Below are 57671 nucleotides of genomic sequence, written 5' to 3'. Positions count from 1 at the left end.
CCCGATTCGCCACTAGGGCGAGATGACGTCGTCCGCCGATCAGCACCTCCGCGCCAGCGATCAGCCGCCGCGCCGACTCCCCCAGCTCGGACCACCCTCCGGCCGGTATCCCCACGACGTCCAACCGACCTGTCACGGGCGGAGCCCTTCGGCACGGCGAACAGTGTGAAGGGTTTGGTGCGAGGTCGCACCAAACCCTTCACGATCCTGGTGCAGACCCCGAGATCGACAAAACCCAGCGACCGCAGAGCGCGCAGCGCAACCAGTGAGCACGACCCTGACCCTATGCGAGCAGGTGTGGAATGATCGACGACGGCGACAGGTGAGGAATCCAGGGCAGATCTGGAGCGGTCCCGCCACTGTGAAGCCGCATTTGCACGGCTGCTCCTCACCTCGATGAGCCAGCCGAACGGCAGACGCGGTCAGCCAGAGCGTCCCTGCCGCCCGCCGCCCGACCAGCGGCGACTCAACGACAGCGGGCGTGGACACCCGCGAGGAGGCCCTCACCAATCGTGCGTACCTATCCGTTCTCTGCCGTCGTCGGCTCCGACGACATGGCCCTCGCCCTGGTGCTGACCTCGATCTCGCCGGAGGTCGGCGGAGTGCTGGTGCGTGGCGAGAAAGGTACGGCGAAGTCCACGATGGTCCGCGCCCTCGCCGCGGTGCAACCCGACCAACTGGTCGTGCAGGGGTGCCGGTTCGCCTGCGATCCGGCCGATCCCGATCCGGCCTGCCCAGACGGTCCGCACACCGACATCATCGCGGTCCGCCGGCCGGCGCGGCTGGTGGAGCTGCCGGTGGGTGCTACCGAGGACCGGGTGATCGGCTCACTGGATCTGCAACAGGCACTCGGCTCCGGACAGGTGTCGTACGAGCCCGGGCTGCTGGCCGCCGCCCACCGCGGGATCCTCTATGTCGACGAGGTGAACCTGCTGCACGACCACCTGGTCGACCTGCTGTTGGATGCGGCGGCGATGGGACGCTCGACGGTCGAGCGCGACGGCGTCTCCGTCGCCCACGCTGCCCGACTCGTGCTGGTCGGGACCATGAACCCCGAGGAGGGTGAGCTCCGCCCGCAGCTGCTGGATCGCTTCGGGTTGACCGTCGAGGTGGCCGCCCCGCGCGAGCCCGCACTCCGTTCGGAGGTGGTGCGCCGCCGACTCGCCTATGACGCCGATCCGACCTCCTTCGTCGCCAGGTTCGCCGACCAGGAGGCGGAACTGCGGGACCGTCTGGCTGCGGCCCAGCAGCGGATCGGCGAGGTGCGGCTGTCCGACTGGGCGCTGGACAAGATCGCCGGTGTCTGCGCCGGGTTCGAGGTGGACGGTATGCGGGCCGACATCGTCACCGCCCGCGCCGCCGTGGCGCATGCCGCTTGGCATGACCGGAGCGAAGTCACCCGGGCCGACATCCGGGCCGCCGCTCGACTTGCCCTCCCCCACCGCCGTCGGCGGAATCCGTTCGATGCGCCGGGACTGGATGAGGACTTGCTGGACCAGCTGTTGGGCGACGATGACATCGAGCCGGATCCCGACCCCGAACCACCGAATCCTGACCCGGAACCTCAGGCGCCCGATGACAATGACGATCCGCCGCCGAACGGCCCCGACACCACACCGAACGACCAGACAGACCGAAGCGACCCGGCAGACTCTCCGCCCGAACCGCCTCGGCAATCGGAGCAGGATGCCCCGAGCGAGCGGGGACAGCCCGTGCCGGTGAGCGTGTCCGAGCCAGGCCAGCCCTATCGGGCTCGGCTGCTGACCGCTCGCGGCACCGGCTCAGGGGAAGCCGGCCGCCGGAGCCGGGCGTTGACCAGCGTCGGCCGGACGGTCGGCTCAGCTCCGACCGCTGGGGCGCGACTGCACTTTCCGGCGACGGTCCGGGCTGCGGCAACCGAGCAGCAGCGCCGGGGTCGCATCGTCGGGGGTCGGCTGCGCTTCGACCGTACTGATCTGCGGACCGCCGTCACCGAGGGGCGCGAGTCCAACCTGGTGTTGTTCTGCGTCGACGCCTCCGGTTCGATGGCCGCCCGGAAGCGGATGGCCGAGGTCAAGACCGCGGTGCTGTCGCTGCTGCTGGACGCCTATCAACGCCGCGACAAGGTCGGTCTGGTGACTTTCCGCGGCTTCGAAGCCACGCTCGCGCTGCCGCCCACGTCCTCGGTGGAGGTCGCCGCACGGCGACTGAGCGAGCTGCCGAGCGGTGGGCGTACCCCGTTGGCCGAAGGGCTGCTGTGCGCGGCGGAAACCCTGCGCTGGGAGCGGGTTCGCGATCCACGGCGCCGCCCGCTGTTGGTGCTGATCACTGATGGTCGAGCCACCGCTGGGGTGGACGCACTGGCGAGGTCTCGACAGGCGGCGGCGTACGTCCGCTCGCTCGGGGTCGACGCCGTCGTGGTCGACTGCGAGTCCGGTCGGATGAGCCTGGGACTCGCATTGGGTCTGGCTACCGAGCTTCAAGCGGAGTATCTCAAGCTGGCCGACGTCAGCGCCGAGGCGCTGGCCGTCGTGGCGAGCACCCGGAGGGCAGCATGAAGGGCCAGGTCACCGAGACTCCCGACGACGGCCTGACCACGCGGCAGCGCCGCAACCGGCCATTGGTCATCGTGCACACCGGCGACGGGAAGGGAAAGTCCACGGCAGCCTTCGGGCTGGCGCTGCGCGGCTGGAACCAGGGCTGGCCGATCGGCGTCTTCCAGTTCGTGAAGTCGGCCAAGTGGCGGATCGGCGAGCAGTCTGCGCTGGAGGCCCTCGCCGACGTACACGACACCACCGGCAAGGGTGGGCCGATCGAGTGGCACAAGATGGGCTCCGGCTGGTCCTGGTCCCGCAAGACCGGCTCCGAGGAAGATCATCAGGCGGCAGCTGCCGAAGGCTGGGCAGAGATCAAACGCCGGCTGGCCCAGCAGACCCACACCCTCTATGTGCTGGACGAGTTCACCTATCCGATCAACTGGGGGTGGATCGATGTCGACGACGTCGTCGCGACGCTGACCGAGCGTCCCGGGCATCAGCACGTGATCATCACCGGCCGTCGCTGCGACCCCAAGATCATCGAGATCGCCGATCTGGTGACCGAGATGACCAAGATCGTCCACCCGTTCGACCATGGTCAGAAGGGTCAGCGAGGGATCGAGTGGTAGCGGGTGCTTGCCGCCGGAAGTGGTTCGAGGGCAAGGCGGCCTCGGCGTGGATGCTCGGCAAGGCCGACGAGGGAGCGATACCGCGGTTGTATCGCGACCACGAAGAACGCCGCCGAGCGCCGCGCCGGGGCCGAAAGGCCCCGAAGGACTTCCGTCGGTGAGCACTAGGCACGCACTGCCCCGGCTGGTGATCGCGGCGCCGGCATCCGGTCACGGCAAGACCACGGTGGCGACCGGGCTGCTGGCCGCGCTGCGTGCCGATGGGCTGGAGCCGGCCGGCTTCAAGATCGGCCCGGACTACATCGATGCCGGCTATCACGCCCTGGCCACCGGGCGGCCGGGCCGGAATCTGGACCCGTTCCTCTGTGGGGAGGAGCTCCTGATTCCGCTGCTGCTGCACGGATCTTTGGTGCCCTCACCGGCGGATGTGGCGGTGATCGAGGGCGTGATGGGCCTGTTCGACGGCCGCATCGGCGGCGACGGCTGGGCCTCCACCGCGCACGTCGCGCGAGTGGTCAGGGCGCCGGTGGTGCTCGTGCTGGACATCTCTTCGGTGTCTCGGACGGCCGCCGCCTGGGTACATGGTCTGCACACCTTCGAGCCCGACACCTCGATCGCGGGGGTGATCATCAACAAGTCCGGATCGATACGCCATTCCGACGAGGTGGTGGCGTCGTTGGAAGCGACCGGCATCCCGGTGTTGGGCGTGCTTCCTCGGGATGCGGGCATCGAGGCGCCGTCCCGGCACCTCGGTCTGGTGCCGGCGGCGGAGCTGCCGGAGGCCGTGGCGACCCTGGATCGGCTGGCCGCTCAGATCTCCGCTCATGTGGACCTCACTCAGGTGCTCGCCATCGCCCACTCGGCGCCTGGGCTGGTTGGTGAGCCCTGGAATCCGGCCTCAAGTGATATATCAGCCCCGACTAGGCAGATTCGGGGTGAATCGCGGCCTTTTGGAGGTGGTCGGGGCGGAAACCAATCAACTTCTGCGGGGGACCCGACCGAGCCTGCTGAGCGGCCGGTGGTCGCCGTAGCCGGCGGGAGGGCATTCACGTTCCGATATGCGGAGACCACCGAACTGATGGAAGCCTCTGGGCTGAATCCGGTGGTCTTCGATCCGGCTACGGATCCGGAGCTGCCCGCTGGGACCGCCGGCCTCTATCTCGGCGGCGGGTTCCCGGAGGTGCACGCCGCCGAACTGGCCGGCAACACCACCATGATCGACGCGGTCCGAGCGGCCGTCGCAGCCGGCGTACCGACCGTGGCCGAATGTGCCGGCCTGCTCTATCTGTGCCGGTCGGTCGACGGCGTACCGATGGTCGGCGCGCTGGCTGCCGATGCTCGGATGACTCCTCGGCTGACGCTGGGATATCGCACTGCCATCGCCGACCACGAGCACCTGCTCGGCGTCGCCGGGCGCCGGGTAACCGGTCACGAGTTCCACCGCACCACCGTCGAACCTGTCGCTGGTGAGCTGCCCGCCTGGTTGATCGACGGCCAGCCCGTGGGATTCTCCGCCGACCCCTCCGGATCGGGTACGCCCACCCTGCACGCCTCGTACCTACACACCCACTGGGCCGGCCACCCCACCCTGGCCACCAGCTTCTCCGCTGCCGTCCACGCATACGCTGCCCGACGTCCCTCCGAAATTCTGGTTACTGGTCCACATCTGACGGGGACAGGTCGCCGGAAATTGGGAGAACGTCACCACCACGAGGGCGAATCCGAAGAGGTCGATCTGGACCACCACGGTGACGCCGACGTGGCCGAGGGGCTGGTCGACCTGGCGGTCAACGTACGGATCCCCGCTCCGCCTGAGTGGCTGGCCGAGGTGATTCACAACAGCGTGCGCCACCTCGCTGCCTATCCCAATCCGAGCCGCGCCCGGCAAGCCATCGCAGAAGCGCATCGGGTCGATGCCGACCGGGTGCTCCCGTCGGCGGGCGGGGCGGAGCTGTTCACTCTACTCGCCCGAGCGCGGCCCTGGCAGGCACCCGTCGTCGTCCATCCGCAGTTCACCGAGCCGGAAGCGGCGCTCCGGGCCGCCGGCTTCGAGCCGCGGCGGGTCATCCTGACAGCCAACGACGGCTTCCGTCTCGATCCGACCCTGGTGCCACCCGACGCGGACCTGGTGATCATTGGAAACCCTACGAATCCGACCGGCATATTGCATCCCACAACCGCTCTCCGCCAGCTGATCAGACCGGGGCGAATGCTCGTGATCGACGAGGCCTTCATGGACGCTGTGCCGGGCGAGCCGGAGACCATGATCACCAGCGGCTCGATGGACGGCGTACTGGTGCTGCGCTCCCTCACCAAGACCTGGGGTCTCGCCGGGCTGCGAGCCGGGTACGCCGTCGGGGACCCGACGATCATCAGAGCGATGGCTCGCCAGCAGGCACCCTGGTCGGTCTCGACACCCGCGGCGGAGACCATGATCGCCTGTGTGTCGCCGGCCGCCCGAGCCATTGCCGAGTCGGCGGCGGCCGAGACCGCCAGCCGTCGCAGCCATCTGGTCACCTGCTTGACCGACCTCGGCCTGCCACCGGTAGCCCCCGCACACACGCCGTTCGTGCTGGTCGATACCACGGGTTGGCTAGCCGACAGCACCCCCGGGGCACTGCGTGGCAGACTGCGCGAGCGCGGCTTCGCGGTGCGGCGGGGCGAGACCTTCCCAGGGCTGGGAGCAGACTGGATCCGGATCGCCGTCCGGGACGAGGAGACGACCGACACCGTGATCAAGACGCTGCGCAGCATCCGGGACGAGTCGTGAGGCTCAACATCGGACTGGATGTCGCCGGTCGCCGGGTCGTCGTCTGCGGCGGATCACCAACCGCGCTCGGTGTGATCATGGATCTGTACGGTGCAGGAGCCGCGGTCACCGTGATCGCCCGGACCGTGCCCACCACTCTCCGTGATCTTGCCGAGCGCCAACTGCTCACCTGGCACGCCCGATCGTGGACCGAAACCGATCTCTTCGGCGTCGCCCTCGTCGTTCCCGCAACGGACGATCCGGCCGAGACCGAGCGCATCACCGACGCCGCGCGGGCTGCCGGTCAGCTCTGCCTCACGCCGTCAGCTGTCACCACCCCGGCCAACACACACCCCACCGACCCGATGCCGGGCCAGGGTCACGTCACCCTCGTCGGTGGTGGTCCCGGCGACCCAGGTCTGCTCACGGTGGCTGGGCTGGAAGCCGTGCGTACCGCCGACGTGATCGTCTGCGACCGGCTGGCACCCCTCGCGGTGCTGGCCGAAGCGCCGGCAGGCGCTCAGGTGATCGACGTGGCCAAGATCCCGCGTGGGGAGTACACGCCGCAGGAGCGGATCAACGAGCTACTCGTCGAGCATGCTTTGCTGGGCCGCAAGGTCGTACGACTCAAAGGCGGCGACAACTTCGTCTTCGGTCGCGGCGGCGAGGAGCTGCTGGCCTGCGCCGAGGCCGGCGTACCGGTCACTGTCATCCCCGGCGTCAGCTCAGCCATCGCCGCGCCGGCACTGGCCGGTATCCCGCTCACCCATCGCAGCCTGACGCAGGGCGTGACCATCGTGTCGGCGCACCTGCCCCCCGGTCATCCCGACAGCACGCTGGACTGGGCTGCATTGGCCCGCGCCAACACCACGTTGGTGATCATGATGGGAGTGGCCACCTTGCCGGAGGTGACCTCGGAGTTGATCAAACAGGGCATGGATCCGGCGACCCCGGCCGCCACCGTCGCCGACGCCGGGATGCCGTCGCAACGAAGCGTGCGAGCCACGTTGGCCACTATCGCCGAGGTCACCGCGCAGACCGGGATCAAGCCGCCGGCCGTCACGGTGATCGGGGCCGTGGCAGGGTTTCAGGCCTGAATCGACTCGCCGCGCGGCCACCCGGATCGCAGAACTGCACGCCACCCGACAGCGTCTGGCAGAGGCGATCTCCCGCTGCGAAGTCTGCGACGGCGTGATCTCGAGTCAGTCGACGTGAGCAATGGCGGGAGTCCGAGTCAGCCCGACGACGCCATCCGTATGGCCTAGTCACCGTCGGCAGGGATAGAGTGCCGGTCAGAGGGATCGGAAGTCGGTGAGAACCCGACGCGGTCGCGCCACTGTGTGAGGCATGAGGCGGCAGCCTGGTGCTCCGAGTCAGACCCGTCCTCTGCATGTTCCACGACCAACGGGTCGCCGCAACCCAGGAGGACCAGATGTCACACCACGCCAGCGCCGCAGACCGGCTGAACAGCCCGGTCGCCGTTGCCATCCCCACGATCTCGGTACGGCAGATCCTGCCGTGGCTGCTGTTCGCCGCGATGCTGGCCCTTGTCGGGCTCTATTTCGTGTCCGCCGAGGAAGGCGCGACCTCGCTGATCGCAGGCAACGCGGTCCACGAGTGGGTCCACGACAGCCGGCATCTGCTCGGCTTCCCCTGCCACTGAGTGCGCGTCGTGAGCGCACGTGACTTCCTGATCCGTGGCCTGCTCGCCGGACTGATCGCCGCATTCGCGGCGTTCGCGGTCGCCTACTTCGTGGGTGAGCCGCCGGTACGCACCGCCATCGCCCTCGAGGAATCCAGCGGTGGCCACAGCCACGAGACCGGTGCCGACCACAGCGAGGGCACCGAGCACACGCACGACAGCACCGGGCACACGCACGAGACCGATGAAGCGGCCGGGCCGGGTGAGGTCGAGGTTCCTCGCTCGCTGCAGTCGACCGTCGGGCTGCTGACCGGTCTGCTGGTCGCCGGGGTGACCCTCGGCGGACTGGTCGGCGTGATCAGCGCGATCGCGATGGGGCGTTTCGGCAAGCTGACACCGCGGGCGACCACGCTGGCGGTCGCAGCGATGGGCTTCGTGGCCGCCTACGTGTTCCCGTATCTGCTCTATCCGCCGAACCCACCGGCGGTAGGCAGCGGTGACACCATCGGCTCCCGCAGCGCCCTCTATTTCACCTTCCTGGCCATCTCCCTGATCGGTGCGGTGACCGCGGTGCTGGTCGGGCGTCGACTGGCCGAACGACTCGGGGGCTGGCACGCGGCCCTGGTCTCGATCGGGGGGTACGTGGTCGTGATGCTGGTTGCGATGGCCTTGCTGCCGCACTACAACGAGGTGCCGGACGACTTCCCTGCCTCGGTGCTGTACGACTTCCGGCGGGCCAGCTTCTTGACCCAGTTCACGCTGTGGGCGGTGCTCGGTGTCGTGCTGGCCGAGTTCGTCGGACGGCTCGCTCGTCGTCAGCCGGCCACGGCTCGCGAGCTCGCCGACGTACGCGCCTGAGATGGCCGACACTGAGCTGGTCGGCAAGGAGATGGCTGACATCAGGTCCCCGGATCTCGACCGCGGTGATCCCCGGCGCCAGCCGGTGGCACCGCCTTCCGCGGCCATCAAGGCTGAAGCCAGCTCCCGGGTGTCGGCGCTGGCTAAACCGCTCGGTGCGCTCGGCCGGTTGGAAGACCTCGCTGTGTGGTGGTCGGCCTGCCGCGGGGTATGCCCAGCCGACCCGCCGGCGAACGTCCGGGCGGTGGTGCTGGCCGGTGACCACGGTGTGACGGCCAGCGGCTCGAGTGTCTCGGCCTACCCGCGGGAAGTGACCGCAGCCATGGTCTGTGCCTTCGTGGCCGGCGTCGCCGGAGTCAGCGTGCTGGCCCGGCAGCATGGCGTGTCCGTGCGCGTCCTCGACCTCGGAGTCGACGCCGACCTGGACGGTCTGCCGGCCGAGGTCAGCGCGTACAAGATCCGGCGTTCATCCGGTGCGATCGACCGGGAGGATGCGCTGAGTCTGACCGAGGTCCAGCAGGCGTTGGCAGCCGGCGCGGTCATCGCCGCGGAGGAGATCGCCGCGGGCGCCGACCTGCTGATCCTCGGCGACATGGGCATCGGGAACACGACCCCGGCAGCAGCATTGATCGCCGCCACCTGGGGCGTACCGGCCACCGAGGTGACCGGTCGCGGGACCGGCATCGACGATCAAGCCTTGGTCGCCAAGACCGCACTCATCCAGGCCGCCCTCGATCGGGTGGGCGCTCGGGCAGCTGATCCTGTGCAGCGGCTCGCGGCACTGGGTTCGGCCGATCTTGCCGCCGGAGTGGGATTTCTGGTAGCCGCGGCTCAGTCGCGCGTACCAGTGTTGTTGGACGGGGTGATCGCCCTGGCCGAGGCTGCGGTGGCCGAAGATCTGGCGCCCGGGTGTGTGGCCTGGTGGGCCGCTGGACATCGCTCGACCGAGCCGGCTCAGCAGTTGGCTACCGACAAGCTCGGCCTGGTGCCGCTGCTGGATCTCGGGCTGCGGCTCGGCGAGGGCAGTGGGGCCGTGGCCGCCGTACCGCTGGTCCGCTCGGCTGCACTGCTGCTCTCGCAGATGGCGCTGCTCTCCGATCTGGCGTGAGCCGGGCGCTGGCATGAGCTGGGTCTCGGCCTGGCGGCTGGCCGTCGGCACCCTCACCGTCATCCCCGTCCAGCCGCCGTCACGGGTCGATCGCACCGTGGCAGGTCACGCCATGCTGCTGGCGCCGCTCGCGGTGCTGCCGCTGGCTGCGGTGACCGCCGGAATCGGTTGGCTGGCCGGTCTCACGGCCTGGCCGGCACCGTTGCCCGGCCTGCTCGTCGTGGCGGTGCTGGCGCTGGGCACCCGAGCCCTGCACCTCGACGGTCTGGCCGACACCGTGGACGGACTCGGCTCCGGACGAGAACAGGATCGGGCGCTGGAGATCATGCGCCATGGGGACGTCGGTCCGATGGGTGTCGTGGCCGTGGTGCTGGTCGTTGGCGTTCAGGCCGTCGCGGCCACCACTTTGCTGAACTCGGTGTCGGACGCCGTGTTGCTGATGATCGTGATCGCGATATCCCGATCAAGCCTGCTGACCGGCTGCCGCGCGGGCGTACCGGCCGCTCGACCAGGAGGCTTGGGATCGGCGGTAGCCGGCAGTGTTTCCACTCCCCTCGGCATCGGGGTGGGTGGTGTCGCTGCGGCGATCCTGATCGGTGCGGTGATCGCAACTGGCAGGCCTTGGTGGGCGGGTCTGCTCGCCGTCGCTGCCGCAACGCTGGTCACGTTTGCGGTCGTACGGCTGGCGGTACGTCGGCTGGGCGGGATCACTGGCGATGTCTTGGGGGCGACTGTGGAACTCACCCTCACGGTCCTGCTGCTCGGCATCACCTTGGCGCCCATTTAGCTGCAGGATTATCCCCGAGTACGGGGACGAACACACACCTAGTGCCTGCGCCGGCCCCGTGAGTCAGCTGTCACCTTCCCAGGCAGCCCGGATCCTTCAGCTCATTCAGCGCAATGCCGCCGCGACGAGCAGACGGACCGATTCATCGGTGGGCTCCGGCAGCCCATCGACCGGATGCCAGGCAAGACGATCGGACTCGGCACTGATGGTCGGCACTGCACCCGGAGGTGCGGACGCCCGGAACTGCACATCCAGGTGCCGGGTCGGCCGACCGAGCGAACAGGTCAGCGCGTGCACATCCAGTCGTACCGGGATCGGGTCGATCATCAGTCCGTCAATGCCCGACTCTTCACGAGCCTCGCGCAAGGCTGCATCGAGCACACTGCGATCCCCGGGCTCGAAGTGGCCACCGAGCTGCAGCCAGCGACCGAGCCGCGCATGCAAGGTCAACAGCACCGACGATCGGTCCGCCGACAGCACCAACGTGCTGGCCGTCAGATGCCCCGGCTCGCAGGACCGCCACAATGCGTCGGGGCGCGCGGCGAGGAAGCTCAGATAGGCCTGGATGAGACTGCGCTGATCCTTACTCGGCTTGGCATCCGCATCCAGATCGGCGTTGAGCCAACCGGTCAGCGTCCGAACAGCATCGGCGTGCAGGCGGTCATCCACCGCCTTATCTTCGCTCACTCCTTCACTGACTCGATCCGCCTCGAATCGACTCACGGGCCGATGACCCGCAACACATCAGTGTGGGTGAAGTCGTCGCCCTTGGACCGGATCGAGCCATGGCGGGTCGAACCGGCTGGTCCTGCGGCAAACGGCATGCCCGGTTCGGCTCAGAATCAGGCGGGTGGCCGCGGCGGTGGCCGGGTTCTGCTGGCCTACGCTGGACCTGCCGGGCACGCTGATCCAGAGGCTCAACGCAGCCGGATCTCCGGCATCCGCAGCTGGATCCCGCCGGTGTCGAGCTCAGTCAGCGCCTTCAACTCCGCGGCGGAGGGCACCACCTCACGTACCAGTGCTCGCGGATCGTCGCTGTTGCGCGGCTGACTCAGCCGCGCAATCACGGGCAGATGAACGGCCGGCACGAGCGGCGCGTCAGCGGGCAGCTCCGCCAGCCGGCGAGCCGTGGTCACGGCCTCTCGGAGTCCACCCAGCTGATCTACGAGACCACGGTCGTACGCGTCCCGGCCGGTCCAGACCCGGCCCCGGGCCAGCGGTTCGATCTCGGCCACGGTACGCCCACGGCCTGCCGCGACCTTGGCCACGAAGGCGGCATAGATCGCGTCCAGCTCGGCATCCAGCCGCTCGCGCTCCCCATCGTCGAACCCGCGGCGGGCTGACCACATCCGCGCGTGCTCACCTTCGTGGACCGCACCGGTCGACAGGCCGAGCCGATCCAGCAGGCCACTGATCACGAACTTCCCGCCCAGGACGCCGATCGAGCCGGTCAAGGTGGTCGGCAGCGCCACGATCGTGGTGGCGGCGCACGAGACGTAGTAGCCACCCGAGGCCGCGACATCGCCCATCGACACCACCACGGGCTTGCCGGCCTCCTTGACCCGGCACACCTCCCGCCAGATCACCTCCGAGGCGACCGCCGACCCACCAGGCGAGTTCACCCGGAGCAGCACCCCGTGGGCGCGGTCGTCCTCGAGCGCGGCACGCAGTTGGGAGGCAACGGTGTCGCTGCCGGTCTGGCCGCCGATCGGCCCCGGCCGGCTGCGACCCGAGCCGATCCCGCCACGGACTTCGACCAAGGCCAGATGCCCGCGACGCCGAGCCGGCAGCCGCAGCCGGCGCCGCGGCTTCCACCGATCGGCGAACAACAACTCGGCGTCGTCACCCACGTGCGCCCGAAAGGAGGCCAGCACCTCGTCGCGGTAGCCCAATCGATCCACCAACCGCGCCGCCAGCGCCTCCTCGGCCGTCCGCGGACCGGTGTCGACCAGCTCCCGGACCCGTTCCGGTGTCATCGAACGGCCAGCCGCGATGAGCGCGATCGCGTCGGCGTACACCGACGCGGCCAGGGCCTCCATCGACTCGCGATGCGGCTCGGTGAACTCGGTCCGGGTGAAGCGATCGGCGGCGTTCTTGTACTCATAGCGCTGCCCGAGTTGGGGCTCCATGCCAAGCTTGTCGAACGCTCCGCGCAGGAAGGTCGTCTCGATCGAGACCCCGAGCAGCCCGAGCCCGCCGCCCGGCTGCAGCCACACTTCGCCGAAGCCGGATGCCAGCACGTACGCGCCGGTGCCGGCAGCTCCGTCCGGGAAGCTCTCAGCCCAGGCGACGGTCGGCTTGCCGACGTCCAAGAACGCTTGCAGCCCGCGGCGCAACTCGTGCACCGTCGCCCAACTCAGCGGCCCACCGACCTTGGCCAGCAATCCCACCACCCGGTGATCCGCCGCCGCTTCGTGCAGTGCCTTGATCGTGGGCCGCAGCTGTCGTTGTCCTCGACTGAGCAGCGGAGCCAACGGATCGGCCGGATCCGGTTCGACCAACGGCTGCGTCAAATCAAGTTCGAGGATGATCGACGACCGATGAAACCGTCTGTGCTGCGAGTTCGGGTGCTGTGGTCGATCGTCGGATCGGCGCTGATCAAGATCAATCGGTGCAGGAGCCATGCTCCACCGTACGGGTGGGCGCAAGCGCCGCCTTCCCTACGACAGACCATCGAGGCCTGTCAGCATGCCGGGAGGCGATGACAATGTGCTGATCGAAGGCGCTAGATCGGCGAGAACGTCACCCCGCCAGCAGGGCTGGCTCGGCGGCGGAGAGGAATCCGTGGGCGACCTCGGCGGCGCGGTCGTGCGCGGCGCGGCGTCCGGTCTCCGGGTCGGCGGTGGCCAGGTTTGGGCGGAACGCGATGCTGTGGATGTCGCCAACCCCGGCCCAGCGCAGCCAGTCCTCGAAGTATGGCTGCTGGAAGTCGTGGCCGAAGGCCGGGCCGCGGTCGGGGCCGTAGACCGCGCCGGTGTAGATGACGGCGGCCCGCTTGTTCTGCAGCAGGCCGGTGTAGCCCTCGACCGGGTCGAAGGCGAAGATCATCCCGGGCTGGCTGATGACGTCGATGAACTGCTTGAGGATGTAGGGCACCGACGCGTTCCACATCGGTACGGTGAACAGGTAGTAGTCGGCGGAGTCGAAGCGCTCGAACGCGGTGCGCGCGTTGCGCCATGCGGTGGCTTCGTCGCCCTCGGGGGCGGCGCCGCCGAAGATCGTCATCTTGGCGGCTGCAGCGGGCGGGCCGAACTCGGGCAGGGTGCCGTCCCAGAGGTCCCAGTGCTCAATCGTCACGTCGGGATGGGTCGAGCGGAACTCGTCGAGGAACGTCGCCGCAATGGCGAGGGACTCGGAGCGCTGGCCGCGGGGGGAGGCGGAGATGTGCAGCAGAGTGGTCATTCTGGTGCCCCTTCGGAAGGTAGTTACGTGCGGATGCACACAGTTGTAGCATAGTGTGTGCGCACGCACAAGAACTGATAGCATGCAGATATGTCCGAAGACCTTGCCGCTACATGGGGCGCGCTGCTCAAGGTGCACGCCGCCTTGGTGCCGCGCTTCGACCGAGAACTGCAGGAGACCCACGGGCTGCCGCTGACGTGGTACGACGTCCTGCTCGAACTCAACGCCGCGCCAGACCGACGTCTCACCATGGGCCAGCTCGGCTCGGTCGCCGCCGTGAGCCGAACTCGGGTCAGCCGGGTCGTCGACGAGTTGGTGAAGGCCGGGCTGGTGGTCAGGGCGCCCAACCCTGACGACGGTCGGTCGGCGTTCGCGGCCCTGACTCCTGCAGGGCGGGCGGCGCTGCGCAAGGCGGCACCCACGTACGTCGCGGCAGTGCATCGCGAGTTCGCCGACCACCTCACCGCACACGAGGCCGAGGTCCTGGCGGCAGCCCTGCGCAAGGTGCTCGCCGCGAACGCAAACAAGCTTCAACGACCCTGATGGCATGCCGTCTAGATGAATCACAGAGGTCCGGCGACGCGAGACGCTCTACTTCGGTGAACCGTTCACGGCGCCTGAGTGGCGCCGGCCGTGGGCGGAGGACGGTCCGCGGCCGCAGCGGCACGACCTGCCTGAACACATTCGTGGTGGGAACTGATCGTCAACTGCCGCAAACCCAGCAGGGCCATCGAGCACTACGCCCATGGATGTCGCGCCTAACCAGCGATTGGGACCACGGCGCTACTCAAGAGTGATCGGGCGGCCCATCACCATCAAGATCACCTGGTCGCTGGCTGCGGCAACCTGTTGATTCAGGCGGCCCAGCAGATCGGCGAACAGTCTCCCGGAGCGATGCTCGGGCACCACTCCCCAGCCGACCTCGTTCGTTACCCCAACCACATCGGCCTCCCGCCAGGCCCGGACAAACTCCGCCGACTGTTCCTGCCAGGCCGGCTGCCATTCCGCGACCGGTCGCTGCCAGGCTTCCAGCTCGTCGAGGCACGAGGTGAGCCAGGTGCCGAGACAGTCCAGCAGCACCGGCCCGTCCGCGGCCCGCAGCGCGCTGGCTGGATCGGTGGTCTCGACGGTGGTCCAGCCCCACGGACCGCGACGGTCCCGATGGTTCGCAATCCGGGCGGCCCACTCCGGGTCTGCCGCCGGGTCGGGCACCGGCCCAGTGGCCACGTACGTCACATTGGCCCCGCCGCTGAGCAGCCGTTCCGCGTACGCCGACTTGCCCGACCGTACGCCGCCGGTGATCAGGATGCGTCGACTCATATCAGACACTGTCGCGGATGCCGTCGGAGATGTCATCCGGCGGCTACGGTGGCCGGTGATGTCCACGCTCTCCCGCCTCGCCCGCCGGCTCGCGCCGGCCGGTGGCTTGATCGCCGGTTATGTGCTCGATCGGATGTTCGGCGACCCTGAGCGCTGGCATCCGGTAGCGGGCTTCGGGCGGGCGGCCGGCCGGCTGGAGCAACGACTCTATGCCGATGATCGCCGAGCTGGCGTGCTCTTCACGGCTGTCTCGGTGGCGGCTCCGATCGCAGCCGGCGTAGCACTGGAGCGGGCCACGCGCCGCGTGCCACTGGTCACTGGCGTCCTGACGGCGGCGGCGACCTGGGCCGTCCTCGGCGGGCGGTCCCTGACGCAGGAGGCGTGCGCGGTGGCCGACCATCTGGGCGCCGAGGATCTTCCTGCCGCTCGTCACCAGGTCGGGCGGCTGGTCGGCCGGGAGACCGCCGAGCTGGACGAATCCGAGGTCGCTCGCGCCGCGGTCGAATCCGTGGCGGAAAACAGCTCGGATGCCGTGGTCGCTCCCCTGTTGTGGGGCGCGGTCGCGGGCCTGCCGGGACTGCTCGGATACCGCGCGATCAACACCCTCGATGCGATGGTCGGCCATCGCTCACCACGCTACGAGCGGTTCGGCTGGGCGTCGGCGCGGCTCGACGACCTGGTCAACTGGATCCCCGCACGGGTATCCGCAGGACTAGCCACGCTCGGCGCCCCGTGGATCAGTGGGTCGCCGAAAGAGGCGGCTGCCGTGGTGCGGCGGGATGCAAGTGCCCATCCGAGCCCCAACGCCGGAGTCGTCGAGGCGGCCTTTGCGGGTGCGCTCGGGATACGGCTCGGCGGTCGAAACGTGTACGAGGGCGCGGTATCGGACCGCGGGACGCTCGGCGATGGACGGCCGCCGGTGGGCGGCGACATCGCACGGACCACCCGATTGGCCACCATGGTGGGTGATGCCGCCCTGGTCGTCGCGGTGCTCATCCGACTCGCGCGGGCATGAGCCTGAGTGTGAACCTGCGCGGTTCCGACCCGGTGCTGATCCTGGGAGGTACGGCCGAGGCCCGCTCGCTGGCGTCCGAGTTGATGGCCGCCGGCCGCAACGTGGTCAGCTCGCTGGCCGGCCGGGTCCGCGATCCCGCACTGCCGGTTGGCGAGGTACGCGTCGGGGGGTTCAGCATTGGGAAGTTGGACGGGGTCACCGGCTTGGCGGCCTTTCTGGTCGACCATCAGATCACCGCCGTGGTGGACGCCACCCACCCGTTCGCGGCCACCATCTCCGCCAACGCTGTTGCGGCCTGTGCCCGAACCGGTACGCCGCTGCTCCGCCTGGAGCGGCCCGGCTGGCGTACCCATCCGGACGCCGACCGCTGGCTCTGGGTCGACTCGATCGAGCAAACGGTCCAGGCCGGCGCCGCGTACGCGCGACCGTTCCTGACCACCGGACGTCAGTCACTCGCGGTCTTCGCCGAGGGCTGGGCAGACAAGCAGGTCACCACCAGGGTCGTCGATCCGCCTGAATGCACCCTCCCCGCCCGCTGGCAGCTGATCCGCTCCCGCGGTCCCTATGCGTACGCCGACGAACATGCCCTGATGAGCAAGGCCGGCACCGATCTGCTCGTCACCAAGGACTCCGGCGGCACCCACACCGCGGCCAAGCTCGACGCCGCCCGCGACCTCGGCATCCAGGTGCTGGTGATCGCCCGACCGGTTGCGGTCGGTGATGCAACCCGGGTCGGCACCACCACAGAAGCGCTCGATCTGCTCGAGCCGTGGTTCGAGTGAACGGTAATCCCCGATGGTCACTATCGAAAGGTGCGCTGATGCAGTTTCGCGTGAGCCCAAACAGCATCCACGCACCTTTCGATGAGCCCACCGATCTACGGCGTCGAGCTACGGCTTGTCGCTGACTCAGTTCACTGCGCGCGGGGCCGGCGGACCGGCGTGGCCGTAGGATCAGTGGTCCCAGAGGACTGCGATCGGCAGCGCCCAGAACCGGTCGCCGATCGCGATCGACCGACGCCTTCAACGAGGTCAACAGGTCCGGGGCGCGCTGCACCTCATCAATGGCGAGGAGACCCTGCGAGTACTGAGACGCGAACCCGTCCGGATCTGCCTCAGCGGCACCCCGGTCACCGAGATCATCGAGATTGACGACTCGTACGTCACGACCCCGGATGAGCTGAGACATGAGCATGCTCTTGCCCACCTGTCGGGCGCCGCTGATCACCGTGATCGGAGTGTCGGCCAGCGTCTCCTCGGCGAGCGGGGTGACGTTACGACGCAAGAGTTCAACGACCATGACCCACCTACGCATCGGCTGCGGATTTCCCGATACCTTGTTGCGGATTTGCCGGTTCTCTGTTGCGGATTTCCCCAGTGTTAGGGGTCAGCTCTGGGGCTTGCCCGATGGCGGTGGGGAGTCGTAGCCGTTGAGGATGGCGCCATGTGGCTGCAGCTGGAAGTCGGCACCGCTCGTTCTCTATGTTGGCGCGTGCCTACGGCCATCAATCCAGCACCCGCGACCGACTCACAGGGGCACGGGCGGCGCGCTTTGGTGATCGAAGCGGCTCATACCTACTTCCCTGAAGCCGGTATCGAAGATCTACCCGCATTGGCACGCGAGGAAATTGTCGTCGGCTTGGACGGCCGACTGCGCCGTGGGATCGCGGCATCCGGGACTGACGATCCGACGCTGCCGCTGCTGCGCGACGAACTGGTGGCCCAACTCGGCGGGACAGCGGACGCCACCGGCGCGCTGACCGTGATCGACCGTGTCTACGCGGGCCGACTGCTCCGTCACCAGGTGCCGCCTATTATCGCCGCCCGCTGCCTGGCTTGGTATGGCTACTGGCGAAGCAACAACGGCGGTCCGTCGCTGGCGGCCGCGGAAGCGCTGTCGCACGCAGCGGATGCCTGGGTCGCCCAGCCATCCCGGCGACCAGAACTCGACACTGAGATCATCGCCACCGCTCAGCTACTCGCCGGAGCGCAACTCATCGCCCTGGAGGACGTCGCCGTGTAGGTCGGGGTTCGACGGCCAAGAGGACAGCGGGCCGCGGGCCGCGGGCAACGCTGCGGTGCTTGGCGTCCTCCGCGCGGTGGTAGCCACTCGCCAGCCAGCATTAGTCGCGGATCTCCCGGTGTCTTGTTGTGGATTTCCCCACGCCAGGGATCAGTGGAGAAGTCCGCCCGAACGCTCGCCACACCGATTGCCGCGCCCAAGCAGTGACATACCCGTGGCTCAGGCATGCCTTTCCAGCCCACCATCAGGCCAGGGAGTCCCGCCAAGCACGGTGCAAGGAGGCGTACCGGCCTCCGTCTGCATCGACAAGATCAGCGGGCGCACCGTCCTCGACGATCTGGCCGTGCTCCAACACCAGGACTCGATCGGCGATCTCGACCGTGGAGAGTCGGTGGGCAATGATCACCGCAGTTCGATCGGCCAGGATCGTACGCAACGCCTGCTGGACCAAACGTTCGCTCGGCACGTCGAGACTGGAGGTCGCCTCGTCCAGGATGAGCACGGCAGGGTCGGCGAGGAACGCCCGGGCGAAGGCGACCAACTGCTTCTGCCCCGCCGACAATCGCGAGCCTCGTTTGCCGACATCGGTGGCATAGCCCTCCGGCAGTCCGGCGATGAATTCGTGTGCGCCGACGGCGCGGGCCGCATCCTCGATCTCAGCCTGCGTGGCCGATGGCCGGCCGAACGCGATATTGCCGCCGATCGTCCCGTCGAACATGAAGTTCTCCTGGGTGACCATCACCACCGCACGCCGCAGGTCGGCATCACTCAGTTGGCGCAGATCGACCCCGTCCAGCAACACCTCGCCCGAGGTGGGGTCGTAGAACCGCGACATCAGCTTGGCGATGGTGGTCTTCCCCGCCCCTGTCGTGCCGACCAGGGCCACTGTCTGACCGGCCGGGACGCACAGGTCAAGGCCGGGCAGCACCTCTCGCTCCGGCACGTACGAGAACCGCACGCGCTCGAACCGGACCGTGCCGCGGGCATGCGGCAACGACACCGGATGCTCCGGCTCGCGGACGGTCGGATCCTCCTCCAACACCCCCGACAGCTTCTCCAGCGCCGCCGAGGCGGACTGGAAGGTGTTGTAGAACTGGCTGATCTCCTGCATCGGCTCGAAGAACATCCGTAGATAGAGCAGGAATGCGGTCAGCACGCCGACGGTCATCTCCCCGTGCATCACCCGCCAGCCGCCGTAGAGCAGCACGATGCCGATGGTGATGTTGCCGACCAGCCGGACGCTCGGCGAGAAGATCGCCACCAGCCGGAATGACCGGACGTTGGCGTCCTGGTATCGGTGCGCGAGCCCGGAGAAGATCTCCGCGTTGCGGGGCTCACGACGGTACGCGTGCACAGCACGGATGCCTGTCATGGTCTCGACGAACTGGACGATGACCAGCGCCGAGTACTCACGGACCTTGCGGTAAGCACGAGATGAGGCACGAGAGAACCAGCGCACCAAAAGCGCCAGCACCGGGAAACCGATCAGGCACACCGCGCCGAGCTGGAAGTCCAAGGTGAGCAGCAGAATCCCAACCCCGACCATGGTCAGCACGGCGGTCACCAGGCCGTCGAAGCCGCCGGTCAGCAACTCCATGATCGCGTCGATGTCATTGGTCAGCCGGGACACCACTCGCCCGGTGGTGTAGCGGTCGTGGAACCGCACATCGAGCTTCTGAAAATGCGTGAACAATCGCCGCCGTAACTCCAGCAACACCTGCTGGCCGACCTTGCCCGCCCCGCGCAGGAAGGCCATCCGGCTGATCGTCTGCACCACGAGGGCAACCAGCATCACCGCGATGATCTCGTACAGCACTGTCCCTCGACCGCCGTTCAGCAGCGGCGGAATGCCGTGGTCGATGCCGAGCTGGACCAGACGAGGGATGGACAGCCGGGCCGCGTTCTCGATCACCACCACGGCCACCAGCAGCCAGACGGTCTTCAGATACGGCCTCAGCAGGTCGGCGAGCAGCGCACGGCTGCGCCTCTTCAGCAGCCCACTGGCACGCTCGGCGACCTCGTCGTTGTGTTCGGCGGCAACGCCGCGCCATTCCTCGACACCGCGACGTTCGGCGTCGCGCCGGTCGCGCTCGAGCACGTCCTCGCGCCGCGGGGATGCGGAACTCATGGGGACGTCACCTCCTCGAGCTCTGCCGAGAGCAGTTCGCGATACTCCGGCACCGTGGCCAGCAGTTCAGCGTGCGTGCCGACATGGCGCAGGGTGCCGCCGGACAGCACTGCGACGCGATCGGCGAGCAGCACGGTGGAGGCACGATGCGCCACCACGATCCCGGTGACTCCGACCAGCACGCGTTGCAGGGCTTCCTCGACCAGCGCCTCGGTATGGATGTCGAGTGCGGACAAGGTGTCATCGAGCACCAGCACCCGGGGTCGGGACAGCACCGCACGAGCCAGCGCGAGCCGCTGCCGCTGCCCGCCGGACAGGCTCATCCCCTGCTCCCCGATGCGCGTGTCGAGACCCCACGGCAGGTCGTACACGAACTGCGCCTGCGCGACCTCGACCGCTTCGGCGATCTCGGCATCACTCGCATCGGGCCGGCCGAGCGTCAGGTTCTCCCGCGCCGACATGGAGAACAGCGTCGGATCCTCGAAAGCCGTCGCAACGACCGTCCGGAGCTGGCGCAGACTCAGGTCCCGGACGTCCACACCATCGATGCTGACCGAGCCGGCCGTCACGTCGTACAGCCTGGGCACCAGCTGGGTGAGGACTGTCTTGCCCGATCCGGTCGCGCCGACAATGGCGATCGTCTCGCCCGGCTCGATCTGCAGATTGACGTGTCGCAGGGTGTCCACCGCCGAGTCCGGAAAGCGGAACGCCACGTCGTCGAATCGGACCCGCCCCTGCGGATCCGCGAGTGTCTGCGTGCCGTCGACGATGTCGACCTCGGCATCGAAGATCTCCATGATCCGATCGGCCGCGGTGAACGCCTCTTGCGTCATTGCCAGCAGGAAGCCGAGCGCGGCGACCGGCCAGACCAGGGACAGCATCAAGGTGATGAAGGCGACCAGAGTGCCGAGGGTCAGCTGGCCCTGAGCAGCGGCGGCCGCCCCGAACCCGAGCACCACGATCAGCGCCGCAGTCGGAATCACCTCGAGGAAGGTCCAGAATCTCGCGCTCAGCCGCACCCGCTCCATGGAGGTGTCGTACAGCTGTCGGCTCCGCGCGTCGAAGGTGTCGAACATGTGCGCGGCGCGACCGAACGACTTGATCACCCGCAGCCCGTACGCGCCCTCCTCCACGGTCGAGGCGACGTCACCCACCTCGTCCTGGATCTTTCGCGAGAGCCGTGTGTACTCCCGCTCGTTGCGCAGGCACATCCAGCTGATCGGCACCGCGGAGACGGCCACGACCAGGCCCAACGGCCAGTACATGCTGAGCAGCAGGATCGTGACTACGACGATCTGCAGCACGTTCATGATGATGAAGAGCAGCCCGAAGCCGAGGAAGCGCCGGATCGTCGCCAGGTCGTTCATGATCCGGCTCAGCAGCTGACCGCCCTGCCACTGCGAGTGGAAGCTCATCGACAGCCTCTGCAGCTTGTCGTAGAGGTCGAGACGGATCGCGGTCTCGACCCCGTTCGTGGCCTTCGAGACGACCCAGCGGCGCAGGAACATCAGCAGGGCCTCGATCACACCCAGGCCGGTCGCGAACAGACCGAAGGCCAGCAGGCCGCGAGCATCCGACTCGGCGATCGGCCCGTCGATGACGGCCTTGGTGACCAGGGGGATCACGATCGTCGCGCCGATCCCGATGCTGGCCATCACGAACATGACGCCGAAACGCCCCAGGTAGGGACGCAGATAGCCGCGCAGCCGCCACATCGAGGCGGACGAGCGCTGCCTGGCCATCACACCTCCCCACCGATCGTTGGGCCAGCAAGATCCGGACGGCCAGAGCAGTGCGCCCGGCCATGGTCCTCAGGACATCACCAGGCACTGACAGTCCGGCGACACTCCTCTCGTCGAGCTACCCAAGAGCTCTCGACGGACCTCCCACAATAGTTAGTTCGCATCACTAAAATCCAGCGATTTCCGAGCTGCCCCTGCCGCGGCTCCTTCGTCTGCCGAGACTCCCGTTGCGAGCGGCCGCGAGGCGAAGCGACGGCTCCGTCTGGACGACCGAACGAGCCAGACACGTTCTTCGTCTGGCGAGAGAGGGAGGAAGACGGAGTCTGTGGAGCGCAGCCAAGCAGCGAGCGACGACCCCCGTTGCGAGCGGCCGCGAGGCGAAGCGACGGCTCCGTCTGGACGACCGAACGAGCCAGACACGTTCTTCGTCTGGCGAGAGAGGGAGGAAGACGGAGTCTTGGGAGCGCAGCCAAGCAGCAAGCGACGGCCCCCGTTGCGAGCGGCCGCGAGGCGAAGCGACGGCTTCGTCTGGACGACTGAGCGAGCCAGACACGTTCTTCGTCTGGCGAGCGAGGGAGGAAGACGGAGTCTGTGGAGCGCAGCCAAGCAGCGAGCGACGGCCCCCGTTGCGAGCGGCCGCGAGGCGAAGCGACGGCTCCGTCTGGACGACCGAACGAGCAAGACACGTTCTTCGTCTGGCGAGAGAGGGAGGAAGACGGAGTCTGTGGAGCGCAGCCAAGCAGCAAGCGACGACCAGCACTGTCAGCGGCGCCGACTACGATGCGGACCAGTCGACAAACAGGTATCGGGCCACTGACCACAGCCCGGCAAAAGCAGGAGGAGAGCGTGTCTCAGCAGGTTCAGGGTGTGATCTCGCGGGCCAAGGACGCCCCGGTCGAGCTCGTGACCATCAACATCCCGGATCCGGGTCCGGGCGAGGCCGTGGTGAAGGTCCAGGCGTGCGGGGTGTGTCACACCGATCTGCACTACGTCCAGGGCGGGATCGGTGACGACTACCCCTACCTGCTGGGCCACGAAGCAGCCGGGATCGTCGAGGCGGTCGGCGACGGTGTCCGCGACCTCGCCCCTGGTGACTATGTGATCTTGAACTGGCGTGCCGTGTGCGGCAGCTGTCGGGCCTGCAAGCGTGGCCGGCCCTGGTATTGCTTCGCCACCTTCAACGCCACCCAGAAGATGACCCTGGAGGATGGCACCGAGCTGTCCCCGGCGCTGGGGATCGGCGCGTTCGTCGAGAAGACCCTGGTGGCGGCCGGGCAGTGCACCAAGGTCGATCCCGCTGCGGCTCCGGAGGTCGCCGGGCTGTTGGGGTGTGGGGTGATGGCCGGCCTGGGTGCGGCGATCAATACCGGTGGTGTCGGTCGGGGTGATTCGGTGGCGGTGATCGGCTGCGGCGGGGTCGGTGCGGCGGCGATCGCCGGTGCCCGGTTGGCCGGTGCGGGCACGATCATCGCGGTCGACATCGACGAGCGGAAACTCGCGACCGCGAAGGAGCTCGGTGCGACCGACACGGTCAACTCTCGTGAGGTGGATGCGGTGGAGGCGATCCAGGGGTTGACCGGTGGTCATGGCGCGGATGTGGTGATCGATGCGGTGGGTCGGCCGGAGACCTGGAAGCAGGCGTTCTATGCCCGGGATCTGGCCGGCACTGTGGTGCTGGTCGGTGTGCCGACCCCGACCATGCAGCTGGAACTACCGCTGTTGGATGTGTTCGGCCGTGGTGGCTCCTTGAAATCATCCTGGTACGGGGATTGTCTGCCCTCTCGGGATTTCCCGATGCTGATCGACCTGTTCCTGCAGGGTCGGCTGCCGTTGGATGCGTTCGTGACCGAGACCATCGGCATCAACGACGTCGACGCCGCCTTCGCCAAAATGCACGGCGGCGACGTCCTCCGCTCCGTCGTGGTGATCTGACCGTGGCCGACAACGGAGTGCAGGCCAGGATCGATCACGCCGTGACGTCTGGCACCTTCTCTCTCGACGGGCAGACCTTCGACGTCGACAACAACGTCTGGGTGATCGGCGACGACGAGGAGTGCGTCGTCATCGACGCCCCACACGACGTCGAGGCGATCCTGCAGGTCATCGGCGACCGGCGAGTGGTGGCGGTGCTGTGCAGCCATGCCCACGACGACCACATCCGCTACGCCCCCGACCTTGGTCGAGCGGTCGAGGCACCGGTGCTGCTGCATCCGGCTGATCTGCCGGTCTGGGAGCTGACCCATCCCGACAGCCAGCCAGACGGTCAGTTGGCGGACGGACAGCAGATCCCGATCGCCGACATCACCCTCGAGGTCATCCACACTCCCGGGCACGCCCCGGGAGCGGTCTGCTTCTATGCCCCCGACCTCGGCGTGGTGTTCACCGGCGACACGCTGTTCAATGGCGGGCCGGGCGCCACCGGGCGTTCCTTCAGTGACCGCGACCTGATCGTGAAGTCGATCAACGCCCGACTGATGGGGCTACCCGGCGACACCATCGTCAAGACCGGTCACGGTGACGACACCACCATCGAGGCCGAACGCAACAACATCGCCTGAGTCATCGTCGGCAGCCAGGCGGTCGCCTCCACACGGTGGCAATCCAGACGATCCCGGGACCGGTCAGGCACAACCCTGACCGGTCCCCGCCTGGCTCGGTGGAAGGATCTTCGTATGGGTTTCATCCTTCGTACGCTGGCCAACGCCGCCGCCCTCTGGGTCGCGACCTGGATCTTCAGCGGCATCAGCCTGACCGGCACCGACACCACGCAGAAGGTCCTCACCATGCTGCTGGTGGCGGTGATCTTCGGTGCGTTCAACGCCGTGCTGAAGCCGATCTTCCAGATCGTCACCATCCCGGTGGTCCTGATCACCCTCGGGCTCTTCCTCATCGTGATCAACGCCTGGATGCTGATGCTCACCTCGTGGATCGCCAGTGTGGTCGGGCTGGGCTGGCACGTTGACGGCTTCTGGACGGCGGTCGGTGGCGCGATCGTGGTGTCGATCGTGAGCTTCATCGCGAACGGGCTGCTGGGCACGGACAAGCATGCGCGGGACTGACGCCAGGAAGTCCGGCGGCCGTGCGAGTGGGTCCGCGACCGACCTGCGGAGCATCGTGTTCGTCTGCTGGGGCAACATCTGCCGCTCCCCGATGGCCGAGCGGGTCGCGGAGAAGCTCGCCGCCGATCGCGAGATGGAAGACCTCGTCTTTACCAGCGCCGCAACCAGCCGCGAGGAGATAGGCGCGCCGATCGATGATCGCGCGGTCGCTGTCTTACGCCGGCATGGCTATCGGACCGGTGGTCACGCCGCGCATCAGGTCACTCGGTCTGAGATCGAGGACGCCGAGCTCGTGTTGGCCATGGAGGACATCCATCTACGCAAGATGCTGGCCATCGCACCCGGCGCCGACAACCTGCGTCTGCTGACCGACTTCGATCCCGATGCGGCGCCGGGATCCGGGATCGACGACCCCTGGTACGGGCCGGGATCAGGCTTTGAGCGCACCCTCGCCTCCATCGAAGGCGCCATCCCAGGACTGCTCGCTCACCTCGATCACCACGCCTGACCGCGCACCAGGAGGCACGGCGCATCTGGCATTCAGCCGCCGACCACCAGCCTGGTCTCGACCACGTCGCCCTCGTCGATGCCCTCGGCACGGCGCACCGCGACTTTCACCGGGACGAGGAAGCCGCCGTCCTTGGGGATCATCGAGGTCGTGAAGGTGGTATCTCCGATCCTCACGGTCGCCGGGATGCAGCCCCAGCCGTACGTCAACTCGTTCGCCACCGGAGCCAGATCATCGAGGATGTACTCCGGCAGCGGAATGAAGTAGAACGGTGCCGGCCCGCGCCAATAGACGACCGATCCCTCGAAGGTCCATTCCATCTCTGTCCGCGTCTTCAGTCAGGTGCGCTGTCGGGCCAACCGTATTGGGATCAGTCGACCTGCATCTCACCCATGACGTCCCAGTCGTCGCCATCTACTTGTCGGCTGACGATCTTGGGCGTACGGCTGAGTGCGTCCGGGGTCTCGGCGATGAAGGTCTTGAAGTGCTCACTGTTCACGTGTGGCCCGGCACCGTCATCGGTGAATGCCTCGACGAGCACGAACTCGTGAGGCTCCTCGACGCTGCGCGACCACTCGAACCACAGGTTGCCCGGCTCGGCTCGGGTGGCTTCCGTGAACGGCGTGACCCGTTCCATCCAGGTATCGACGAACTCCGGCTTGACCGGGAACTTGACGACGATGAAGTACATCTCTGAGCCTCCGCAGTCGACGACGTAAACAGGGATGGGCAGGCGCGCGCCGGGCAGCACCCCTGCTCGCGATGCTAGTCCCACCCATCTTTTGGCGCGAAAACCACATCAGGTGTGGGTAACGCGCCAGAACTTCGGATGGATGACTCAGCTAGGCACCACGACCGCCCGAGTTCCGTCCTGGGCCGACCACGCCTCGGCGATCCGGGACAACGGATAGGTCGTGTAGGGGATGTGCACGGTGCCGGCCGCAATCTGCGCCAGGAATCCGGGCAGTCTCGCCAGGATCTCGGCCACCGGAGTGCCACCGAGCCCGCTGCCGCTGAGCGTGAGGTTGCGGCTGCGGAGCAGGGCGCCGGGCACCGTGGCGTCGGGTCCGGCAGTGGTGCCGATCTGCACATAGCTGACGTCGTAGTCATCGACATCCAGGTTTGGATCGCCCAAGGCCCGAAAGGTGCTCTCGGCAACAGGACCCCAGCAGAAGTCGATCACGATGCTTGGCGGCTGGCCGTCCAGCGCCGCGACGATGCCGGCCGTATCGGTCCCCGGGTCGCCGGTGAGTCCGACCGTACGCAGCCCTCGGTCGGCGCCCACTCGGGCCGCGAGGCCTTCGAGCTTGGTCGTGTTGCGACCGACTGCGACGACCGTCGTGGCACCGAGCGCGTACGCATTGTCGGCGGCGATGCTGCCGGACATCCCAGTCGCGCCGAGCACGAGGACCGTCGCGAGCCCACGCTCACCCAGCTGGTCATGCCGCTTGCTCAGCGGCAGCCACGACGCCGAACCCGGATTCATGCCGGCGGCAACGGCCAACGGATCGGCCCCGGCTGGCAGCTCGATGCCGAACTGAGCGGGAACGGCCATGCGCTCGGCCATCGTTCCCCAGGGCGGTGTGACAAATCCCGTGTAAACCAACCGCCCGTCCGGCGTCCGGGCCACCGCGTCGACGCCTGGCACCGCCGGCCACGCTCCCGCCACGCTGTAGTGCCGGCCGGCCACCCGGGATCGCACTACCTGGTGCACACCTGCACCCACCAGCTCGACCAGCGCCTTTCCATCGGCCGGCTCAGGCTCGGGAAACTCGGCGTAGACCGGCACCGCCCCTGCCTCGTACACCACTGCTGCTTGCATCTCGCTCTCCTTAACTAAGTTCAATTCCAGCATCCCTTAACACTGTTAAAGTGTCAAGATGCCGCCTCGCCTGACTCGCGTCGTGATCGTGGATGCCGCGTTTGGCGTGCTCGACGACGTCGGCATCGACGGCCTGACCGTCCGCGCGCTCGCAGCGAAACTTGGCGTGAAGGCACCCGCCCTCTACTGGCACCTGGCTTCCAAGCAGGAGCTCTTGGACGAGATGGGCACCGAGGTGGCGAGCCGGATCCAACACACGCTGGCCAACCTGAGCGAGGAGACCTCGCTCGCGGAGGCACTGCTGGCGTACGCGACCGCCATGCGCGCGGAGTATCTCCGGCACCGTGACGGCGCCCGCACCTTCAGCGGCACCCGGTTGACCGACCCTGACCTGCTGCGGCATCGCGAGACGATGCTGGCCCGCTGGGTGGGCCAGGGTCACAGCATCGAGCAGGTGAGCGACGCGTTCGAAGTCGTGACGGCATACGTGGTCGGGTTCGTGATCGAGGAGCAGGAACGCACTCAGTCGAGCGCCGAGCGCTACGACCTACAGACGCGAGACGCAATCGTCGGTCCCGACCACCCGCTGTCGATTGCCTCCGGTCACCGGATCTTCTCCGATCCCGGCGAACGATTCAGCCAACAATTGGCCCTGATCATCCCGGCCCTCGCCTCGCGCTGACCGTGCCGAACCTCCTACTCGAGGTGCCAACTCATCCCGGGACTCCCCGCGAGCGAGTCACTCAGCCACCATCAGCTGACCCAACGGGTGGGCTTATGCCCCGCCTGCGACGGCCGGGGCGGTCGGGTCGGCGCCCTCGCCGGCGGTCTCGCGCTGGACGTAGTCCTCGATCGCCTCGACGTCGTTGGCTCGCTTGACCACGGTGAGCAGGTCGCTCATCGTCGCGACCTCCTCGACCTGCTCCTTGATGAACCATTGCATGAACTGATCGGAGGCGAAGTCATACTCCTCGCGCGCGATCCGGGTCAGCTGGTTGATCTGCTCGGTGACCCGCTTCTCCTGCTCCAGCGCGAGGGCGACCGGCTCGACGATGTCGGCAAAGTCCGTCTGCGGCGCCGCTACGCCAGGGATCTTGACGGCCGAGTCCTGGTCGACCAGATACTGCACCATCATCATCGCGTGGTCGCGTTCCTCCAGCGCCTGCGCATAGAAGAAGCCTGCCATCTGCGGCATGGTCAAGGCGTCGTAGTAGACCGCGCAGGCGACGTACTGCTGGTGGGCGGCGAACTCGTTCGCGATCTGCGCGTTGAGCTGCTCGACGAACCGGTCTGCTGGCATCTGGTCTCCCTCGTTGTTGCGTCTGGGCCTCGTTGTCGCGTACGGCCAATGAACCCGTGGTGACGACCACAATCCTGACAGAACGGTACGCCGCGCTGGTGACGGATCAGGACGTACGGAACGAGAGGCGTACGTCAGGTTGAGGTCACGGAACGCTCGCGGAGCATGGGCGAGATTCATCGACTGGTGCGCTGTGGTTGCTTCAGCTCAACCGAAGCCACCGCCGCGCACCAGTGAGTAAGAGCTCACTCCGGCACAGACCGAATACCTGCCCTCCCGGACCTTTTCCACCGACCAGCGCCGCAGGTGTCAACCGCGGCGTTCGTCTTCCTGGTGGCGAGCGGGACGGTCACGATCGATCCCGACAACTTCACGACTCCGCCGTCGCCTGCGCCCTCGGCATCCGCCACACAGTCGACGCCCTCCGACGACCAGACTCCGACTGACAGCCAGACTCCAGACAATGAGCCAACCGGGAGCGCCACCGGTCGATAGACACCCACGATTCCGGGCGATGAATGACCGCCTGGGGCCAGCACTGTCCGGTGAGAATCTTCACCTTGGCAGACCAGCACCCAACCGCCCCCGGGTCATCGCCACGACGACGCCGGCCGCCGCCAGGTAGGTACCGAGGATGACCCAGTCGGGTGTGTCCAGCACGGCGGTGTAGGCGTCCTGTCGCGGCATCAGCAGCAGATGATCCTGAGCAGGTGTGAAGCTGGCGTGCAGCAGGATGCAGAGTCCGACGCTATGGGTGGCATTCCACAACAGGGTGTAGAAGACCGCCAACACCCAGGGCACCACGAAGCCGGCCGGCCCGTAGATCGGCACATGCCAGACTCCCCAGACCAGCCCGAGCACGATGGTCGCGCGCAGCGGCGAGTATCTCTCCTGCAGCACCGCCAGCCCGAACCCGCGCCAGCCGGGCTCCTCCATGGCCCCACCCAGGAACAAGACGAAGACTAAGGTGCCCAGGTAGTCCGGCAGCCGCTCGATGCCGAGGGACCAGTCCACCGGGAAGCCGAGCCCTTGCAAGACGAGCGTGGCCACCACGTACAGCAATGCGGGCAGCCCCAGGGCGTACGCCCACCAGCGCGCCGGCACCCGCCAGCGCCAGACAGGTCGGATCCAGGCGATCAAGGAGCCGCCGCTGACGGCCGTGACAATGGCCGCTGCGGCCATCGGACCGAGCCCGCCGAGCAGAAAGAACGCCTGCCCACCACCCGCCGCGGCCCCGAGCCACAGACTCCAGGAGATCGCGTACGCGAGCGCGACGAAGGCGATGAAGCGATGTCGGGCGACCCACCGGCCGGCCCTACTGTCCTGGACCGGCCGTGTGGTCGTCATCGTCATCGCCTGCCCGCACTACCGGTGAGCGAGATCTGCCTGCGTCGCAGGAGTATCAGTGCCTGGCGGCGGCGTCAGGCCCGGCAACGCGGAGTGCTCATCGACAGGCGGGACGGCTGGTCGGTACCCGTCAGGTCCGGCGATCACGTACGCCGCCGTCACCAGGAACCCGACACTGAGCAGCCCACCGGCCAGAAGCACCACGAACCAGGTCTTGTCCGCCAGGTTCACCGTGTTCAGCATTGCGCCGATCCAGGCGACGAAGAGCCCCATGGACGCCGCCACGATCACCAGCACCGCGAAGCCGGCCAACGCCAGCATGGACCAGCCGAAGGGGTCGGGTCTGACCCCGACCACGTCGGGTCCATTCATAACGAACACACCGCTCGAGGCCGCCAGCACCAGCGCGACCGCACAGAGGACGCCGGCTGCCACCAGTCCGATCAGGCTTCCCAGGAACACCTTCACGATCATTGCCTTACGCATGATCATCACCTCCCTACTTCCACCGTGCGCCGTGGCACCGCGTGTCGCCAGGGTCGGAGGTCGCACCGCATACTGCCGGTGTGCTCAATATCGGGGTCGTGGTACTCGGAGTCAGTGACCAACAGCGAGCTGCCCGCTTCTGGCAGCAGGCGTTGGGTTACGTCCTGCGGCGCGACGGATTCGGCGGTTGGGCCTGGGTGCTGCAACCCGCCGACGGGATCGGGGCCTCCTTGGCCCTGCAACCCAGCGCCACCCCGATCCAGGAGCATCCCCGACTGCACCTCGACCTGCACGTGAGCGACGCCGCAGAGTTGGCGCGCGAGTGCGAACGACTGATCTCGCTCGGGGCCACCCGGGTGGCGTGGGACAGCTATCCCGAGGACCCCGACTTCGTCGTGCTGGCCGATCCGGACGGCAACAGGTTCTGCGTCGTCGACCTCAGCCACGGGTAGGGACCGGTCTGTGGTTGGTCAGGCCGTTGCGGGGACCAGTTCGGGAACCCTGGCCACTCGGTGTCGAGTGACGGCCAGCACCCCGGCAGCCACACCGATCAGCAGCCAAGCGAGGAGCAGGCCGACCGAACCGCCCGCCCCCGGGCCGCTGCTCGCGATGGCACGGGCACCCTCCATCGCCGGCGTAAGGGGCAGGAACGGCACCACCGCGGAGAGGAACGGTGGGATGGCGTGAGTGATCGCCGTGGCCGCCGACAACACCACGACACCGACTGAGATGAACCGGCCGGCACCGCCCAGCCAGGCCACCAGCGCATGGTTCACCCCCACGAAGGCCAGACCGGTGAGCAACAAGAACGGCAGCAGCTGGGCCACCTGCCCCGCGCTCAGGGCCAGCAGGATCTGCAACGTAACCGTCAGCGCAATCGCCTGGATCACCGCCACCCCGACCGCGGGCAGCAGAGCCTCGCCCGCCAATCGCCACGACGGCTTCATCGAGGTGAGGACTCGCGACGGAACAGCCCGCAGCACGACAAAGCTGGCCAGCCCACCCAGCCAGAGCGCGATCACCGACAAGAAGGTGGTGTTCGCGAGGTCCGCAAACAGCGAGCTCGGGCGTTCGGCGGTCACCGGTGCCGCCACCACACTGGACAGCGCGGTACGCATCTGCTTGTCGTACGTCGGGATCTGCTTGGCGCCCTTCTCCAGCCCGGAGGCCAGTTGCTCGGTGCCGTCGGCCAGCTGACTACCGCCGTCGGCCAGCTTGACCAGACCGTCGCTCAGCTGGCGACCCCCGGTCGCTGATTGAGAAGTGCCGACGGCAAGCTGCTTGGTGCCGGCGGCCGTCTGCTGGATGCCGCCGCTGAGTTGCGTGAGCCCGGTCGACAGCTGGTCGGTGCCGTCGGCCAGCTGGTCCAGGCCGGTGGCGAGACTGCTCGTGCCCTTGGCCAGTTTCGGTCCGTTGTCAGCGAGCTTGTCGATGCCACCTGCGAAGCCATTCATGCCCTTCGCGATCAGCGGGCCGTTCTCGGCCAGCTGGGAGCCGCCGGACTCGAGGTTCTTGGACAAATCGACGAGGCTGTACGACTTGCCGTCCGGTGCCTTCTGCTTCGTCGTCAGGCCGGCATGCGCGGCACCAGTGCCGGCCGCGACCCCTGCCGCGGCAGCGGCGAGGAAACCGAAACACTGCTCGTCCGGCATCTCCGCGGCACAGGTGATCTGGAACGGCTTGAGCCCGGCCTTCAGCGCAGCCAGCCCCTCCTCGCTGTAGCCGGCCGCGCCGAGCTGGGCGAGTTGGGCCATACCGTCCGAGGCTTGCTTCATTCCGTCGTCGAGCGCTTGGACGCCCTTCCCGACACCGGCGCCCAAGGTCCCGTACTGCCCCGCGCCCTTGGCGAACTTCCCGGCCCCGTCGACAAACTCGCCGAAACCGGGCTGCTTCTTCGTTCCTTCGTTGAGTTGCGTCAGTCCACCCGTGAACTGCTTGACACCGTCGGCCAACTGATCGGCGCCATCGGCGGCATCCTGCGCACCATCGGCCAGCTGCCGCGTCTGCTTCGGGAGCGCCTTCGTACCGTCGGCGAGCTTGGTCATTCCGGTCGACAGTTGCTGGGTTCCGTTGTCCAGCTGCTCCAGGCCGTCGGCCAGCTTCACCGATCCGGTGGAGACCTGATCGAGACCGTCGCTCAGCTCGCTGGTGCCGTCAGCGAGCTTGCGGGCGCCGGTGGCGACCGACTGGAACTGCTTCTTGGTGGAGTTGAAGCCGAGATAGATGTTGTCCAGATACTGCTTGGTGAGCTCGGTGTTCAGCGTGTCCCGCGCCGCGGTGGTGATCACCTGAGCGACCACGCCGTCGGTGATGCCGCTGACCTCGGAGGTCTGCACGGCGATCTCCGCCGGCTCGATCTCGGCGACCTCGTCCTTGCTGAACGAGGTGGCCCGCTTCGAGAAATCCTCCGGAATGGTCACCACGGCCGCGTACGTGCCCTTTGCCAAGCCTTGCTGGGCATCCTCGTCGTCGGTCAGCACCCAGCCGAAGTTCGCAACGTCGTCCTCCCCGTTGACCAGACCCCCCGCAAGCTGTCGGCCGAGCGGCACGAACTGGTCGTTCAGGGTGACCCCCTCGTCGTTGTTGACGATGGCGGCCTGCACCAGGTCGAGCCGGTCGTCGGAGTTCCAGGTCGCCCACAAGAACCCACCCGAGACCAGCAGCGGCACCAGGATCAACCCGACCAGGGACAGCCAGGTGATCTTGGGATCACGCGCGCGTTCGAGCTTCCACATATCCGTCGCTATTCCTCGTCAACTCTTCTCGTCAACCACGTCGTCGATCAGTCGCTGCGCACTGCTCGAAGCCGCAGGCTGTCGGCCAGGTCCGGCATCGAGCCCAGGGTGAGATGCCGGTACGGGACCCCGATCAGGTCATCGACCAACGCTCGGTCGCGGGCCACGATCACCAGTCCATGAGCGGAACCGGCGGTCTCCTCCACCAAGCTGGCCAGTGCCGCCCGATCATCGACGTCACGGAGGACGTCGGCATGATCGACGAAGATCACGGCCGGATCGGCCTGTTGGATGGCGGCGATCTCGGCCCGCAATCCACCGCGGGGCCCACGCCGGGTCTGGTGCGACGGCTCGATCCGGGTGCAATCGATCACCGCCGTACGACCGCGGGCCAAGGCACTCTGCTCCGGTAGCACCAGGCCGGCGACCTTGAGCCGCCCGGTCGCCAGCTTCATTCGGCCGGCCAGGGTCAGCAGCAGCGCGGTCTTCCCGCTGCCGGCCTGTCCGTCGATCACCACGACCTCGCCGGGTCGCAACGCCATCCCCAGCTCGCCGTCGGTGCCGGCTACCCGCAGTCCGTCGGCATAGACCACGTGATCATCGCCGGGCACCGGCCAGTCTCGCAGCGACAGCTGGTGGGCCAGGCCCTCCCCCTCCACGTCGAAGGACGGCAGACGCTTGTCGATCCAGGCCGGCAGCCACCAAGCCCGGTGACCCAGCAGCTTCATCACCGCCGGCACAAAGGTCATCCGGACGATGAACGCGTCGACGAACACGCCCACGGCCAGCCCGAACGAGATCGTCTTGATCGGACCTTCGCCCTCGGGCACGAAGGCGGCGAAGACCGCGAACATGATCACTGCGGCCGCGACGACCACGCGGACAGAGGCGTTGAAGCCGTCCTCGATCGTCTGCTTGGGCTCGACCAGTTCCTTCGAGCCGGCCCTGGCAACGGCATGCACATACTCCTCGCGCATCCGTGACACCAGGAACACCTCGTAGTCCATGGCCAAGCCGAAGAGGATGCCCATCAGCAGGATCGGCAAGAAGCTGATCACCGGGCCGGTCTGGTGCACGTTGAACACGGCCCCCAACGAGCCGTACTCGAAGACCATCGCCGTCGCCCCGAACGCCGCGAGCACGCTCAGCAGATAGCCGATGGTCGCCTTGATCGGCACCGCGATCGAGCGGAACACCATCATCAGCAAGATGATCGACAGCCCGACCACCAGTAGGCCGAAGGGCAGCAGCGCCTGACCGAGTCGGTCGGACACGTCAATGGCGACGGCGGTGAAGCCGGTGACATAGACCGGTACGTCGTACTTCTCGAGGAAGTGGTCATGCATGGACCGGATCCGCAGCACCAGATCCTTGGTCTCATCGGAGTCCGGCGCCCCCGTCGGGATCACCTGCACGATGCCGACCTCGGCGTTCTCATTAGGGGTCGACAGAGGCACGCTCGCGACGCCCGGCAGGTCCCGTAGCTCGTCGGCAATACCGTCCATCACGCCCAGCGGATCATCGGAGCCGACGATGGTGGCGCTGACGATCAGAGGTCCGTTGTAGCCGACGCCGAAATGCTCGTCGATCAGGTCATAGGTGACCCGGGCCGGCGTACCCGGATCGGCCATGCCATTGCTGGGCAGCGCGATCCGCAGGTCCTTGGCCGGGTACGCCATCGCGCCGAGCAACAAGATGACCAGGGCGACGGTGAGCAGCGGCACCTTCGTCACCGCCCGCACCCACAGCCGGCCCAGCGGCGTACGGGATTTCCTAGGTCGGTCCGGCTCCGTCCCGGACACCGCAGACTGCTCGGCTCCCTTGGGCTTCTTGTCCTTCTTGGGTTTCGGCCGCAGCCGCTCGCCGGCAAGACCCAGCAGCGCGGGCAACAAGGTCAAGGCGATGACCACCGCGATGCCGACGCCGGCAGCTGCTGCGACCCCCATCGTGGTGAGGAACGGAATCCCGGCCACGGCCAGACCCGACAGGGCGATCATCACGGTCAGGCCGGCGAAGACCACGGCCGAGCCGGCGGTCGCTACCGCCTCGGCCACCGACTCCTCTGGTTCCATCCCGGCGGCCAACTGATCACGGTGCCGCGAGGTGATGAACAGTGCGTAGTCGATGCCGACAGCCAGGCCCAACATCACCGCCAGCATCGGGGTGGTGGCCGAGACGATGGTGAGTCCGGTGACCGCGACGATCAGCAGCACGGTGATCATCACGCCCAGGACCGCGGTCAGCAAGGGCATCCCGGCGGCTCGCAGCGAACCGAGAGTCAGCCAGAGCACCACCAGCGCGATGATCACGCCGAGCGCTTCGACGATGGAGAAGCTGGGCGGGTTGTTGCCGTACGCCGCACCGCCCGGGGACACCTGCGAACCGGGGATGTCGGCCTCGATCGCCTTCGTGGCGTCGTCCAGTCCGTCGAACGTGGCATCGGCGACCGCGCCGTCCACCAGCTCCAGCTGGACGGTGATGATCGCCGCACGCTTGTCATCGGAGATGACGCCCTTCGCGTACTTGTCGAACGGCGACATCACCGAGTCGACGTGCTCGACCTTCTCGATCTCCTTGGCACCGGCTTCGATCTGCTTGCGTACTTCAGCGCTCCGGACGCTCTCACCTTCGGGCACCACGACGACGACCTGAGCGGTGGTGCCGCCGGCCTGCGGGAAGGTGCGATTCAACGAGTCGAGCGCCAGCTGGGACTCCGTGCCGGGCACGGAGAAGTTCTCGTCGAATTTGTCGCCGATGCCGGCCGCCGCGCCCACGGCGAGGAGGAACACCGCCAGCCAGAGCAGCAGCACGCGCTTGCGGTGCCGGTAGGCGGCGCGACCGAGCGCGTAAAGGTACGTGGACAGCGGTGACACCACCTCTCGGAGATCGAGCTGTTTCGGCACGAATCAAAATCTGATACAACTGTGTATCGGATACAGTACTGTATCCAGACGACCTCCAAGACCTCGAGAGCTGGATCACCGTGAGCAGCGACCTCGCCATCGGACCGCCCCTCACCGCGCGTCGGGCACAGACCCGCGAGCGGCTGCTGACCGCCGCCCGGACGGTCTTCGCCGAGCAAGGCGTAGAGGGGGCGAGCGTGGAGGAGATCTGCGAGGCGGCGGGCTTCACCCGGGGCGCCTTCTACTCCAACTTTTCCAGCCGCTCCGACCTGGTGCTCGCACTCATCCAGCAGGGCATCGACCTGCAGTTCGCTGCCGCCCAGAGCGCGATCGAGACCATGAAGGCGGCCGGTGATCTCGATCCGGAGGAGCTGATGGAGATCGCACTATCGGCGATGACCGGGTCCCGAGGCGCCCTGGCGACCGATCAACAGGACGTGATCACCGACCGGGCGCTGATGCTGCACGCCGCCCGGGATCCCGAGTTGCGTGCCGCGTACCTGAGCTTCGTCGACACCTGCAGCACCCAGATCGCCGGACTGATCACCGACGCACTCGACCATGCCCGGCTCGAGCTGACCGTGCCGCTCGCTGCCGCGGTCGAGCTGTTCGTGGCAACCCACACCCATCTGCAGACTCTGCGCTTGTTCGAGTCCCAACGCGCCGACCCCCGACTGCTCAGCACCCTGCTGTCGGCCATCAGCCGCCCCGCCCCATAGATCTGCTCGGGTTTGTCGGTCTCGCACTATCTGCAGATCGAGCAACGCCGACAAGATCGAGCAGATCCCCAGAGGGCAAGGGAGCGCGGAGCGAACAGCGAGTGACGACTACGCTGTCCGCATGCAGATCCTGGTCGTCGACGATGATCAAGCCGTACGCGACTCCTTGCAGCGCTCCCTGCAATACAACGGCTATGAGGTGACCACTGCCGAGGACGGCTTGCAGGCGATGGCGAAGCTGGCCGCCAACCGGCCCGACGCGGTGATCATGGATGTGATGATGCCCCGGCTGGACGGCTTGGAGGCGACTCGAATGCTGCGCGCGGCCGGCAACGACGTACCGATCCTGGTGCTCACCGCCCGCGACGCTGTCACTGATCGAGTCGACGGCCTGGACGCCGGCGGCGACGACTACATGGCCAAGCCGTTCGCGCTCGACGAACTGCTCGCCCGGTTGCGGGCCCTGGTCCGCCGGGCCGGCACCACCGCCGACTCCAACGACCCATCCACCCAGGCGCTCACCTTCTCCGACCTGGTCCTCAACACCCAGACCCGTGAGGTGCTGCGCGGCAGCCGGTCGATCAATCTGACCCGGACCGAGTTCGCACTGCTCGAAGCGTTCATGCACCACCCGCGCCGGGTGCTGGAGCGGTCCTGGCTGCTCAATGAGGTGTGGGGCTTCGACTTCCCCACCACCGCGAACTCGCTCGAGGTCTACATCGGCTATCTGCGCCGCAAGACCGAGGCCAACGGCGAGCCGCGCCTGTTGCACACCGTACGCGGAGTTGGCTACGTGCTCCGCGAGACACCCCCGTGATCCTGACCGCTCCTGACCGCTCGGACAGTGATGGACCGGTGGTGAGTTCGGCGTGACCTGGCCTCGACCCGGCGCCGTGCTGCGCTCGCTGTGGTCTCGGTTCCGGGAGGGATTGAGCCGGGCACCGCTGCAACGACGGGTGGCGCTGCTGACCAGCTTCGCCGTCGCCATCGCCGTCGCGGTCACTGGCATGGCCGGCTACTTCACCCTGCGGCTGGCTCTCTATCGCAGCCTCGACAGTGAGCTCACCTCGGTCGCCGCTGCAGTGTCCAGCCCAGTGGCACGCAGTATCGGCAATATCGGTGGCTTGACCGAGTTCACACTCGAAGCCGGCAACTTCAGCGTTGCGTTGGTCCGCGCGGACGGCGATGTCAAGTACGTCACCGGTGAGGAGGTGCACCTTCTCACCGGTGACAGGGAGCTCGTGGTGGCGCGGCTGCAGAACGGCATCTCGACCCGCTCGGGCACTGACACCGCCGGGCGACCGTATCGGATCGTCGCTGTGCCGCTCGCCGGACTGGACAACTACGCGCTCGTCCTCGGCCGCCCGCTCAACGTGACCAATGACATTCTCAGCTCCCTGTGGATCGTGCTGGTGCTGTTCGGGGTGACCGGGGTGATCCTGGCCGGCGCGGCCGGCACCGCGGTCGCGCGCTCCGGTCTGCGGCCCATCCGCCAGCTGACGGCGGCTGTCGAGCACGTGGCGCGGACCGACGATCTGACCCCGATCACCGTGACCGGCAGTGGCGATCTCGCCCGGCTGGCCGACACGTTCAACCGGATGCTGGCTACCCTCGGCTCCTCGCGGGAGCGGCAGCAGCGCCTGATCGCCGACGCCGGCCACGAGTTGCGTACCCCGTTGACCAGCCTCCGCACCAACATCGAACTGTTGTCGCTGGACTCGAAGTCCAACATGCTGTCCGAGGAGGATCGCACTCAGATCCTGTGGGACGTGACTGCGCAGCTGGCCGAGTTCACCTCGCTGATCAAGGACCTGGTGTCGCTGGCCCGCGACGACCTGGTCTCTGCGGCGCCGGAGCCGATCGACCTGCGCGACGTGGTCAATGCCGCCCTCGAGCGGGCGCGCCGCCGGGCTCCGAAGGGAGTGCAGTTCGACGCCGAGCTGAGTCCGCTGTATGTGATGGGCGAGTCCGACGACCTGGAGCGGGCGGTCACCAACCTGCTCGACAACGCGGTGAAATGGAGCCCACCGGGAGGTACGGTCCGGGTCTATCTCGAAGGCGACCAGCTCCGGGTGTCCGATCAAGGTCCTGGGATCGCCGACGTCGATCTGCCGTACATCTTCGATCGCTTCTACCGGGCCGACACCGCCCGCAACACGCCCGGCACCGGACTCGGCCTCTCCATCGTGGCCCAGACCGTGCAGCGCCACGGAGGTTGGATCAAGGCCGGCCGCTCGGCCCAGGGCGGCGCCGAGTTCACCGTCCAGCTGCCTGGCGCGACCACCATGGAAGACCTCGACAAGCTGCATCCGAACGGGTTCTGAACCGACAGCCGGTCCCATCCCGTTCGCGCCGCGGGCACGAACCATCCTTCCGATCCTGATCGGCGGGGACGCTTCCCAGGCTCTCCATCGCGCAGCCAGGGTCGGTGACGGCTGGCACGGGGTCTGGCACGAACCCCACGAGCTACCGCCGTACGTGGCTGCCACCCGCGGCCAAAGCGACCGCCCAGGCTTTGAGATCAGTCTTCGCATCGACTTCCGCCTCCAAACAATCACCCCAGCGAGGTCTGCTTCGCGCGGCTTGGTTGGGACGCGCCAGCAGATCGCTGAACGGCTCCGCGCCTACCGGGCGCAGGGAGTGGATGAGCTGATCTTGGACTTCATGGATCGCGACCACAACGACGTACCACCACTACCAGCGATGCTGTACCAACTGGAGCGCGCTTCCAGCGCGAGATCCTGCCGTCTATGGAGTGACGCACTCGGCCCAGGTGGAAACTCACCCATGATTCACTGCGCATGCTGGCGCTGAGCGGCCGAGCTATGAGCGGCCCTTGGTGGCGTACGGCGTGTGCGTCGGCAGGCTCATCCGCGGGCCACGGCGCGGCTTCCGCGGCCCCGCCAAGGTCAGCAGCAGCTGGACCCGATAGCGATGTCCGCGGTAAGGCTCGAGGATCTCCAGGCAGGCGGCGTCGTCCAGCGGCTCCCCCACCAGTGCGTACGTGATGTGCTTCGCCACGTGGTAGTCGTAGATGCTCCACGCGTCGGCGTCACCGTGGGCGCGCTGTCTGACCTCGGCTGAGGTCCAGCCGCCGATACCCGGCAGGCTGCGCAACGCGGTGCCTGCGGCTTGTCCGTCGAGTTCCAGGGATCGTTCCAAGGCTGTCGCGCGGCCGGCGGCACGGACCAGCGTCGCGCTCCGCCGCTGCTCGACGCCTGCGGCCAGGAACCTCCAACTCGGGATCTTGGCCCACACGTGGGCCGGCGGGGGCACCCGCATCCCGTATGCCGCCGACTCCGGATCGGTCGCCGGGCCAGGCGCAGGCTCGCCGAACTCGCGGACCAGCAGCCGGAACGCGCGAAACGCCTCCGTACCGGTGACCACCTGCTCCAGGCAGGCCGGGGCCAATGCCTCCCAGACGCGCTCGGAGCGGCCGACCCGCAGCCCGGCACCGATTCGGCGATGCGCCTGGACAAGAGCCTCGTGTTCGGGTCGGGGTTCGAAGCCGCTCGGGTCATCAGCGGCGCCAAGCAGCATCGGCAACTGATCCAATGCCCATTCCGCGCCCGGACCCCAAGCTCGTGCCGCGACCATTGCTCCGGCCGCCGCCAGCCGGAGCAGCACCGGGCCCTCCGGTGTCAGCGAGGCGCGCAGCCAGTGCCCCGGTCCGAGGCGGCGATGAGTCGGGTCTCCTGGTCCGCGATGGTGCGCCCGGATCAGGGGATCAAGCAGCACCGGCACGTCGCAGGTGATCTCCCGATCCAGCCCTCTCAACCGCTCCGCCTTCAACCGCTCCTCTTGGGATCCGGCCACGGATTGGCTCGGCACGCTCCCACACCCTTCGTCTGCTGCATCATCACCGGCGCCCGCTTCCCCTTTCCAGGACAGCCCACGTGACCGTGGCCGAGCCGATGCCCGACCTCGTGGTTCACCAGATACTGCCGGTAGCCACTGACATCCTTCCCGTACGCCTCAGCGCCGTGAGCCCAACGCCAACCGTTCAGCATCACCCGGCTGCCGGCCTGGCAGGACAGCCGCCCGAACGTCCGCAGCGGCCAGCAATAGCGATCGACCGTCCCCGGCGTCGCGAGATAGATGGTGAAGTCGGCCCGGTCCGAATCACTCACCAGCTCCAGCCGCCAGTCGCCACCGCCGGTCCAGCTGCGGGGGTCGCTCAGGGTCTCCTGGATCTGCCGAGCTATCTCGTCGGCATCGTACGGGAGGTTCTTCTCGACCTTGACGTCATATCGCAGCAACCGTGCACCCCGTTGACCCACCTTCGGTCCGTCGACCTCCGCCTGGACAAAGGTGCCGGGCCCACTGGCCGGGATCTTGACCTTGGCCGGCTGCTTGGTGACCTTCTTCTTGGCCGCCTTCCGGGGCGGGGCCGACGTCGTCGTCGGGACCGGATCAGCTGCGTCGCGGGAACCCGGTGACGGGCTCTCCGCCGTCGACCAGCTGCCGGATTGCTGCTGGGCAGTGCCCGCGGGCCCGGCCTGGGCCCCAGCCCCGGAGCCGCCACCGATGACCAGGGCGAGAGCCAGGGCCCCAGAACCGAGCACACCGGCGGTGATGGCGAGCCAGTGAGTCCGCACCGCGGGCCAGCCGGACCAGCCAGGAATCCGCGACGACTTGGACTGTCCTTGGTGGGCGGTAGATTGTGAGCCGCTCTGCGAGCCCGGACCACCCATCCGGCGGTGCGGCCAAGGAGTCACAGAGATCAACCCTAGGCGGAGAATGTCGCATTCACACTCAATCGACCCCACGACACGTCGACCTGGTTCGACGGGACAGCGTGGTCGCAGTGAGGCCGCTCGGCACCAGCAGGCCCTCCGCATCCTGATCGTCGTTCTCATTCCGCTGGGCATCTGGACGTTCGCCGGTCTGATCGCCCTGTGGCCCCAGGACACCAGCAGCTACATCAATCACGACGTGGCCGGCTACAGCGTCCCCGGCGTCAGCTATCCCGCTGCCGAAATCACCGCCATTCAGCCGGTCTCCTGCGAGGGCATGGCCGGCTCCACCCCCGGTGCCAACAACCAGACCTGTGCGACCATCACCGTACGCGTTCTCGAGGGGGACGACACCGGCAAGGAAGTCGCCGGCATTCCGCTCACCGATGCCCTCTACAACAGCGGCACCAAGGTCGGTCAGCGAGTGAAGCTGATTCGGATCCCACCTGCTGATGGGCAGCCGTCCCAGTTCCAGTTCTCCGATTTCGAGCGCCGGGTGCCGCTGGTCGTGATCACGCTGGCCTTCGCCGCGGCGGTGATCTTCGTCGCTCGCTGGCGTGGGTTCGCCGCTCTGCTGGGTCTCGGTTTCGCCGGGTTCATCCTGGTCAAGTTCATGTTCCCGGCCCTGGTCAGCGGTTCGAACCCGGTATTGGTCGGACTGATCGGCAGTTCGGCGATCATGTTCGTCGTCTTGTATGCGGCCCATGGCATCTCGGCACGAACATCGACGGCGCTGGTCGGCACCCTGTTCGGACTGGTGACGGCCGCACTGCTCGGCTGGGGTGCGACATCGTGGGCCCATCTCAGCGGGGTCACTTCGGAGGACGACTATGTGCTGGCCGCCTCGGCACCGCACATGTCGCTGACCTCGGTGGTGATCTGCGGCGTCATCGTGGCCGGCCTGGGCGTCCTGAACGACGTCACCATCACGCAGGCCTCGGCGGTGTGGGAACTGGCCGACAGCGATCCCGACCAGAAGCGGCTGTTCTCCAAGGCCATGCGTATCGGCCGGGATCACATCGCCTCGACTGTCTACACGATCGCCTTCGCCACCGCCGGCGCATCCCTGCCGGTCCTTCTGCTGATCGCGATCTACAACCGGCCCTTGTTCGAGGTCCTGCAGACCGAGTCCTTCGCCGCCGAGCTGATTCGCACCATGGTGGGCTCGATCGGCCTGATTCTGGCGGTGCCGCTGACCACCGCCGTCGGAGTTGCCGTGGTCCGAGCCTCCGGCAAGGCCAGGCTGCCCGGCTTCCGGCGGCGCCCGACGGCCGCACCGGCCGCCGCGACGTCCGGTGCCGCTCGGGCTGGAGCGGCCCAGATCGACAAGGCTGAAGCGGCCGATGCCACGGTGATCGAGGGCCCGCCGACAAAGGGGTCGATGGCAAAGGGGTCGGTGTCCGAGGGCTCCGCGGCCGAGGTCGACGACGAGTCCGGGAGCACCGCCGAGACCCAGACTGAGGCGACGGAGACAGCCGCGACCACGGAAACGTCGGCGGACCGGGTCGATGAGGCCACGTCTGCGGACGACTCGGCTGCGGACGACTCGGCTGCTGGTGCCCCGGAAGCAGCCGGCACCGAGGATGAGGCGACGGGCTCCGAAACCCCCGCCGCACCACCCAGGCAGACCCGGTTGCGCCGCCGTCGAAGGTCGGCTGACGACGATCTCGACTTCTCCGACCTGCGCGATCCGGACTGAAGTCGATGCTTGCGGTCCGCTACGCCGGCTACGGGATGGCGCCCGAGCTCGTCGAGATGCCGTCGCCGGTCTGTCCGGACGACGGCGTGCTGCTCGATGTGCTGGCCACCGGTGTCTGCCGCTCGGACTGGCATGCCTGGCGCGGTCACGACCCCGTGTCGCTGCCGCACGTGCCCGGCCACGAGATCGCAGGGGTTGTCAGCCAGATCGGCCGGGACGTGACCCGATTCGCCGTCGGCGACCTGGTCACCACTCCGTTCGTCAACGGGTGCGGCAGCTGCGAGTTCTGCCTGGGCGGGGACGCCCAGGTGTGCCCGCAGCAGACCCAGCCTGGCTTCACCCACCATGGCTCCTTCGCCGAACAGGTCGCGCTGTATGCCGCCGACACCAATCTCGTCCGGCTTCCCGAGGGCATGGACCCGGTCGTGGCGGCATCGCTCGGTTGCCGATTCGCCACCGCCTATCGCGCGGTGACTGCCCGGGGCCGGGTCGGCACCGGCGACCTGGTCGCCGTCTTCGGCTGCGGCGGTGTCGGGCTCTCGGCCATCCAGATCGCCATCGCACTGGGCGCGCAGGTCTTCGCCGTCGACGTCTCTGACCTGGCGCGACAACGGGCCGCCGACCTCGGAGCCGTCGCGCTGGCTCCCGATAGCGTGGTCGAGCGGATCACCGACCTGACCGGCGGTGGCGTACACGTCGCTATCGACGCCCTCGGCTCGGCCTCGACCGAGTTGGCGGCCGTACGCAGCTTGCGCCGCCGCGGCCGCTACGTCCAGGTCGGCCTCATGCTCGGGCCCGACGCCCGGGCCCCGCTGCCCTGGGATCTCGTGGTGGCGTACGAGCTGGAGGTCTATGGATCCCACGGCATGGCTGCCTGCGACTACCCGGCGATGCTGTCGATGGTCTCCTCCGGCATCCTGCGACCCGCCGAGTTGGTCGGCCGCGTGATCTCACTCGCCGAGGCTCCCGCCGCCTTGGTGGCGATGGACTCCCCCGCCTCCTCAACGGCCGGCATGACAGTCATCGACCTCACCCGGCACTGACGCCTTCCCTCCCCCGCCTGCGCCGCAGGATCCGCCAACCCAGGCTCGCGCTGCGCCCGCCCGTCATTCTGAATTCGCCCCCGCCCGTCATTCTGAATTCGCCCCCGCTCCTACTGCGCACCATTTCGTGTGGCCCATCTCCGACTCCGCACCAACTGCTGCTACTTCGCATCAGGCGTGCGTGGTGCGAAGTAGATCCAGCTGGTGCGAAGTGGGGTAGGGCTGCGACGGGGGTTCCCAACGCCCATTGACAGCACCCTGTCACATCGGCTAGTTTGACAGCATCCTGTCAAACTACCCAACGGAGCACGACATGACACAGGCAGTGGTCTTCTACGCGACGGACACGATGGCTGATTGGGAGTACGGGTATGCGCTCGCCGGGTTCGCCATGGCAGAGCAGCAGTTGCCTGGGCGGTTCCGCGTTGTGGTGGCCAGCGAGAACGGTCAGCCGGTCACCAGCATGGGCGGTCTGCAGGTGGCGCCAGCAGCCGCCCTCACCGATCTCGATCCGGACGAGGTCGCAGCCCTGATCCTGCCCGGCGCCGAAACCTGGGCCGAGGGGCACGATGCGGCACTGGGCCTGGCCCGACAGCTGCGCGCCGAGGCAAAGGTGGTGGCCGCGATCTGCGGTGCGACCTATGGCCTGGCCAGAGCTGGTTTGCTGAACGACCAGCCGCACACCAGCAATGCCGCTGAGTACGTTGCCGCGGCACCCGGCTACACCGGCGGCGAGCTCTATCGCGAAGCCCGAACGATCAGCGACGGCGGCCTGATCACCGCGCCGGCCACCGCACCGGTCGACTTCGCCAAGGCGATCTTCGAAGCACTGCAGGTGTTCCCGCAGCCGGTGGTCGATGCCTGGTACGGCCTCTACACGACCGGAGAGCGACGGTTCTACGACGCCTTGGTCGGCGCGTGAGCGAGCCGGCCGGCCAGCATCCGAGTCGGCGCACGAGCCAGCCGGAGTCATTCCCACCCCGAACAACCGCCGGTGATGCCCTGACCGAGTTGGTATTGCCGGTCTTCGAACTGAACGGCGAGTTCCTGGCTGCGGCTAAGGACATCAGCAAACCGGCCGGTCTGACTCCGGCCTGGTGGCAGGTGCTGGGCGCGACCCTCGACGAACCGCTGGCCGTCGCCGAGATCGCGCGCCGAGTGGGTCTTGGACTGGCTCGGCAGAGCGTGCAACGCACCGCCGACCTGCTGGTCGACAAGGGCTGGGCCGCCTATCGCGACAATCCCCAGCACCGGCGGGCCAAGCTCCTCGAGCCGACGCCAACCGGCCGTGACACGCTGCTACGACTCCGGAACGCTCAGCATGTCTGGGCCAACACGGTCGGCACCGAGGTGGGAGCGGACGAGCTGAAAGCCGCTCTCGGCACGATCCGGCGCATCATCGACGCGTCCCGCCGAGCCCGACAGACATTGGACACCAGCGGCGCACCCAGCTCAGCCAACAATGGATAGTTTCGTCTCCAATGTCGGTGACGAAACTATCCATAACTCGAAGGCGGCGCTTCTGGGTGTCGCTACAGCGGCTTGAGCAGCGGGAACAGGATGGTCTCTCGAATCCCGGCATTGGTGAACAGCATCACCAGCCGGTCGATGCCCATCCCCAGCCCACCCATCGGGGGTGCGCCGAACTCCAGCGCGGCGAGGAAGTCCTCGTCCAACTGCATGGCCTCCTCATCGCCGGCAGCAGCCGCCAACGACTGAGCCGTCAGTCGGTCCCGCTGGATCACCGGGTCGATCAGCTCGGAGAAGCCGGTGCCGATCTCCTCACCGCCGATGATCAGATCCCACGCCTCGATCAGGTCCGGATCGCTGCGGTGCGGCCGAGCCAACGGCTGCGCCGACGGCGGGTAGTCGTAGACGAACGTCGGCTGGATCAGGTCCGGCTCCACCAGTTCGCCGAAGAGTTCCATCACGAGCTTCTCGGCACCCCAGGCGGGATCGACCTCGACCTCATGTCGCTTCGCCAGCGCCCGCAGCGTCTCGATCGAGGTCCGCGGGGTGATCTCCTCCTCGACCCGCGCCGACAGACCGGGGTAGACCGGCAGCCAGGCCCACTCCCCGTCCAGGTCGATGACCCCTGCCGGCGTCGAGATCTGCCGCGAGCCAAGCGCGTCAGCAGCGTCGGTGATGATCTGCTGGATCAACGCCGCGATGGTTCGCTGGTCCCCCCAGGCCTGATAGACCTCCAGCATCGTGAACTCGGGGCTGTGCGTGGAGTCGATGCCCTCGTTCCGGAAGATCCGGCCGAGCTCATAGACCCGCTCGACCCCGCCGACGACCGCGCGCTTGAGGAACAGCTCCAGCGCGATCCGCAGCGTCATATCGGTGTCGAAGGCGTTCAGATGGGTGTGGAACGGTCGCGCCTGCGCCCCACCGTGCACCAGCTGCAGCACCGGGGTCTCGATCTCGACGTAGTCGTCGCGGTGCAGGGTCTCCCGGATCGAGCGAGTGATCGCCGCCCGGGTCCGCACCATGTCCCGTGCCGCTTCCCGCACCACCAGATCGGCATAGCGCTGGCGTACCCGGGTCTCGTCGGACAGCTCGTTGTGCAGGGTCGGCAACGGTCGCAATGCCTTGGACGCCAGCACCCAGTCCGACGCCAGCACCGACAGCTCGCCCCGGCGCGAGGAGATCACCCGGCCGGTCACCGACACGAAGTCGCCGAGGTCGACCTCGGCCTTCCAATCGGCCAACGACTCGGCCCCGACCTCGGCGAGCGACAGCATCACCTGCAGCCGGGTGCCGGAATCCGACTGCGACAACCCTTCCTGCAGGGTGGCGAAGCAGAGCTTGCCGGTGTTGCGGATGAACACCACCCGCCCGGCCACGGACACGACGTCGGAGGTCTCCTCGCCGGTCTCCAGGTGTGCCCACTGCTCCCGTACGGCACGCAGGGCATGCGTCCTGGGCACCGATACCGGGTAGGGCTCCCGGCCCGCAGCCAGCAGGCCGGCGCGCTTCTCCCGGCGTACCCGGATCTGCTCGGGAACGTCTACTACCGCAGGAGGCTGGTTGGGCACCGGGCAAGGGTAGTGGACGCGGGCGCCCACCACCGGTGGGCTTTACGTCGCGGTAACAACGGGCCCAGTACTCTCAGCCCCATGGAGGACGTCCTCGCGAGCTATCAGCCCGGCATCGCGTTCGACGAGATGATCGATGCGGACGGGGCAGTCCGCGCGGCGTACTCGACCGTGTACGAGACGCTTCGCCGGTCCAGCGCCGACGAGCTACGGTCTATCGCCGAATCGCTGGCCAACAACTACACCCAGGCCGGCGTCACGTTCGATGTCGGCGGGGTCGAGCGACCCTTCCCGCTGGACGTGGTGCCGCGGGTCATCCCCGCCGACGACTGGGAGATCATCGACTCCGGCGTCGCCCAGCGGATCCGCGCCCTGGAGGCGTTCCTGGCCGACGTCTACGCCGACGGCCGGGTGATGACCGACGGGGTGATCCCGCGGCAGCTGATCACCTCCTCCAGCCATTACCACCGCGCCGTGTGGGGCATCCAGCCGCCCAACGGGGTCCGCGTGCATGTCGGCGGCATCGACCTGATCCGCACCCCGGACGGCGACGTCCGGGTGCTGGAGGACAACGTCCGGGTGCCGAGCGGCGTCTCGTACGTGATGACCAACCGCAGCGCGATGGTGACCGCCATGCCCGAGGCCTTCGGGACCCAGCGGATCCGCCCGGTGGCCGGCTATCCGCAGCGGCTGCTGGCGGCGCTGCGCAAGGCCGCCCCGTACGGGATCGACGATCCCACGGTCGTGGTGCTGACCCCCGGCGTCTACAACTCCGCCTACTTCGAGCACACCCTGCTGGCCCGCACCATGGGTGTCGAGCTGGTCGAGGGGCGCGACCTGGAGTGTCAGCGGGGCCGGGTCTACATGCGCACCACCGCCGGACTGCGGCGCGTCGACGTCATCTACCGGCGGATCGACGACGACTTCATCGACCCGGTGCACTTCCGCTCCGACTCGATGCTGGGTGTCACCGGTCTGCTGAACGCCGTCCGCAGTGGTGGCGTCACGCTCGCCAACGCGATCGGCAACGGGGTGGCCGATGACAAGCTGATCTACACCTACGTGCCGGATCTGATCCGCTACTACCTCAACGAGGAGCCGATCATCCGCAACGTCGACACCTGGCGGCTGGAGGAGGACGACGCCCGCGAGGAGGTGATGGACCGGCTCGACGAGCTGGTCGTCAAGCCCGTCGACGGCTCCGGCGGCAAGGGGATCGTGATCGGCCCGCACGCGAGTGCGGAGGAGCTGGCCGCCCTGCGCCGCCGGGTCACCGACGATCCGCGGGGCTGGATCGCCCAGCCGTTGGTCCAGCTGTCCACCGTGCCGACCCTGATCGGATCCGGGCTGGAGCCGCGGCACGTGGACCTGCGGCCGTTCGCGGTGAACAGCGGTGACGACATCTGGGTGCTGCCGGGCGGTCTCACCCGGGTAGCGCTGCCCAAGGGCGAGCTGGTGGTCAACAGCAGCCAGGGCGGCGGCAGCAAGGACACCTGGGTGCTCAGCCAACCGCTCCGGCTGCACCTCCCCGAAGCCCCCGCTGAGGATGACGACGACACCGAGACCGAGACGGAGGTCGACACCACTCCGTCGCTGGCTCCGCCACCGCAGCAGGCACCGGCCGAGCCGCCGGGCAAGGAGCCGTCGCTGCGCCAGCAGACCGAACAACAGCAGCAGGCTCGTCGGCAGCTCGAGGCGAATCCGCCGGCCGGTGGACGAGGAGCGCGTCCATGCTGAGCCGGATCGCGGAATCGCTGTTCTGGATCGGCCGGTACGTCGAGCGCGCCGATCACACCGCCCGGATGGTGCAGACCCAGCTCCGGGTTATCGCCGAGGACACCTCACGACACGAGGCCGAGTCGTGCCGCAGCCTGCTGGCGCTGATGAGTGTCGGCATCTCCCCTGACCAACCCGAGCCCACCGTGGCCGAGCTGCTACGGCGGCTGTGCTGGGACGCCCGGGAGCCGACCTCGATCTTCCATTCCTGGGCCGCCGCCCGCGACAACGCCCGGCGGGCTCGGGAGGTGATTCCGCTCGAGGTCTGGGAGTCCATCAACACCACCTGGCAGAAACTGCCGACCCGTCAGTTCAACATCGTCCGGGCGTACTCGTTCCTGGACTGGGCGCGAGATCGCAGCGCTCTGGTCAACGGTCTGGCCCGCAGCACGATGGTCCGCGACGACGGTTGGCAGTTCTTCCTGCTGGGCCGCTGTCTGGAGCAGATCGACATGACCTCACGGATGGTGGCCTCGGCCTCACCGACCACCGGCAGCGCCAACTGGCCATCCGTGCTGCGTGGCATGGGCGGCTACGACGCCTTCCTGCGGACCTACAAGGGGCTCTACACCGATGCCGAAGCGGCCGAGTTCCTGCTGGTGGACTCACGCTTCCCTCGATCGGTGATGCACGGCCTGGTCGCCGCCCAGGAATGCCTGGCAAAGGTGACGGTCGCCAATCCGTCCGGCGCGGAGAAGTCGGCGGAAGCGGCTCGACTGCTGGGCCGGCTGCGGGCTCGGCTGGAGTACACCCCGATCCAGGAGATCTTGAGCGGGCTGGACGATGAGATGACCGCTGTCCAAGGGGTCAGCACGGCCGTCGCCGGAGTGATCGACAAGACGTTCTTCGCCGCCGCAGACCAGACCGACTGGATTCGGGAGGGGACCCGCTGATGCGTCTCAACATCCTGCACACCACTGGTTTCCGGTATGCCTCCCCGGTCCGCGCCTCCTACAACGAGGCGCGGATGACGCCGTGTGTGAGCGACTCGCAGACGGTCTGGAGCAGCCGATTGAGCATCGAGCCTGCTGCCTGGAGTATCGGCTACACCGACTACTGGGGTACGGCGGTGACCACCTTCGAGGTGCACGAACGGCATTCGCGGCTCACCGTGCGATCGCAGGCGGTGGTCGAGACGCGCAACGTCGGGCTGCCCTGGGACACCGAACGCCGGGTGCCGACCGGCGACCTCGGCTGGGCCGCACTGCGGGACCGCGGGGTGACCTACTCGATGTCGGAACTGCTCACCGTGAACGATCGAACCCAGCCGGCCGACGAGCTGTTCGAGCTTGCCCAGGACGCGGCCTCCGGTCAGCCGCCGCGGTTGGCCGGGCTCGATGTCTGCCGGCTGGTCTCCGACCGACTCAGCTACCGGCGCGGGTCCACCGAGGTGAACAGCACCGCACGGGACGCCTGGCAGGTCGGTGCCGGCGTCTGCCAGGACTACAGCCACGTCGCGCTTGGTGCGCTGCGCTCGGTCGGGCTGCCGGCCCGGTACGTGTCCGGTTACCTGTTCCCGGTGGACGGTGCGGCTCCGGGCACCACGGTGGAGGGCGAGTCCCATTCCTGGGTCGAGTGGTGGTGCGGCAGCTGGGTCGGCTTCGACCCGACCCACAGCCAACGGCTGTCGGACCGCTACGTACGGGTCGGGCACGGCCGCGACTACGGGGATGTCGCGCCGCTGCGTGGCACCTATTCCGGTGGAGCGTCGGAGATGTTCGTGACGGTGGAGATGACCCAGCTGGGCTGACGCTTTGCTTGAGTATCTTGCTCTCATGACCAACTACGGGCAGCAGCCGCCGAATCCGTACCAGCAGAATCCCTACGGTCAGCAGCCTGGCCCGTATCCGCCGGGTCAGCAGTCCCAAGGGCAGCCACCCCAGGGACCGTACGGTCAGCCGGTGCAGTACGGGCAGCGGCCCCAGTACGGCCAGCAGCCGCCGCCCAATCCGTACCAGCAGCCCAACCCGTACGCCGGGCGTGACGTCCGCCAGCCGCCGCCTCAGCAGCCGGGTCCACCGCCACCTCCGGGTCAGCAGCCGGACACCCAGCAGGGGCCGTGGGTGGCGCAGACCCCGTCGCGTCCGACGGTGGTGCCCCGGGCGGTCCCGGTGGTGACGCTGGAATCGCTGCCCGGGCGGGAGATCGCCGAGATCGTCGGTGACGTGGTCGGCGTCGTCGCCCGCGGGCGCGACCTGCCGCCAGAGCTACGCGGCGGCGGGATGGAAGCCGGGTACGTGAGCATGCTCACCCGATCCCGGCAGGAAGCCGTCGCCCGAGCCGTGGAGATGGCCGAGTCCGCCGGAGCCGACGCGATCGTGGGTCTGCGCTATGACTGCAGCGAGATCACCCAGAACCTGAGCGAAGTGGTCGCCTATGGCACCGCGGTCAAGCTGGTCCCGCTGGCTGTCCCGGACACTGCCCAGGCCACCTCCGCCGACAGCCCTGCCCACCAGGCCAGCGCGGGTCAGAAAACCAGCGCCGACCACGCGGTGAGCACGGCGTCCGGTGCCGAGTCCGAGCCCACCATCTCGACACCGCGGACGGAATGGCCACCGCCTACTCAGCCCGGCTGACTGCTCAGCCCCAACTGACTACCCGGGGCCAACTGAGAACCCTGTTGACTGCCCAGTTGATCATCGGGTGACAATGGCGCATGACCGCCGACAACACATCCCCTGAGACAGCGACGACGGAGGACGAGACCAAGCGGAAGTTCCGGGAGGCCCTGGACGCCAAGAAGGGGCGTAAGGGTGAGGATCATCTCGACGCCGGCAAGTCCTCCGCGCACCCGCACGGCCCGGTCGACGCCAAGCGGGTCTTCCGGCGCAAGAGCGGATAGGCCCGCCCGCGAGGTTCCCGCCGGTGTGATCTGGCCCACGACCGACACCAGCATTCGGAGACGACCCTGACGACGCACCATCATCCAGGGTCGCGAGCTGTTGTCTCCTGGTAGCGTGTCACGGCCCCCGTGGGGGCAGGACGTGAGGCCCAGAGACCATGCCGGCGACCACGGGAGGTTGCGGATGACAACGCAAGCACGTGCACTGCAGACGCGACGCGCGATCGTCCGGGCCGCCGCGGATGTCTTCGTGAAGCACGGCTACTCCGGCGCGAGTCTGTCCGAGATCGCTCACCAAGCCGGGGTCACCAAGGGTGCGCTCTACTTTCACTTCCCGTCCAAGACGGCGCTCGCTTCCGCGATGGTCCTCACCCAGAACGAAGCCAACGAAGCATTGGAGGAGTACGCCCGCACGTATTCGGGCAACTACCTCGACCTCCTGGTCAGCATGACCCGCGAACTGGCCGCTCGGCTGTTGAACGATCCCACCCTGCGAGCCGCGATGCGTCTCGCTGTCGAACGTGGCGAGACCGAAGACGCCACCCTGGCCGGGACCTACGAGACCTGGGAACGGGTGGTCGGCAACGTGGCCCAGACCGCCAAGGATCGTGGCGAGCTGGCCGAGCACGTGGACCCCGCTCGGCTGGCCCGGTTCCTGGTCGGTGCCTTCACCGGACTGCAGACGGTGTCGCTGGTCTCGTCGGGCCTGGGCGACCTCGAGGAGCGAGTCGAGGACATGTGGACCCTGCTCCGTCCTGCCCTGGAAGCGGGAGTGCGCCCCGAATCGAGTAGCGGTCCCAGCTCGACGGAATCCGCGGCCGACCAGGCCACCTCGCACTGACACCGGGCGACCCGCCGGTCAGCTCGGTCAGGCAAGCACCTCATCTGGACACCGCGCGGTCGCGACCGTGCTGCCGCCCTGGTGGAAATCGATCGCCGTGTAGCCGACTTCCCTCCGGGCACTGACCGTCAGGTCGCCATCGAGCTCGGCAAGTGTGCTGAACTGCAGCTCGACGCCACGATCCTCGGTCCAGTCCACGCCGCGCAGAGCGGCGTGCGTGCGCAGCGCAGCCAGGGCGAAGTGCATCCCCGGGACGTGGTCGAGTGGATGGTCGAAGATCAACCGGTCGGAGGTGTCCCAGTCCGTGCGTGCCGTCAGCCGACTGTCGGTGACGACGACATCGGACAGCGGCTGTGGCGGGCGCCCGGCGGGCTCCGACATGGCGGCGTCCCGACGCATCCGTGCGTACACGGCGTGCGGGATGCAGGTCATGTCACCGTGCCCGTACGCGAGCGGGGTCGTCTCGTCGCAGATCTCGGCGTCGAACGTCAGCCGGTGCAGACGCCCGCGGCGGTAGACGACGTCGGTCACCACGATGGAGCACCACACCCGCACGGGCGGGTGTTCCGGCGGCCGGCGCCACTGCAGTCTGATCGCATTGGCGAGCATGGTCACCCCCACCGCCGCCGAACCGCAGACGTGAGCCAGGGCCAGGCCGGCCTGCCGAAGGGCCTCCAGAGTCAGCAACGTCGGCGACTGCGCTGCCGCAGACGTCAGGAGGCATCCCTCGATGCGCGGTGAGAGCTCGACCGTGCACCGGTCGCCCAGAGCCAGGAGTTCGCCCCTCTCGGGTGCGTCGACCCAGGTGACCATGACGTTCTCGTCGTGCAGTTTGTGCGTGACTTCCCGCCAGCTGGCGGTGCTGCGGTCGGTGCAATTCAGCGGCATGACTGGCGTCTCCTGAGACAAGTTATTGGTCTGCTGGACACACTAAACATACAAACCGGTCGACCGGTAGGCTTTTGGCCGTGCTAGTCGCAGATTTCCGACGTCAATGACTATCCGTCTCTATAGGTGAGACGGCCCTACTGAACAAACCGGCCGCCCGGTATGTTTTTGGTTATGACAGGACGAGCACGGGGGACGGCCACACCTCGATGGCGTGATGCCGAGGAGGCGAGCGAACTGAGTGTCGCGTCGCCCGAGATGGTTCTGCCCATGGCGCCCGCGCAGCAAGGCATGTTCGTCGACAGCCAGGTCAAGGACCCCGCCGACTACAACGTGGTGCTGCAGCTGCGGATCGACCCCATAGAGCCGGAGCGGATCGATTCCGGGATCCGGCTGCTCATGACGAGACAGCCGGCGCTGCGCAGCGCGGTCGCCGCCGGGGTCGACGGCGTGTCCTACGTGCTCGCGGACTCGGTCGAGCCGTCCCTGGTCCACCACGACCTGCGGGGGCGTCCCGATGCTCTCGCCGTACGTGACGAACTGAGCGAGATAGCCGAAGCTACGGCGGGCGCCGCCTTCGACCTCTCGGCGCCTCCCTTGTTCCGTGTCGCCCACTGCCGTCTCGACGCGGAGGACCGCCTGATCGTGGTCTGCCACCACCTCATCGCCGATGGGCTGTCGGTCAGCATCCTGGCCGAGCAGCTGATGGAGCTCGCTGTCGGCGGTGAGCCGATCGATCGCGACGTCCCGCGCGATACCGGCTTCGAGATCTACCAGCGACACCAGGCCTCGGCTCTGCCGGACAGGAAGGCAGCTCTCCGAAGCGACTTCTGGCAGCACAGCCTGAGTCGACACGAGGCCCCGAACCTCTCCCACTGGATCACCCCTGCTACGGGTGAGCTGACGGGCCGCGAAGTCCGCATGTCCGTGGACGAGGGACTGGCCCGGGCGCTGCGGAGTTCCGCCCAGGAAGCGGAGGTCTCGGAGTTCACCGTGTACCTGGGGGTCTTCGGTGTGCTGCTCGGGCAGTATGCGCATGCCGATCAGGTGAGCGTGGCGACCCCGTTCACCGACCGCTCGTCGCCGGAAGCCGAGCAGAGCATCGGCTGTTTCCTCAAGACCCTGCCGATCCTGGTCGACGCCGCACCGGCGCACACCGTGCGCGCCGTGTTGGAGCGACTCAGCCACGAGATCCTGCAGACCTGGAAGCACCTGAACTTCCCGATCACCGACCTGCTCAGTCAGCGGCCCGCCACGAAGCCGATCTTCGACATCACCTTCATCCAGGACCGCTACCCCGGGCATCCCGCGGGGGTCCGCGGCGCGGCGACATCCGATCGGGTACGGTTCCCGGGCCTGCTGACGGTGCTGGTCGAACAGATCGGCGACAACTGTGAACTGGTCTTCCAGTTCAAGGAGCCCGCGTTGTCGCTGGACCAGATCCGACGCTTCGGCCGCCGCTACCTGCGGCTGCTCGAGCAGGTGCCGGCCAACCTGGACGCGCCAGCCGGGTGCCTGCGGATCGACTCTGACGCCGAGACCACGGCGCTGTTGACGCAGCTGTCCGACACGCATCACCGCGACTGGGAACCGGTCCATCTGGGCGCGGCGTTCCTGCGCAAGACGGAGGCCGATCCGTCCGCGATCGCCTGGAGCGACGCGACGAGAAGCTATACGAATGCGTGGGCGCACGATGCCGCCGTCCTCGTCCAGCGTCGGCTGCGGAGAGCTCTCGGCGACACTTCCGGACCCGTCGCCATCCTGCTCCCCCGCGGCGTCCAGCTGCTCGTCGGCGTGTTCGCGACCCTGCTGGCCGGGCGGCCGTACGTGCCACTGGTGCCGACCACGCCGGCCGCGCGCCGGACCGCCATCCTCACCGACGCCGGTGTCAGCGCCGTCCTCACGATCTCCGACCTGGACCTCGCGCTGCCCGACGGGATGGTTCGGCTGGACCTCGACACGTGGGAGGAGCTGACCTCGCTCGACACCGACGAGCGGACCCGCAGCTCCGAACAACCGGATGCGGTGGAGCTGCACTCCGACGACGTCCTCTACATCGAGTACACGTCGGGCTCGACCGGTGTGCCGAAGGGCGTGATCATCCGCCACGACAGCCTCTACAACACCGCTATCGATCTGGAGCGGCTCTACCCGCTCGGCCCCGAGGACGTCTACCTGCTGAAGACGTCGTTCAGCTTCGACATCTTCGGCACGGAAGTGTACGGGTGGCTCGTCGGAGCCGGGCGTCTGGCCATCCTGCCGACCGGACTGGAAGGAGACCCAGGCGCCCTCCTGGGCGCCATCCGGGACGCCGGTGTCACCCACGTGAACTTCGCCCCGACCATGCTGCGGCTGCTCCTGGAGATGGTGGCGACCCAGGACCGGACCGACGACCTGACCTCGCTGCGGTACCTGTTCTGCGGCGGTGAGGCGCTGACCACCGACGTGGTGGACCGGTTCTTCGCCCTCTCCCTGACCTGCTCGCTGGAGAACGTCTACGGACCGACCGAAGCCACCATGTGGGCGACGCACACGACCGTGCGGAAGGCCGACGCCGCGATGGCGATTACCCCGATCGGCACCGCGCTGAATGACTACCGCGTCTACGTCCTGGGCCGCGACGATCAACTCTGCGGGGTCGAGGTGCCCGGCGAGCTGTGCATCGCGGGTCCGGGTGTGGCGGCGGGCTACCTCAACCGGCCGGAGCTGAACGCCGCGCACTTCGTCGACAACCCGTGGTACGACCCGGCGACCGATGAGTCGCACCAGCGGCGGATGTACCGTACCGGCGATCTTGGCTATCTGCGGGCGGACGGGCGGCTGGCCTTCCTGCGGCGGAACGATCGGCAGGTGAAGGTCGGCGGCGTGCGGGTCGAGCTCGGCGAGGTCGAGCACGCGCTGCTGAGGGTGGACGGGATCGTCGAGGCAGCCGCCGTGGTCGACGAGTCCGCTGAGCCCGCCCGGCTGGTGGGCTTCTTCACCGCCCGGCGTCACCTCGACGCGGGCGCCGTCCGGGCCGAGCTGGCGCGGACCCTGGAGCCGCAGCAGCTTCCGGCGGAACTGATCCAGCTGGGGCAGCTCCCCACCTCGGCGGCCGGCAAGCTCGACCGACGAGTCCTGCTGGGACAGGTGAGCGAGCGACCGGTCGTCGAACCACCGGCAGCACCCGCCTCGCCCGCCTCGCCCGTCGCCGAACGCCTCAGCAGACTGTGGCGCGCGGCGCTGGGCAGCTCGACGATCGATCCTGATCGGTCCTACTTCGAGCAGGGCGGGACCTCACTCAACGTGGTGCGGCTGCAGGCACTGATCCAGCAGGAGTTCGGGCAGCAGATCCCGATCACCGACCTGCTGAGGTTCCGGCGGGTGGGCGAGCAGGCGAAGCTGCTTCTGGACGCGGGCGTCGAGCCCGATCACGATCGCCACGCTGAGGCCCGCAGCGACGACGTCGCGATCATCGGCATCGGTCTGCAGGTCCCGGGGGCCGGTGGCGTCCACGAGTTCTGGGCGCAGCTCCGTGGTGGTGAGGAGACGATCACCTTCTACGACGACGACGCCCTGCGCGGGCTCGGGGTGGCCGAGAGCGACCTCCGCGATCCCCACTACGTCAAGGCGGCCGGCCGGCTCACGGGAGTGAACTCCTTCGACGACGCCCTGTTCGCGATCCCGCCCGCCGAGGTCGACGTCACCTCACCGCAGTTGCGACTGCTCTACAAGACGTTCTGGCGCGCGTGCGAGGACGCCGGCTACGACCCGACGTCGCTGCCCGGACGAGTCGGGGTCTTCGTCGGGGGCAACGACGACTTCGCCTGGTACGGCAGGAGTCTGCAGAACCCGGCGGTGTTCGGCGAGGCCTACCAGAACTTCACGCTGGCCACCAACCACTTCCTCGGCACGCGACTGTCGTACCAGTTCGATCTGACCGGGCCGTCGCTCTCGGCACTGACCGGCTGCTCGACGTCGCTGCTCACCGTCCACCTCGCGGTGCAGTCGTTGCGCACCGGGGAGTGCGAC

Annotated in this window: 50 protein-coding genes and 3 pseudogenes (2 of these 53 only partly in view); 33 read left to right on the top strand and 20 right to left on the bottom strand. The window is 67.9% G+C overall.

Annotated elements, in window-relative coordinates; all coding sequences use genetic code 11:
• A pseudogene (gene cbiE / locus MLP_RS29625) lies at positions 1–115 on the bottom strand (precorrin-6y C5,15-methyltransferase (decarboxylating) subunit CbiE); its annotated part reaches 431 nt to the left of the window's first position; the annotation flags it as partial.
• A gap of 439 nt (positions 116–554) precedes the next feature.
• Here cbiE and MLP_RS01515 point away from each other — a divergent pair.
• From MLP_RS01515 to MLP_RS01480, 9 genes and pseudogenes are all read left to right on the top strand, one after another.
• Positions 555–2537 (top strand): VWA domain-containing protein, encoded by a 1983-nt coding sequence (locus MLP_RS01515; RefSeq protein ID WP_156821321.1) that lies wholly within the window; start codon positions 555–557, stop codon positions 2535–2537.
• A complete protein-coding gene (gene cobO, locus MLP_RS01510; RefSeq protein ID WP_013861222.1) occupies positions 2534–3145 on the top strand; it encodes a cob(I)yrinic acid a,c-diamide adenosyltransferase in 612 nt (203 codons plus the stop codon). The genes MLP_RS01515 and cobO overlap by 4 nt, the downstream gene beginning before the upstream one ends.
• A gap of 157 nt (positions 3146–3302) precedes the next feature.
• Positions 3303–5915 (top strand): cobyrinate a,c-diamide synthase, encoded by a 2613-nt coding sequence (locus MLP_RS01505; protein WP_013861221.1) that lies wholly within the window; start codon positions 3303–3305, stop codon positions 5913–5915.
• Positions 5912–6199: pseudogene (locus tag MLP_RS29165) on the top strand (precorrin-2 dehydrogenase/sirohydrochlorin ferrochelatase family protein); the annotation flags it as partial. The gene MLP_RS01505 and the pseudogene MLP_RS29165, both read left to right, overlap by 4 nt.
• A 60-nt stretch (positions 6200–6259) precedes the next feature.
• Complete coding sequence (cobA, locus tag MLP_RS01500) at positions 6260–6991, top strand: uroporphyrinogen-III C-methyltransferase (RefSeq protein ID WP_231851520.1); 732 nt, start codon at positions 6260–6262, stop codon at positions 6989–6991.
• 335 nt (positions 6992–7326) lie between these two features.
• Positions 7327–7557: a CbtB domain-containing protein gene (locus MLP_RS01495; protein ID WP_013861219.1), complete on the top strand. Its 231-nt coding sequence runs from the start codon at positions 7327–7329 to the stop codon at positions 7555–7557.
• A 9-nt stretch (positions 7558–7566) separates the two neighbouring features.
• Positions 7567–8394, top strand: a complete 828-nt coding sequence (locus MLP_RS01490) for a CbtA family protein (protein WP_041790870.1) — start codon at positions 7567–7569, stop codon at positions 8392–8394.
• Between the two features lies 1 nt (position 8395).
• The gene (cobT, locus tag MLP_RS01485; RefSeq protein WP_231851405.1) at positions 8396–9502 is read left to right on the top strand and encodes a nicotinate-nucleotide--dimethylbenzimidazole phosphoribosyltransferase; all 1107 of its coding nucleotides are present in this window, start codon (positions 8396–8398) and stop codon (positions 9500–9502) included.
• A 13-nt stretch (positions 9503–9515) separates the two neighbouring features.
• Positions 9516–10289 (top strand): adenosylcobinamide-GDP ribazoletransferase, encoded by a 774-nt coding sequence (locus MLP_RS01480; protein ID WP_013861216.1) that lies wholly within the window; start codon positions 9516–9518, stop codon positions 10287–10289.
• 105 nt (positions 10290–10394) lie between these two features.
• Here the strand turns inward: MLP_RS01480 and MLP_RS01475 are convergent, their stop codons facing one another.
• From MLP_RS01475 to MLP_RS01465, 3 genes are all read right to left on the bottom strand, one after another.
• A complete protein-coding gene (locus tag MLP_RS01475) occupies positions 10395–10958 on the bottom strand; it encodes an NUDIX hydrolase (RefSeq protein ID WP_013861215.1) in 564 nt (187 codons plus the stop codon).
• 248 nt (positions 10959–11206) lie between these two features.
• Positions 11207–12802 (bottom strand): signal peptide peptidase SppA, encoded by a 1596-nt coding sequence (sppA, locus tag MLP_RS01470; RefSeq protein WP_197536488.1) that lies wholly within the window; start codon positions 12800–12802, stop codon positions 11207–11209.
• Between the two features lie 229 nt (positions 12803–13031).
• Positions 13032–13691, bottom strand: coding sequence for an FMN-dependent NADH-azoreductase (locus MLP_RS01465; protein ID WP_013861213.1), 660 nt, complete (start codon positions 13689–13691; stop codon positions 13032–13034).
• A 90-nt stretch (positions 13692–13781) separates the two neighbouring features.
• Between MLP_RS01465 and MLP_RS01460 the strand changes: the two genes are divergently transcribed.
• On the top strand, positions 13782–14234 hold the full coding sequence (locus tag MLP_RS01460) for a MarR family winged helix-turn-helix transcriptional regulator (RefSeq protein ID WP_013861212.1): 453 nt from the start codon (positions 13782–13784) through the stop codon (positions 14232–14234).
• 240 nt (positions 14235–14474) lie between these two features.
• On the opposite strand, the gene MLP_RS01455 is transcribed toward MLP_RS01460, so the two are convergent.
• On the bottom strand, positions 14475–15011 hold the full coding sequence (locus MLP_RS01455; protein WP_013861211.1) for a bifunctional adenosylcobinamide kinase/adenosylcobinamide-phosphate guanylyltransferase: 537 nt from the start codon (positions 15009–15011) through the stop codon (positions 14475–14477).
• 58 nt (positions 15012–15069) lie between these two features.
• On the opposite strand from MLP_RS01455, the gene MLP_RS01450 reads away from it, so the two are divergent.
• Together MLP_RS01450 and MLP_RS01445 are read left to right on the top strand one after the other, a co-directional pair.
• A complete protein-coding gene (locus tag MLP_RS01450) occupies positions 15070–16026 on the top strand; it encodes a cobalamin biosynthesis protein (RefSeq protein WP_013861210.1) in 957 nt (318 codons plus the stop codon).
• The gene (locus MLP_RS01445; protein WP_013861209.1) at positions 16023–16808 is read left to right on the top strand and encodes a cobalt-precorrin-6A reductase; all 786 of its coding nucleotides are present in this window, start codon (positions 16023–16025) and stop codon (positions 16806–16808) included. Before MLP_RS01450 ends, MLP_RS01445 begins: the two co-directional genes overlap by 4 nt.
• A gap of 229 nt (positions 16809–17037) precedes the next feature.
• On the opposite strand, the pseudogene MLP_RS29405 reads toward MLP_RS01445, so the two are convergent.
• Positions 17038–17325, bottom strand: a pseudogene (locus MLP_RS29405) (AAA family ATPase); the annotation flags it as partial.
• 192 nt (positions 17326–17517) lie between these two features.
• Between MLP_RS29405 and MLP_RS01435 the strand changes: the two are divergent.
• Complete coding sequence (locus MLP_RS01435) at positions 17518–18048, top strand: hypothetical protein (RefSeq protein ID WP_156820987.1); 531 nt, start codon at positions 17518–17520, stop codon at positions 18046–18048.
• Positions 18049–18292: 244 nt separating this feature from the next.
• On the opposite strand, the gene MLP_RS01430 is transcribed toward MLP_RS01435, so the two are convergent.
• Entirely contained in the window at positions 18293–20176 is a 1884-nt protein-coding gene (locus MLP_RS01430; RefSeq protein WP_013861206.1) for an ABC transporter ATP-binding protein, read from the bottom strand.
• Positions 20173–21918 (bottom strand): ABC transporter ATP-binding protein, encoded by a 1746-nt coding sequence (locus MLP_RS01425; protein ID WP_049804420.1) that lies wholly within the window; start codon positions 21916–21918, stop codon positions 20173–20175. Before MLP_RS01425 ends, MLP_RS01430 begins: the two co-directional genes overlap by 4 nt.
• An 846-nt stretch (positions 21919–22764) precedes the next feature.
• Here MLP_RS01425 and MLP_RS01420 point away from each other — a divergent pair.
• From MLP_RS01420 to MLP_RS01405, 4 genes are all read left to right on the top strand, one after another.
• On the top strand, positions 22765–23850 hold the full coding sequence (locus MLP_RS01420) for an S-(hydroxymethyl)mycothiol dehydrogenase (RefSeq protein WP_013861204.1): 1086 nt from the start codon (positions 22765–22767) through the stop codon (positions 23848–23850).
• 2 nt (positions 23851–23852) lie between these two features.
• Complete coding sequence (locus MLP_RS01415) at positions 23853–24476, top strand: MBL fold metallo-hydrolase (RefSeq protein WP_013861203.1); 624 nt, start codon at positions 23853–23855, stop codon at positions 24474–24476.
• Between the two features lie 114 nt (positions 24477–24590).
• Complete coding sequence (locus MLP_RS01410) at positions 24591–24977, top strand: phage holin family protein (protein ID WP_013861202.1); 387 nt, start codon at positions 24591–24593, stop codon at positions 24975–24977.
• A complete protein-coding gene (locus MLP_RS01405; RefSeq protein WP_013861201.1) occupies positions 24964–25485 on the top strand; it encodes a low molecular weight protein-tyrosine-phosphatase in 522 nt (173 codons plus the stop codon). The genes MLP_RS01410 and MLP_RS01405 overlap by 14 nt, the downstream gene beginning before the upstream one ends.
• Positions 25486–25517: 32 nt before the next feature.
• Here the strand turns inward: MLP_RS01405 and MLP_RS01400 are convergent, their stop codons facing one another.
• From MLP_RS01400 to MLP_RS01390, 3 genes are all read right to left on the bottom strand, one after another.
• Positions 25518–25805: a DUF1905 domain-containing protein gene (locus tag MLP_RS01400; RefSeq protein WP_013861200.1), complete on the bottom strand. Its 288-nt coding sequence runs from the start codon at positions 25803–25805 to the stop codon at positions 25518–25520.
• Between the two features lie 50 nt (positions 25806–25855).
• Positions 25856–26176, bottom strand: a complete 321-nt coding sequence (locus tag MLP_RS01395; RefSeq protein ID WP_013861199.1) for a putative quinol monooxygenase — start codon at positions 26174–26176, stop codon at positions 25856–25858.
• Between the two features lie 147 nt (positions 26177–26323).
• On the bottom strand, positions 26324–27307 hold the full coding sequence (locus MLP_RS01390) for a quinone oxidoreductase family protein (protein WP_041789597.1): 984 nt from the start codon (positions 27305–27307) through the stop codon (positions 26324–26326).
• A gap of 58 nt (positions 27308–27365) precedes the next feature.
• On the opposite strand from MLP_RS01390, the gene MLP_RS01385 reads away from it, so the two are divergent.
• On the top strand, positions 27366–27989 hold the full coding sequence (locus MLP_RS01385; protein ID WP_013861197.1) for a TetR/AcrR family transcriptional regulator C-terminal domain-containing protein: 624 nt from the start codon (positions 27366–27368) through the stop codon (positions 27987–27989).
• A gap of 93 nt (positions 27990–28082) precedes the next feature.
• On the opposite strand, the gene MLP_RS01380 is transcribed toward MLP_RS01385, so the two are convergent.
• The 3 genes from MLP_RS01380 to MLP_RS01365 all read right to left on the bottom strand — a co-directional run bounded on the left by MLP_RS01380 (position 28083) and on the right by MLP_RS01365 (position 30440).
• Entirely contained in the window at positions 28083–28607 is a 525-nt protein-coding gene (locus MLP_RS01380; protein ID WP_013861196.1) for a ferritin, read from the bottom strand.
• Between the two features lie 555 nt (positions 28608–29162).
• Entirely contained in the window at positions 29163–29954 is a 792-nt protein-coding gene (locus tag MLP_RS01370; RefSeq protein WP_197536487.1) for a CPBP family intramembrane glutamic endopeptidase, read from the bottom strand.
• Between the two features lie 18 nt (positions 29955–29972).
• Complete coding sequence (locus tag MLP_RS01365; RefSeq protein WP_156820986.1) at positions 29973–30440, bottom strand: hypothetical protein; 468 nt, start codon at positions 30438–30440, stop codon at positions 29973–29975.
• An 80-nt stretch (positions 30441–30520) separates the two neighbouring features.
• Between MLP_RS01365 and MLP_RS01360 the strand changes: the two genes are divergently transcribed.
• Positions 30521–30892, top strand: coding sequence for a VOC family protein (locus MLP_RS01360; protein ID WP_013861192.1), 372 nt, complete (start codon positions 30521–30523; stop codon positions 30890–30892).
• 18 nt (positions 30893–30910) lie between these two features.
• On the opposite strand, the gene MLP_RS01355 is transcribed toward MLP_RS01360, so the two are convergent.
• Together MLP_RS01355 and MLP_RS01350 are read right to left on the bottom strand one after the other, a co-directional pair.
• Entirely contained in the window at positions 30911–33175 is a 2265-nt protein-coding gene (locus MLP_RS01355; RefSeq protein ID WP_013861191.1) for a YhgE/Pip domain-containing protein, read from the bottom strand.
• A gap of 47 nt (positions 33176–33222) precedes the next feature.
• The gene (locus tag MLP_RS01350) at positions 33223–36078 is read right to left on the bottom strand and encodes an MMPL family transporter (protein ID WP_156820985.1); all 2856 of its coding nucleotides are present in this window, start codon (positions 36076–36078) and stop codon (positions 33223–33225) included.
• A gap of 80 nt (positions 36079–36158) precedes the next feature.
• Here MLP_RS01350 and MLP_RS25910 point away from each other — a divergent pair, with 80 nt between their 5' ends.
• From MLP_RS25910 to MLP_RS01335, 3 genes are all read left to right on the top strand, one after another.
• Entirely contained in the window at positions 36159–36797 is a 639-nt protein-coding gene (locus MLP_RS25910) for a TetR/AcrR family transcriptional regulator (protein WP_013861189.1), read from the top strand.
• A 121-nt stretch (positions 36798–36918) separates the two neighbouring features.
• Entirely contained in the window at positions 36919–37614 is a 696-nt protein-coding gene (locus MLP_RS01340; RefSeq protein ID WP_013861188.1) for a response regulator transcription factor, read from the top strand.
• 76 nt (positions 37615–37690) lie between these two features.
• On the top strand, positions 37691–39121 hold the full coding sequence (locus MLP_RS01335; RefSeq protein ID WP_049804695.1) for a sensor histidine kinase: 1431 nt from the start codon (positions 37691–37693) through the stop codon (positions 39119–39121).
• Positions 39122–39620: 499 nt separating this feature from the next.
• Here MLP_RS01335 and MLP_RS01330 read toward each other — a convergent pair whose 3' ends face one another.
• Both MLP_RS01330 and MLP_RS01325 read right to left on the bottom strand, forming a co-directional pair.
• Complete coding sequence (locus MLP_RS01330; protein ID WP_231851404.1) at positions 39621–40628, bottom strand: DNA-3-methyladenine glycosylase family protein; 1008 nt, start codon at positions 40626–40628, stop codon at positions 39621–39623.
• Complete coding sequence (locus MLP_RS01325; RefSeq protein ID WP_013861184.1) at positions 40586–41395, bottom strand: DUF3152 domain-containing protein; 810 nt, start codon at positions 41393–41395, stop codon at positions 40586–40588. The genes MLP_RS01330 and MLP_RS01325 overlap by 43 nt, the downstream gene beginning before the upstream one ends.
• A 142-nt stretch (positions 41396–41537) precedes the next feature.
• On the opposite strand from MLP_RS01325, the gene MLP_RS01320 reads away from it, so the two are divergent.
• The 4 genes from MLP_RS01320 to MLP_RS01305 all read left to right on the top strand — a co-directional run bounded on the left by MLP_RS01320 (position 41538) and on the right by MLP_RS01305 (position 45745).
• Positions 41538–43232, top strand: coding sequence for a YibE/F family protein (locus MLP_RS01320; protein ID WP_013861183.1), 1695 nt, complete (start codon positions 41538–41540; stop codon positions 43230–43232).
• Between the two features lie 5 nt (positions 43233–43237).
• Complete coding sequence (locus tag MLP_RS01315; protein WP_013861182.1) at positions 43238–44275, top strand: zinc-dependent alcohol dehydrogenase family protein; 1038 nt, start codon at positions 43238–43240, stop codon at positions 44273–44275.
• Positions 44276–44588: 313 nt separating this feature from the next.
• Positions 44589–45197 carry a DJ-1/PfpI family protein gene (locus MLP_RS01310; RefSeq protein ID WP_013861181.1) on the top strand — a complete coding sequence of 203 codons (609 nt, stop codon included), beginning with the start codon at positions 44589–44591 and terminating at the stop codon, positions 45195–45197.
• Positions 45194–45745 (top strand): MarR family winged helix-turn-helix transcriptional regulator, encoded by a 552-nt coding sequence (locus MLP_RS01305; protein ID WP_013861180.1) that lies wholly within the window; start codon positions 45194–45196, stop codon positions 45743–45745. The genes MLP_RS01310 and MLP_RS01305 overlap by 4 nt, the downstream gene beginning before the upstream one ends.
• A gap of 62 nt (positions 45746–45807) precedes the next feature.
• Here the strand turns inward: MLP_RS01305 and lysS are convergent, their stop codons facing one another.
• Positions 45808–47271 (bottom strand): lysine--tRNA ligase, encoded by a 1464-nt coding sequence (gene lysS / locus MLP_RS01300; protein WP_197536552.1) that lies wholly within the window; start codon positions 47269–47271, stop codon positions 45808–45810.
• Between the two features lie 123 nt (positions 47272–47394).
• Here lysS and MLP_RS01295 point away from each other — a divergent pair, with 123 nt between their 5' ends.
• The 6 genes from MLP_RS01295 (at position 47395) to MLP_RS01270 (ending at position 52772) form a co-directional block, all read left to right on the top strand.
• Positions 47395–49050 (top strand): circularly permuted type 2 ATP-grasp protein, encoded by a 1656-nt coding sequence (locus tag MLP_RS01295; protein WP_013861178.1) that lies wholly within the window; start codon positions 47395–47397, stop codon positions 49048–49050.
• Complete coding sequence (locus MLP_RS01290) at positions 49044–49982, top strand: alpha-E domain-containing protein (RefSeq protein ID WP_013861177.1); 939 nt, start codon at positions 49044–49046, stop codon at positions 49980–49982. Before MLP_RS01295 ends, MLP_RS01290 begins: the two co-directional genes overlap by 7 nt.
• Entirely contained in the window at positions 49982–50839 is an 858-nt protein-coding gene (locus MLP_RS01285) for a transglutaminase family protein (protein WP_013861176.1), read from the top strand. The genes MLP_RS01290 and MLP_RS01285 overlap by 1 nt, the downstream gene beginning before the upstream one ends.
• 25 nt (positions 50840–50864) lie before the next feature.
• Positions 50865–51665, top strand: a complete 801-nt coding sequence (locus MLP_RS25905; protein ID WP_013861175.1) for a heavy metal-binding domain-containing protein — start codon at positions 50865–50867, stop codon at positions 51663–51665.
• A gap of 80 nt (positions 51666–51745) precedes the next feature.
• Positions 51746–51931: a DUF5302 domain-containing protein gene (locus tag MLP_RS01275; RefSeq protein WP_013861174.1), complete on the top strand. Its 186-nt coding sequence runs from the start codon at positions 51746–51748 to the stop codon at positions 51929–51931.
• A 184-nt stretch (positions 51932–52115) separates the two neighbouring features.
• Complete coding sequence (locus MLP_RS01270; protein ID WP_013861173.1) at positions 52116–52772, top strand: ScbR family autoregulator-binding transcription factor; 657 nt, start codon at positions 52116–52118, stop codon at positions 52770–52772.
• Between the two features lie 27 nt (positions 52773–52799).
• On the opposite strand, the gene MLP_RS01265 is transcribed toward MLP_RS01270, so the two are convergent.
• Positions 52800–53660, bottom strand: coding sequence for an AfsA-related hotdog domain-containing protein (locus tag MLP_RS01265; protein ID WP_013861172.1), 861 nt, complete (start codon positions 53658–53660; stop codon positions 52800–52802).
• A 270-nt stretch (positions 53661–53930) separates the two neighbouring features.
• Between MLP_RS01265 and MLP_RS27785 the strand changes: the two genes are divergently transcribed.
• On the top strand, positions 53931–57671 hold the 5' end (the start) of the coding sequence (locus MLP_RS27785; RefSeq protein ID WP_041789591.1) for a hybrid non-ribosomal peptide synthetase/type I polyketide synthase. The gene runs 12441 nt beyond the window's last position; 3741 of the gene's 16182 nt are visible here — the first part of the coding sequence; it begins with the start codon at positions 53931–53933; the stop codon falls past the right edge of the window.

Origin of the sequence: Microlunatus phosphovorus NM-1 (assembly GCF_000270245.1) — a bacterium.
Taxonomy (GTDB): Bacteria; Actinomycetota; Actinomycetes; order Propionibacteriales; family Propionibacteriaceae; genus Microlunatus; species Microlunatus phosphovorus.
The sequence above is the reverse complement of the archived record's forward strand: the minus strand, read 5'-3'. Positions and strand labels throughout refer to the sequence as shown.

Excerpts from the sequence above, each read along its gene's own strand:
- MLP_RS01400 (WP_013861200.1), bottom strand. The coding sequence starts at position 25,805 with ATGGAATGGACCTTCGAGGGATCGGTCGTCTATTGGCGCGGGCCGGCA.
- MLP_RS25905 (WP_013861175.1), top strand. The coding sequence starts at position 50,865 with ATGACCAACTACGGGCAGCAGCCGCCGAATCCGTACCAGCAGAATCCC.
- MLP_RS01390 (WP_041789597.1), bottom strand. The coding sequence starts at position 27,307 with ATGCAAGCAGCAGTGGTGTACGAGGCAGGGGCGGTGCCGGTCTACGCC.
- MLP_RS01295 (WP_013861178.1), top strand. The coding sequence starts at position 47,395 with ATGGAGGACGTCCTCGCGAGCTATCAGCCCGGCATCGCGTTCGACGAG.
- cobA (WP_231851520.1), top strand. The coding sequence starts at position 6,260 with ATGCCGGGCCAGGGTCACGTCACCCTCGTCGGTGGTGGTCCCGGCGAC.
- MLP_RS01275 (WP_013861174.1), top strand. The coding sequence starts at position 51,746 with ATGACCGCCGACAACACATCCCCTGAGACAGCGACGACGGAGGACGAG.
- MLP_RS01285 (WP_013861176.1), top strand. The coding sequence starts at position 49,982 with ATGCGTCTCAACATCCTGCACACCACTGGTTTCCGGTATGCCTCCCCG.
- MLP_RS01290 (WP_013861177.1), top strand. The coding sequence starts at position 49,044 with ATGCTGAGCCGGATCGCGGAATCGCTGTTCTGGATCGGCCGGTACGTC.
- MLP_RS01395 (WP_013861199.1), bottom strand. The coding sequence starts at position 26,176 with ATGTACTTCATCGTCGTCAAGTTCCCGGTCAAGCCGGAGTTCGTCGAT.
- cobO (WP_013861222.1), top strand. The coding sequence starts at position 2,534 with ATGAAGGGCCAGGTCACCGAGACTCCCGACGACGGCCTGACCACGCGG.
- MLP_RS01340 (WP_013861188.1), top strand. The coding sequence starts at position 36,919 with ATGCAGATCCTGGTCGTCGACGATGATCAAGCCGTACGCGACTCCTTG.
- MLP_RS01355 (WP_013861191.1), bottom strand. The coding sequence starts at position 33,175 with ATGTGGAAGCTCGAACGCGCGCGTGATCCCAAGATCACCTGGCTGTCC.
- MLP_RS01425 (WP_049804420.1), bottom strand. The coding sequence starts at position 21,918 with ATGGCCAGGCAGCGCTCGTCCGCCTCGATGTGGCGGCTGCGCGGCTAT.
- MLP_RS01445 (WP_013861209.1), top strand. The coding sequence starts at position 16,023 with ATGAGCCTGAGTGTGAACCTGCGCGGTTCCGACCCGGTGCTGATCCTG.
- MLP_RS01315 (WP_013861182.1), top strand. The coding sequence starts at position 43,238 with ATGCTTGCGGTCCGCTACGCCGGCTACGGGATGGCGCCCGAGCTCGTC.
- MLP_RS01265 (WP_013861172.1), bottom strand. The coding sequence starts at position 53,660 with ATGCCGCTGAATTGCACCGACCGCAGCACCGCCAGCTGGCGGGAAGTC.
- MLP_RS01480 (WP_013861216.1), top strand. The coding sequence starts at position 9,516 with ATGAGCTGGGTCTCGGCCTGGCGGCTGGCCGTCGGCACCCTCACCGTC.
- MLP_RS01450 (WP_013861210.1), top strand. The coding sequence starts at position 15,070 with ATGTCCACGCTCTCCCGCCTCGCCCGCCGGCTCGCGCCGGCCGGTGGC.
- MLP_RS01455 (WP_013861211.1), bottom strand. The coding sequence starts at position 15,011 with ATGAGTCGACGCATCCTGATCACCGGCGGCGTACGGTCGGGCAAGTCG.
- MLP_RS01515 (WP_156821321.1), top strand. The coding sequence starts at position 555 with ATGGCCCTCGCCCTGGTGCTGACCTCGATCTCGCCGGAGGTCGGCGGA.
- MLP_RS01385 (WP_013861197.1), top strand. The coding sequence starts at position 27,366 with ATGCCGCCTCGCCTGACTCGCGTCGTGATCGTGGATGCCGCGTTTGGC.
- MLP_RS01460 (WP_013861212.1), top strand. The coding sequence starts at position 13,782 with ATGTCCGAAGACCTTGCCGCTACATGGGGCGCGCTGCTCAAGGTGCAC.
- MLP_RS01465 (WP_013861213.1), bottom strand. The coding sequence starts at position 13,691 with ATGACCACTCTGCTGCACATCTCCGCCTCCCCCCGCGGCCAGCGCTCC.
- cobT (WP_231851405.1), top strand. The coding sequence starts at position 8,396 with ATGGCCGACACTGAGCTGGTCGGCAAGGAGATGGCTGACATCAGGTCC.
- MLP_RS01270 (WP_013861173.1), top strand. The coding sequence starts at position 52,116 with ATGACAACGCAAGCACGTGCACTGCAGACGCGACGCGCGATCGTCCGG.
- MLP_RS01410 (WP_013861202.1), top strand. The coding sequence starts at position 24,591 with ATGGGTTTCATCCTTCGTACGCTGGCCAACGCCGCCGCCCTCTGGGTC.
- MLP_RS01405 (WP_013861201.1), top strand. The coding sequence starts at position 24,964 with ATGCGCGGGACTGACGCCAGGAAGTCCGGCGGCCGTGCGAGTGGGTCC.
- MLP_RS01495 (WP_013861219.1), top strand. The coding sequence starts at position 7,327 with ATGTCACACCACGCCAGCGCCGCAGACCGGCTGAACAGCCCGGTCGCC.
- MLP_RS01430 (WP_013861206.1), bottom strand. The coding sequence starts at position 20,176 with ATGAGTTCCGCATCCCCGCGGCGCGAGGACGTGCTCGAGCGCGACCGG.
- MLP_RS01320 (WP_013861183.1), top strand. The coding sequence starts at position 41,538 with ATGTCGCATTCACACTCAATCGACCCCACGACACGTCGACCTGGTTCG.
- MLP_RS01310 (WP_013861181.1), top strand. The coding sequence starts at position 44,589 with ATGACACAGGCAGTGGTCTTCTACGCGACGGACACGATGGCTGATTGG.
- MLP_RS01380 (WP_013861196.1), bottom strand. The coding sequence starts at position 28,607 with ATGCCAGCAGACCGGTTCGTCGAGCAGCTCAACGCGCAGATCGCGAAC.
- MLP_RS01365 (WP_156820986.1), bottom strand. The coding sequence starts at position 30,440 with ATGCGTAAGGCAATGATCGTGAAGGTGTTCCTGGGAAGCCTGATCGGA.
- MLP_RS01370 (WP_197536487.1), bottom strand. The coding sequence starts at position 29,954 with ATGACGACCACACGGCCGGTCCAGGACAGTAGGGCCGGCCGGTGGGTC.